Origin of the sequence: Bdellovibrio bacteriovorus, from assembly GCF_001592735.1 — a bacterium.
Taxonomy (GTDB): domain Bacteria; phylum Bdellovibrionota; class Bdellovibrionia; order Bdellovibrionales; family Bdellovibrionaceae; genus Bdellovibrio; species Bdellovibrio bacteriovorus_D.
The window spans coordinates 2045107-2102777 of the sequence record NZ_LUKE01000001.1; the positions used below are offsets into that span (position 1 = coordinate 2045107).

52 protein-coding genes (2 of these 52 only partly in view) are annotated in these 57671 nt (G+C 46.1%); 31 read left to right on the plus strand and 21 right to left on the minus strand.

The features are described 5' to 3' along the window. The 4 genes in view from AZI86_RS09955 to AZI86_RS09970 are tightly spaced (at most 37 nt apart) and all read left to right on the plus strand, a layout consistent with a single transcriptional unit that may run on beyond the window. Positions 1–60, plus strand: partial view of a hypothetical protein gene (locus AZI86_RS09955; RefSeq protein WP_061834886.1) — the 3' portion only. 1221 nt of this gene lie to the left of the window's left edge; only the last 60 of its 1281 coding nucleotides appear in the window; the start codon falls outside the window, past its left edge; its stop codon occupies positions 58–60. Between the two features lies 1 nt (position 61). After that, positions 62–1174, plus strand: a complete 1113-nt coding sequence (locus AZI86_RS09960; RefSeq protein ID WP_061834887.1) for a hypothetical protein — start codon at positions 62–64, stop codon at positions 1172–1174. Positions 1175–1183: 9 nt separating this feature from the next. Then, the gene (locus AZI86_RS09965) at positions 1184–2401 is read left to right on the plus strand and encodes a hypothetical protein (protein ID WP_061834888.1); all 1218 of its coding nucleotides are present in this window, start codon (positions 1184–1186) and stop codon (positions 2399–2401) included. Between the two features lie 37 nt (positions 2402–2438). Next, positions 2439–3371, plus strand: a complete 933-nt coding sequence (locus AZI86_RS09970; protein ID WP_061834889.1) for a diguanylate cyclase — start codon at positions 2439–2441, stop codon at positions 3369–3371. A gap of 2 nt (positions 3372–3373) precedes the next feature. On the opposite strand, the gene AZI86_RS09975 is transcribed toward AZI86_RS09970, so the two are convergent. Continuing rightward, positions 3374–4000: a hypothetical protein gene (locus AZI86_RS09975; RefSeq protein WP_172798002.1), complete on the minus strand. Its 627-nt coding sequence runs from the start codon at positions 3998–4000 to the stop codon at positions 3374–3376. A gap of 420 nt (positions 4001–4420) precedes the next feature. Between AZI86_RS09975 and AZI86_RS09980 the strand changes: the two genes are divergently transcribed. The 3 genes from AZI86_RS09980 to AZI86_RS09990 are packed head-to-tail and all read left to right on the plus strand — an operon-like array spanning position 4421 to position 6017. Then, on the plus strand, positions 4421–5041 hold the full coding sequence (locus AZI86_RS09980) for an RNA polymerase sigma factor (protein WP_061834891.1): 621 nt from the start codon (positions 4421–4423) through the stop codon (positions 5039–5041). A gap of 3 nt (positions 5042–5044) precedes the next feature. Then, positions 5045–5524: a hypothetical protein gene (locus AZI86_RS09985; RefSeq protein WP_061834892.1), complete on the plus strand. Its 480-nt coding sequence runs from the start codon at positions 5045–5047 to the stop codon at positions 5522–5524. A 19-nt stretch (positions 5525–5543) separates the two neighbouring features. Further along, the gene (locus AZI86_RS09990) at positions 5544–6017 is read left to right on the plus strand and encodes a hypothetical protein (RefSeq protein ID WP_061834893.1); all 474 of its coding nucleotides are present in this window, start codon (positions 5544–5546) and stop codon (positions 6015–6017) included. 15 nt (positions 6018–6032) lie between these two features. Here the strand turns inward: AZI86_RS09990 and AZI86_RS09995 are convergent, their stop codons facing one another. The 11 genes from AZI86_RS09995 to AZI86_RS10045 all read right to left on the minus strand — a co-directional run bounded on the left by AZI86_RS09995 (position 6033) and on the right by AZI86_RS10045 (position 23692). Beyond that, positions 6033–8075, minus strand: a complete 2043-nt coding sequence (locus tag AZI86_RS09995; RefSeq protein ID WP_061834894.1) for a hypothetical protein — start codon at positions 8073–8075, stop codon at positions 6033–6035. Further along, on the minus strand, positions 8075–10354 hold the full coding sequence (locus tag AZI86_RS10000) for a hypothetical protein (protein ID WP_061834895.1): 2280 nt from the start codon (positions 10352–10354) through the stop codon (positions 8075–8077). Before AZI86_RS10000 ends, AZI86_RS09995 begins: the two co-directional genes overlap by 1 nt. 161 nt (positions 10355–10515) lie before the next feature. Beyond that, positions 10516–13245, minus strand: coding sequence for a DUF6242 domain-containing protein (locus AZI86_RS10005; protein WP_061834896.1), 2730 nt, complete (start codon positions 13243–13245; stop codon positions 10516–10518). 11 nt (positions 13246–13256) lie between these two features. Continuing rightward, entirely contained in the window at positions 13257–15527 is a 2271-nt protein-coding gene (locus tag AZI86_RS10010; RefSeq protein WP_061834897.1) for a hypothetical protein, read from the minus strand. A gap of 169 nt (positions 15528–15696) precedes the next feature. Beyond that, on the minus strand, positions 15697–16338 hold the full coding sequence (locus AZI86_RS10015; protein ID WP_061834898.1) for a hypothetical protein: 642 nt from the start codon (positions 16336–16338) through the stop codon (positions 15697–15699). Then, positions 16335–17159, minus strand: coding sequence for a TIGR02147 family protein (locus AZI86_RS10020; protein WP_061834899.1), 825 nt, complete (start codon positions 17157–17159; stop codon positions 16335–16337). The genes AZI86_RS10015 and AZI86_RS10020 overlap by 4 nt, the downstream gene beginning before the upstream one ends. Before the next feature lie 105 nt (positions 17160–17264). Next, a complete protein-coding gene (locus AZI86_RS10025; RefSeq protein ID WP_061834900.1) occupies positions 17265–19826 on the minus strand; it encodes a hypothetical protein in 2562 nt (853 codons plus the stop codon). 75 nt (positions 19827–19901) lie between these two features. Next, positions 19902–21119 carry a hypothetical protein gene (locus tag AZI86_RS10030; protein ID WP_253715856.1) on the minus strand — a complete coding sequence of 406 codons (1218 nt, stop codon included), beginning with the start codon at positions 21117–21119 and terminating at the stop codon, positions 19902–19904. A 202-nt stretch (positions 21120–21321) separates the two neighbouring features. Continuing rightward, the gene (locus AZI86_RS10035; protein WP_061834901.1) at positions 21322–21984 is read right to left on the minus strand and encodes a hypothetical protein; all 663 of its coding nucleotides are present in this window, start codon (positions 21982–21984) and stop codon (positions 21322–21324) included. A 62-nt stretch (positions 21985–22046) separates the two neighbouring features. Beyond that, the gene (locus AZI86_RS10040; RefSeq protein ID WP_061834902.1) at positions 22047–23120 is read right to left on the minus strand and encodes an aminopeptidase; all 1074 of its coding nucleotides are present in this window, start codon (positions 23118–23120) and stop codon (positions 22047–22049) included. Next, positions 23120–23692, minus strand: coding sequence for an outer membrane beta-barrel protein (locus AZI86_RS10045; protein WP_061835143.1), 573 nt, complete (start codon positions 23690–23692; stop codon positions 23120–23122). The genes AZI86_RS10040 and AZI86_RS10045 overlap by 1 nt, the downstream gene beginning before the upstream one ends. Before the next feature lie 91 nt (positions 23693–23783). On the opposite strand from AZI86_RS10045, the gene msrB reads away from it, so the two are divergent. From msrB to AZI86_RS10060, 3 genes are all read left to right on the plus strand, one after another. Then, a complete protein-coding gene (gene msrB / locus AZI86_RS10050; RefSeq protein WP_061834903.1) occupies positions 23784–24212 on the plus strand; it encodes a peptide-methionine (R)-S-oxide reductase MsrB in 429 nt (142 codons plus the stop codon). 155 nt (positions 24213–24367) lie between these two features. Next, positions 24368–25201, plus strand: a complete 834-nt coding sequence (locus AZI86_RS10055) for a hypothetical protein (protein ID WP_061834904.1) — start codon at positions 24368–24370, stop codon at positions 25199–25201. Positions 25202–25211: 10 nt separating this feature from the next. Further along, positions 25212–26540: a hypothetical protein gene (locus AZI86_RS10060; protein ID WP_061834905.1), complete on the plus strand. Its 1329-nt coding sequence runs from the start codon at positions 25212–25214 to the stop codon at positions 26538–26540. Here the strand turns inward: AZI86_RS10060 and AZI86_RS10065 are convergent. Further along, on the minus strand, positions 26537–27424 hold the full coding sequence (locus AZI86_RS10065; RefSeq protein WP_061834906.1) for a cell envelope integrity protein TolA: 888 nt from the start codon (positions 27422–27424) through the stop codon (positions 26537–26539). The genes AZI86_RS10060 and AZI86_RS10065 overlap by 4 nt on opposite strands. 92 nt (positions 27425–27516) lie before the next feature. On the opposite strand from AZI86_RS10065, the gene AZI86_RS10070 reads away from it, so the two are divergent. The 6 genes from AZI86_RS10070 (at position 27517) to AZI86_RS10095 (ending at position 32629) form a co-directional block, all read left to right on the plus strand. Then, on the plus strand, positions 27517–28026 hold the full coding sequence (locus tag AZI86_RS10070; RefSeq protein ID WP_061834907.1) for a PilZ domain-containing protein: 510 nt from the start codon (positions 27517–27519) through the stop codon (positions 28024–28026). 109 nt (positions 28027–28135) lie between these two features. Next, the gene (locus AZI86_RS10075) at positions 28136–29452 is read left to right on the plus strand and encodes a PhoH family protein (RefSeq protein ID WP_061834908.1); all 1317 of its coding nucleotides are present in this window, start codon (positions 28136–28138) and stop codon (positions 29450–29452) included. 11 nt (positions 29453–29463) lie between these two features. Further along, positions 29464–29874: a MaoC family dehydratase gene (locus AZI86_RS10080; RefSeq protein ID WP_061834909.1), complete on the plus strand. Its 411-nt coding sequence runs from the start codon at positions 29464–29466 to the stop codon at positions 29872–29874. Between the two features lie 11 nt (positions 29875–29885). Beyond that, positions 29886–30305 (plus strand): BLUF domain-containing protein, encoded by a 420-nt coding sequence (locus AZI86_RS10085; protein WP_061834910.1) that lies wholly within the window; start codon positions 29886–29888, stop codon positions 30303–30305. Positions 30306–30555: 250 nt separating this feature from the next. Then, positions 30556–30777: a hypothetical protein gene (locus AZI86_RS19215; RefSeq protein WP_157684675.1), complete on the plus strand. Its 222-nt coding sequence runs from the start codon at positions 30556–30558 to the stop codon at positions 30775–30777. A 265-nt stretch (positions 30778–31042) separates the two neighbouring features. Then, entirely contained in the window at positions 31043–32629 is a 1587-nt protein-coding gene (locus tag AZI86_RS10095; RefSeq protein WP_061834912.1) for a hypothetical protein, read from the plus strand. Positions 32630–32695: 66 nt separating this feature from the next. Here the strand turns inward: AZI86_RS10095 and AZI86_RS10100 are convergent, their stop codons facing one another. Next, complete coding sequence (locus tag AZI86_RS10100; protein ID WP_061834913.1) at positions 32696–34126, minus strand: lytic transglycosylase domain-containing protein; 1431 nt, start codon at positions 34124–34126, stop codon at positions 32696–32698. Positions 34127–34465: 339 nt separating this feature from the next. On the opposite strand from AZI86_RS10100, the gene AZI86_RS10110 reads away from it, so the two are divergent. Continuing rightward, positions 34466–35026, plus strand: a complete 561-nt coding sequence (locus AZI86_RS10110) for a hypothetical protein (RefSeq protein ID WP_061834915.1) — start codon at positions 34466–34468, stop codon at positions 35024–35026. Positions 35027–35079: 53 nt separating this feature from the next. Here the strand turns inward: AZI86_RS10110 and lpdA are convergent, their stop codons facing one another. Continuing rightward, the gene (lpdA, locus tag AZI86_RS10115) at positions 35080–36504 is read right to left on the minus strand and encodes a dihydrolipoyl dehydrogenase (protein ID WP_061834916.1); all 1425 of its coding nucleotides are present in this window, start codon (positions 36502–36504) and stop codon (positions 35080–35082) included. 64 nt (positions 36505–36568) lie between these two features. Then, positions 36569–38230: a 2-oxo acid dehydrogenase subunit E2 gene (locus tag AZI86_RS10120; protein WP_061834917.1), complete on the minus strand. Its 1662-nt coding sequence runs from the start codon at positions 38228–38230 to the stop codon at positions 36569–36571. Positions 38231–38451: 221 nt separating this feature from the next. Between AZI86_RS10120 and sfsA the strand changes: the two genes are divergently transcribed. The 4 genes from sfsA (at position 38452) to AZI86_RS10140 (ending at position 43995) form a co-directional block, all read left to right on the plus strand. Further along, positions 38452–39177, plus strand: coding sequence for a DNA/RNA nuclease SfsA (sfsA, locus tag AZI86_RS10125; RefSeq protein WP_061834918.1), 726 nt, complete (start codon positions 38452–38454; stop codon positions 39175–39177). Positions 39178–39273: 96 nt separating this feature from the next. Further along, positions 39274–42006: a PAS domain S-box protein gene (locus AZI86_RS10130; RefSeq protein ID WP_061834919.1), complete on the plus strand. Its 2733-nt coding sequence runs from the start codon at positions 39274–39276 to the stop codon at positions 42004–42006. Positions 42007–42069: 63 nt separating this feature from the next. Beyond that, positions 42070–43116 (plus strand): NAD(P)-dependent alcohol dehydrogenase, encoded by a 1047-nt coding sequence (locus AZI86_RS10135; RefSeq protein WP_061835144.1) that lies wholly within the window; start codon positions 42070–42072, stop codon positions 43114–43116. Between the two features lie 135 nt (positions 43117–43251). Next, positions 43252–43995 carry a murein L,D-transpeptidase catalytic domain-containing protein gene (locus AZI86_RS10140; protein ID WP_061834920.1) on the plus strand — a complete coding sequence of 248 codons (744 nt, stop codon included), beginning with the start codon at positions 43252–43254 and terminating at the stop codon, positions 43993–43995. Between the two features lie 16 nt (positions 43996–44011). Here AZI86_RS10140 and AZI86_RS10145 read toward each other — a convergent pair whose 3' ends face one another. Both AZI86_RS10145 and AZI86_RS10150 read right to left on the minus strand, forming a co-directional pair. Next, on the minus strand, positions 44012–44395 hold the full coding sequence (locus AZI86_RS10145) for a HEPN domain-containing protein (RefSeq protein WP_061835145.1): 384 nt from the start codon (positions 44393–44395) through the stop codon (positions 44012–44014). Positions 44396–44566: 171 nt separating this feature from the next. Further along, complete coding sequence (locus AZI86_RS10150) at positions 44567–45364, minus strand: DsbA family protein (RefSeq protein ID WP_061834921.1); 798 nt, start codon at positions 45362–45364, stop codon at positions 44567–44569. Positions 45365–45543: 179 nt separating this feature from the next. Between AZI86_RS10150 and AZI86_RS10155 the strand changes: the two genes are divergently transcribed. The 6 genes from AZI86_RS10155 to eno all read left to right on the plus strand — a co-directional run bounded on the left by AZI86_RS10155 (position 45544) and on the right by eno (position 50744). Further along, on the plus strand, positions 45544–46182 hold the full coding sequence (locus tag AZI86_RS10155; RefSeq protein WP_061834922.1) for a hypothetical protein: 639 nt from the start codon (positions 45544–45546) through the stop codon (positions 46180–46182). A gap of 181 nt (positions 46183–46363) precedes the next feature. After that, positions 46364–46642, plus strand: coding sequence for a hypothetical protein (locus tag AZI86_RS10160; RefSeq protein ID WP_061834923.1), 279 nt, complete (start codon positions 46364–46366; stop codon positions 46640–46642). Next, a complete protein-coding gene (locus AZI86_RS10165) occupies positions 46602–47123 on the plus strand; it encodes a cupredoxin domain-containing protein (protein WP_253715857.1) in 522 nt (173 codons plus the stop codon). The genes AZI86_RS10160 and AZI86_RS10165 overlap by 41 nt, the downstream gene beginning before the upstream one ends. A gap of 25 nt (positions 47124–47148) precedes the next feature. Next, positions 47149–48258: a CpaF family protein gene (locus AZI86_RS10170; protein ID WP_061834925.1), complete on the plus strand. Its 1110-nt coding sequence runs from the start codon at positions 47149–47151 to the stop codon at positions 48256–48258. 193 nt (positions 48259–48451) lie between these two features. Then, positions 48452–49483: a hypothetical protein gene (locus AZI86_RS10175; RefSeq protein ID WP_061834926.1), complete on the plus strand. Its 1032-nt coding sequence runs from the start codon at positions 48452–48454 to the stop codon at positions 49481–49483. Next, complete coding sequence (eno, locus tag AZI86_RS10180; RefSeq protein WP_061834927.1) at positions 49476–50744, plus strand: phosphopyruvate hydratase; 1269 nt, start codon at positions 49476–49478, stop codon at positions 50742–50744. Before AZI86_RS10175 ends, eno begins: the two co-directional genes overlap by 8 nt. Positions 50745–50811: 67 nt before the next feature. On the opposite strand, the gene AZI86_RS10185 is transcribed toward eno, so the two are convergent. After that, positions 50812–51591 carry a hypothetical protein gene (locus AZI86_RS10185; protein ID WP_061834928.1) on the minus strand — a complete coding sequence of 260 codons (780 nt, stop codon included), beginning with the start codon at positions 51589–51591 and terminating at the stop codon, positions 50812–50814. 195 nt (positions 51592–51786) lie between these two features. Here AZI86_RS10185 and AZI86_RS10190 point away from each other — a divergent pair, with 195 nt between their 5' ends. From AZI86_RS10190 to polA, 3 genes are all read left to right on the plus strand, one after another. Then, positions 51787–52092 (plus strand): septum formation initiator family protein, encoded by a 306-nt coding sequence (locus AZI86_RS10190; protein ID WP_061834929.1) that lies wholly within the window; start codon positions 51787–51789, stop codon positions 52090–52092. Positions 52093–52235: 143 nt separating this feature from the next. Beyond that, the gene (locus AZI86_RS10195; RefSeq protein ID WP_061834930.1) at positions 52236–52538 is read left to right on the plus strand and encodes a helix-turn-helix domain-containing protein; all 303 of its coding nucleotides are present in this window, start codon (positions 52236–52238) and stop codon (positions 52536–52538) included. Between the two features lie 59 nt (positions 52539–52597). Beyond that, positions 52598–55177 (plus strand): DNA polymerase I, encoded by a 2580-nt coding sequence (gene polA, locus AZI86_RS10200; RefSeq protein ID WP_061834931.1) that lies wholly within the window; start codon positions 52598–52600, stop codon positions 55175–55177. Between the two features lie 3 nt (positions 55178–55180). On the opposite strand, the gene AZI86_RS10205 is transcribed toward polA, so the two are convergent. Continuing rightward, on the minus strand, positions 55181–55813 hold the full coding sequence (locus AZI86_RS10205) for a hypothetical protein (protein ID WP_061834932.1): 633 nt from the start codon (positions 55811–55813) through the stop codon (positions 55181–55183). A gap of 105 nt (positions 55814–55918) precedes the next feature. Here AZI86_RS10205 and AZI86_RS10210 point away from each other — a divergent pair, with 105 nt between their 5' ends. Continuing rightward, positions 55919–56893 carry a flagellar basal body-associated FliL family protein gene (locus AZI86_RS10210; RefSeq protein ID WP_061834933.1) on the plus strand — a complete coding sequence of 325 codons (975 nt, stop codon included), beginning with the start codon at positions 55919–55921 and terminating at the stop codon, positions 56891–56893. Here the strand turns inward: AZI86_RS10210 and AZI86_RS10215 are convergent. Then, on the minus strand, positions 56883–57671 hold the 3' portion of the coding sequence (locus AZI86_RS10215; RefSeq protein WP_061834934.1) for a sigma 54-interacting transcriptional regulator. 444 nt of this gene lie beyond the right edge of the window; 789 of the gene's 1233 nt are visible here — the last part of the coding sequence; its start codon lies off the right edge, out of view; its stop codon occupies positions 56883–56885. The genes AZI86_RS10210 and AZI86_RS10215 overlap by 11 nt on opposite strands.

The following is a 57671-nucleotide window of genomic DNA, read 5'->3' on the forward strand; positions in this document are numbered from 1 at the left end:
GCATTGACGAACTTGGAAGCCAAAGAGGAGAACTTAGTTCCGTTAAAGAAAGCTGAGTAGTATGGAAGCCGCTCCGCCAGAGCAACCGACCCCCGTAAAAAAAATCAAAGTGATCATCAGTGATCTCCATTTGGGGAAGGGTCGTCTTTTAGAAAAAGGCGGAATCAATTCTTTAGAAGAATTTTACTATGGGGAAAAGCTTGTGGAGTTCATCCACTTCTATTCCACAGGTATTTACCGTGATTATGAAGTCGAGCTGATCATCAACGGTGACTTCCTTAACTTTTTGCAGTGCGATTACAAAGGCCATTTTCTTTCGGTTATCACGGAAGCGGTCACTTTAGAAATTCTTAAAGACTGTGTTAAAGGACATATGAATGTCTTTAAGGCCCTTTCAGAGTTTGCCGCCAAACCTGGCAATACCATCACCTACATCGTGGGTAACCATGACCAGGGGATGTTGTGGCCCGCGTGTCGCGCTTATTTGAACCAGGTTATTGGCACTCCTATCCGCTATAAAAACATCGTCTACTTCTTTGATGGCGTTCATATCGAGCATGGCCACATGCATGAAGCGGCCAATCGTATGGACCCTAAGAAATTCTTTTTAAAGAAGGATCTGGTAGAGCCGATCTTGAATTTACCGTTTGGCTCCCATTTCTTTTTAGAAGTGGTCTTAAAAATTAAGCAGTTCTATCCGCATGTGGATAAAATCCGACCGTTTGGTAAGATGGTGCGTTGGTCCATCGTCAATGAAACTAAATTGATGATTAAAGCTTTCTTTATGGCCGTCGGCTATTTCATGAAAAGTGCTTTAATTAAAGACCCTCGTCGCAGTTATCCACTTAAAAAGATCATTAAAGTCATTGCAGAAAGTGCCATCTTTCCGGATTTAAGTGAATCAGCGCGTAAGATTTTGGGCGATGAGCGGGTGCATACGGTCATCTTTGGGCACACCCACGTTTATCAGTATCGCCAGTGGTCAGAAAATAAAGAGTATTTTAATACAGGAACATGGACGGAGATCACTTCTTTAGATATCGTGTCTTTAGGAAAGATCACGAAGTTGACCTACGTTCTGATTGAATACCCCGAAGACGGAGCAAGACCGCGCGGCCGCTTAAAAGAGTGGCGGGGATATCATCGTATTGAGGAAGACGTCGCGATCTCATAAGGAGTCGCCATGTTAGAAATTTCTCAAGCAAGTCATAAATTAAATGATTCAGTTGTTCAAAAGTGCCAAGAGTCTTTGAAGTTGTTTTTGCAACGTAAAGACATTGGCTTTCCGCAGTTGGTAGAGCGTATCGCTCTTTGGCAGCAATCACATAAAGTAGGTCAAGAGTTTCGCGAAAAGTTTCAACAGATCGTGATTGTGGGTTTGGGCGGAAGCTCTCTTGGGAACCGCGTGATCGCTGAAATCTTCCGCGCTAAAAATATGTTCTTCGTTGATAACGTCGATGCACTTGAATTTGAAACCTTGATGGAAGAACTTGGCGATCTAAAAAAAGTGGGTTGGGTCTTTATTTCTAAGAGCGGCACGACCATTGAGTCCCTGTGTGCCTTAGAGTTTGTCGAGCAAATGTACAAACAAGAGCAACTAAATCTTGGCGCACAAAGTGTTGTGATTTCTGAACCTAAAGATAACACTTTGACCGCGTGGGCAAAACGTCACCATACACCGACCTGTGAAATTCCTTTAGATGTCGGAGGACGTTTTTCTGTATTGAGTCCGGTGGGAATGATGCCGGCCGCATTTTTGGGTTTGGATTTAGAAAAAATTCGTTTGGGTGCGCGCAAAGCAATGAATGACACTTCTTTGGTGACGCAAACCATGGCGCAGGTGGCGCAAAGTTACGAGCGTGGTGAGTGGATTTCTTTATTATGGTTCTATAATTCACGTCTTAAAAACTTTGGTGGATGGTTTCAACAATTGTGGGCAGAGTCTTTAGGCAAAGCGCAATCTCGTTCGGGTGGAACGGCTGCTCGTGCTAGTACGCCGATGTACGCGATTGGTGCTTCAGATCAGCACTCGATCTTGCAGCAGGTGATGGAAGGTCACAAAGACAAGTTTGTGATGTTCTTCCGCGTGGAAGAATCAGAAGGGGGCGCGCAACGTTTGCATACGTCTCAATTCAAAGAAACCAAGGATCTTGAAGGCCGCACGATGGGTGAGTTGTTAAAAGCAGAAGCTTTAGCGACCCAAGAAGCTTTGACGGCCAATGGAGTTTCGACGATGACGTTTAAGACTAAAGTCTTAGACGAACAAACCCTAGGATATCTATTTATGTTCTGGGAACTTGTCGTGGCTGGAATGGGTGAGTACATGCAGATTGATGCCTTCGACCAACCAGGTGTCGAGCTGGGCAAGAGACTAGCCAAAGAAAAATTGAAGAAAGCTTGATTGTCAGGTGTCGGGGGGGAGTTTTATACTTCTCCTTATGGCTCAGAACGACGACACGAATGAACATTTAGAAAAAACCAGTATTGTTGCCAGCGACACGTTCCGTGGTCGCTTAAAAGAGGCGGACGAAGTTCCGCCGGCCATCGTAGTTCTTATTGGACCTCCCGGCTACGTGGGAAAGCAGTATCTTATCACGGCCAATGACATTGTGATTGGTCGTTCCGTTGAAAGCCAAGTTTACATCGATGATAAAAGTTTAAGTCGTTCGCACGCTAAATTCGCGGTGAATGGCGGTGATGTATCGGTGATCGATTTGGGTTCAACCAATAAAACAGTGGTGAACGGTCAAACCATTCCTCCGTTATCGTCATGTCTTTTGAAAAACAATGACCAGATTAAAACCGGCAATGTGATTTTTAAATTCCTTGAAAAAGGAAGTTTAGAATCCATGACCAATGCGGCGATGTACGAGCGTGCCCACAAAGACGCTTTAACTGGGGCGCACTCTAAAGGCGCGCTTTTAGAAAAAGGCCCGGAAGCGGTGAAGCGTTCGGAGCTTTTAAATGAGCCGTTGTCGCTAGTGACTTTTGATATCGACCATTTTAAAAAAATTAACGATACGTATGGCCACCCAGGTGGAGACTACATCCTGAAGGAGCTATGCCGTATCGTGATTACTAAACTGATTCGTGCCAATGACTTCTTTGCCCGTTATGGCGGGGAAGAATTTGTTTTGCTTCTTTCCGGTTCTCCGCTAAAGACCGCCGGAGAAGTCGGCGAGCGTATTCGTCACACGATTGAATCCCATGACTTTCAATGGGAAGGTAAAAAAGTGCCCGTGACTATTTCCGTAGGTGTGGCAACGAAGCTTGCAGCAGAAACGGAATGGACTCAATTGTATGAGCGTGCGGATAAAGCCTTGTATCAATCAAAACAAGGTGGCCGTAACAAAGTCACGGTCGCGTCTTAGTTTTATTTTTCTTGAATCAAACCGGTCATAGACCAAATCAAAGGGACCCCGTAAGCAAAAGACTGCAGGTCCCTTTTACTTTGAGGGCGGACCCGGAACACCTTCATCGAACCTTCTTTGGTCTCTTCAAGTTTTAGGCGAGTCAGATAGGTTGGGTTTTCAGGATCAATAACCAGGATCTGATCATCAATAGCACCTACTTTTAAAACATAGTGGGCTCCGGAGAAGGGGATTTTAAAGTCGTCACGATTTCGGCCTGGCATATAGCGCACGACTTCTGAATATCGCAGCATCAAAATTTGAGGCTTGTTATTTAAGATGTCGAGGGGCTGAAGCTCTCCGCGATTGACGTAAACATATTCAGAGTTTTCTTCTAAGTACGAGTTGTATATCTCTAAGAATTTTAAAAGCTGTGGTTCGGTTAAACCATTGTTGATTTCAACTCTTTGGGCGCGCAGGTCATTACCAATTAACTGTACGAATTTGACGAGCTGAATTTTCGAATAAGCATTTTGGTGTCGCAGTTGGAGCCAGTTCATCACCGAAGTGGGGCCACAAAGGGAACTTGTTCCACTGGCGGTGGCAATAACTCCCTCGCTGTAAAACAGAGGATCCTTTTGGTCTAGCATATATGAAGGCAAGGAAGACTCGTCTAAGAACAACGAGCTTTGAGCTGAGGCGTGGCCGAACATTATATATATAAGACAGAAAATAATTGTGCGCATGTGTCACTGTCTTAGCAGAATTCATTCCACTCGCGGAAAGTTTCTAACGTCGTTGTAGAAGCTTTAAAAACGAAAACCTAGACCAACATCCTGCCCCATAAGAAAGTCTAATAGGAGGCATAAGTATTTTAAGAATTCCTAAGATATTTCGCATATTTAGAGTCATTTTGTCCTTTCATTTTCGGCACTGTGATTGCATAAGATATTTCCTGAGAGACGGCGGGTTTTAGGGGAGAATTTACCGCAGTCTGGAGGGGGGCTCGATGGCCTTTCTGGAAAAAAATTCAAGACACTAACCGAATTTAGACAGAAACGAGTCAAAATATGCAGAGAGATCTCAACGTAACGGATCTTGAACTGGTAGAGAAAGTGAAGTCGGGGGACAGACGCTCATTTTCCGAACTCGTGAAACGACATCAAAGAAGTGTGCTGCGGTTGAGTTTGAGGTTTGTCAAAGATATGGACGCTGCGGAGGATGTAACTCAAGAAGCGTTCATCAAGGCTTATGAAAAGATGCATTCCTTTGAAGGAAGAGCGTCTTTCAAAAGCTGGTTATTCCAGATCGCTGTGAATACCGCGCGCAATAAGTTGCGTGAATGGAAGCGGAACACGGTTGATATTGATGATGTGCATCTTGCCGTCGATGCAGAGGCGGAAACAACATTGGTGCACACATCTGTTGCGGACTTGCTGCATAAGGAAGTTGAAAAGTTACCAATTAAACAGAAAACAGCGCTGGTCTTACGTGTCTACGAAGACCTGAGCTTTAACGAAATTGCGGACATCATGGAATGTCCTTATGACACGGCGAAAGCCAACTACCGTCACGCTTTGCTTAAACTTCGTCAGACGTTTGAGACCCAGGCAGAGTTGAAAAACTGGACGGAAGATGTCGGAGGATTCTTTACCGAGATGAACCTTAAATACGCAGAAGCAGAAGGATAGTGCATGGATTTCTTGGATCAGAAAGGTCGGTTGGATAAAGTGCGGCAAGGCCTTAAAGATGCTGACGACTTAGAACTGCCAATGAGTGAGGAGTTTTTCGATAGATTGCATGACAAGATCATGGCGGAAGTGGAAAAAACCGAGATCGCGCCAGCGACACCATTGATTGCCTCACGCAATCTGTTGCGCAGACATTGGCGGAGTTGGCTTTACCCCGCAGGTGGCGTGACCTCGTTATTTTTGCTTTTAATTTTTGCTATGCCTCAGGTTTCAAAAATCACCGAAGGAATGCAAAGGGCTGGTTTGGTCAGTGATGGCCAGGAACGAATTGCGGCGAGGGCCATTACGACCCCCGAAGAGCTGGTCCAGACTTTCATCTCCTCACAAAGTGATTCTGACTTTTTGATAGACGTAGCTAGCGAATCATTCGAAAATTTATCCATAGCTCAATTCAATAAAATCATGGGTGACAAAGTACATTGATCACCCTTGTGGGTGAAACGTGCGGCTTTGGATTACCATCTTACTTCTTTTTAACTTATTCTCCGCGGCTTCTTTAGCTGCGGAGAAACGCAATCAGCTGGAAGAACTGCTGATTTGGAAAATGAGCGATGAACTGAATCTGTCATCGATCGAAGAAAAAAAGTTCGCCGAAATTCTTAAAAATCTGAACGAAGAAAAAGCAAGTTTAAATCAAGCATTGCAGTCCTCTGTCGAAGCGATGGGAAAAGCTAGTACCTCTAAGACGAAGGAAGCTGAGCTCGCCAAATACAAGCGTTTAACGCAAAATTACGGCAAGCTTGGTGAGCAAGAGATCGATCGTTTAAAGCCGCTGTTGGGCGTGGATCGCTTGGTTCAGTACCTGAACATCAAGCAAGATCTGACAAATAAAATCAAAACTCTTTTAAGTTCTGAAAATAGCGGCGGCAAAAATGCGAAACCTTTGCCGTCACCGAAAATCATCGAAGAAAAATAGTTTTGGCCAAAAGGCTTATGGCAGATTAATTCGCATGACCCCATAATTGGCTGCAAGATAAAGCTTTCCGCCAGAGATGGTCATAGAAGTCACCATTCCTAACGTGGGCGTAGCTCCCGTTTGATTTTTTATGACGTTGCTCGTTCCTAGGACCGTGGTGACAACGCCTGCAGGAGTGATTTTACGAAGCAATCCTGAACCGGAGTCAAAAACATAAAGATTGTTTGTTGCTGGATCTATAACCATAGCACCCGGTTCGGTAAAACGGGCGGAGGCGCCTGTCCCGTCATTGATTCCGGCTGCTCCTGAAGACCCAGCGAAAGTGGTGACCACTCCGCCAGGCAATGTCATCTTTTTGATCGTGTGATCCCACGAATCAGAGATAAAAAGATTTCCGGATGAATCTATGGCAAGCCCTTTAGGATTTCCAAACTTAGCGGCAGTTCCAGTGCCATTTGTCGGAGAGCAATCCGAAGCCACCCCTGCGATGGTCGACACCACACCTGCGGAAGTGATTTTACGAACCACGCAATAATCCGTCATGGTCAGGTAAATATTTCCGGCGGAATCTGCGATCATGCTCCCCACAGAACCAAATTGTGCAGCGGCGCCCGTGCCATCGGCACTTCCTTCTGCGCCTCCCGCGATGGTAGATACTACTGCGCTAGGGCTAATTTTTCGCATTCTGTAGCTAACGCTATCATATACGTACAAGTTTCCGCTGTTATCAAAAGTCATCGAATAAGGGCCATCAAAAGTGGCAGCAGAGCCCGTGCCGTTATCAGAGCCAGAGTCTCCCGATCCAGCAAATGTGGTAACAACCCCGCTGGAGTTGCTTCGTCTAATAAGATTATTCATTGTATCCGCTATATAGATATTACCGCCGATGGCCGCGATAGAGTTTATATCTAGAAACTTTGCGGCCGTGCCGTTGGCATTTAGCATACCTCGATTTGGTGGATGACCAACAAATGTGGTTACCACTCCGGCAGAAGTTACTTTGCGAATGGCGCCAAAATCTGCCACGTAAATATCACCATTGGTATCAAAATCGAAATCTTGGATAAGTCCAAATTCTGCGGCAGTCCCGGTGCCATCTTTATATGCCAGGTTTGAGGTGGGTATTCTGCCGGCAACGGTGGTGACTACGGCACCTGGCGTGATTTTTCTTAAAACAGTATAGTTTGTTACAAAGAGGTTTCCAGAAGGATCTACTTTCATTTTCATCATTACCATAAATCGCGCGGCAGCGCCGGTGCCATCGACGATGCTGAATCCTGGCGTCGTGGTGGGCCCCGCAAAATGCGAAACGGTGTTGCTTGAGGCCAAGTCGATACGTTTTATGTGGGTGTAGGCTTCGTCATACACGTAAAGATAGTTGGGGGCAGCAAAGGCGATAAATTTAGCTCCGGCAAAACGAGCAGCCGTTCCTACACCCACCGCATTGCCCGCCGTGGTTGAACCCGCGATGGTGGTGACGACTCCGGCGGGCGTGATTTTGCGGACTCTGGTGCCATTATCTGTGACATAAATATTATTTGCAGAATCAAAGGTCATTTCTGACAAGGACGTAAAACTTGCACTCGTGCCGGTTCCATCGGCCGTACCAGGAATTGATCCAACAAAGGGCATGAATGTAGACCCGTCATATTTTAAGATGGAGTATGAAGTTAATAAATATTTATTACCGGCGAAATCCTCTCCGGTCATCGTCACCTCAGGATTCGCACTTAAGCTCGACATTGCGATGTCAGAGTCTGCGGTAAAAGTTCCAGATAAAGTAGATACATTTCCTGCAGTATCCACCTTTCTTGAAAGGGCTAAATCTTGAAAGAATATCTCTCCGGAGTTCACTTTTATTTTCATGGGAAAAAAAACACGGGCCGTTGTCCGATAACCATCCAGATACCCGATTCCATCTGGGTCCCCCACAAAAAATTCCAATGCACCTGCGACCACAGCCACTGCTTTTTTTCCCAAGCGCATGGCCGTCATCCCCATGAAGGACTGGGCGGGAGTGGTGATTAAAATAATCATAATAAAAATAAGATTACGCATTAGTATTGAGCTGCCACTCCACAATAAACTTTCACGCCACTGCTATTCATGACTAGGCAGCTGATGATACTTGTGGTTCCAGAGTTGACCGCAAAGCCGCTGTAACTCGCGCCTCCTGACCCACCAGTTGAATTTTTATCCCAATAAACGCTGCTAGTAGCTCCGTTATAAGAAATGTTAAACACACTTGCTGTTTGGCCCGTAACAAAGAAAGTAACGTTCCAAGACATACTTCCTGCGGGCCATCCTGTGATGGTGGGAATATTTAATGTCGTTGTACCCGACGCGCAGGCAGTGACTGTATAAATATTTGTGGCATAACCCGTGATATTGGTCGCACCACAAGACAAGGCCCCAAGATCACCCACTTTTTCAAAGTACGCTTTGCGCAATGTCATGGCTTGATCCACATCAAGACCTGTCTCCGGAGTGGCCGTTCCGATTCCCACGTTGCCCGCGCTGTAATGGATTCTTGAAGAGCCCCCATCCTGCCACATCGAAGCTCCCGCAGGAAGACGGGCAGAAGCAATTGTGCCTCCTGTAATTGCCGACGCATCTAACGATCCGATGTTTTGACATTCAAACATATCAGTCAACGATGACCACTTTACAGTTTGATTAGCATCACAGGAATTCGTATTGAACGCGGACGCTCCCAAACTATTTTTAATGTCAGAAAATCGAATGTCTGCGCCCGCCCAAGAAGTGCCGTTCGATTTAAGATACTGTCCTGAGGCTCCGGAAGCGGAAGGAAGAGATGTCACGGAATTTGTCGAAATCGCGGTGACTCGGCCTTTATTATCAACGGTGATACTTGGAATTAAAGTGGAAGAGCCATACACACCCGCTGTCAAACCACTCACAGTTTCTAATTTGGCTGCTGTCACGGCCCCATCATTTATTTTTGCGGTTATGACAGAGTTCGCAGCAAGCTCTGTTGATGTCACTCCACCGGAAGAAATAGAAATTGTTCCTGATGTCGTGATGCTACCCCCGTTAAGCCCTGTTCCGGCAGTGATTGAAGTCACCGTTCCGCTTCCGCCTCCAGATGGCGCGGGGGAACAAGACCATCCATTTGACGTGGTCCAAATTAGCATTTCATTGTCATTGCAGGATTTATTAAAGAACTGAGTGCCATTACGAACTATGAGGCCACTGTTTGACGTCATACTTCCGGCGAAATTAAGATCCGCGACACCGACAGCGCCATCTAAGATTTTGGCACTGGTCACAGAATCCGCGGCGAGGGTTGGGGCGGCCCAAGAAACATTGGTTCCGTCCGATTGCAAATAAAGACCGTTGTTCCCAAATTGCGAAGGTAAAAGATTGTTGATGGCTGCACCCTGCGAAGTGGCGCCGGTCCCGCCTTTGGTGATCGGAACTGTTGCTAAGGTCAAAGAATTAGATCCCGCGGACGACGTGACGTCCCCCGTGAATGCCGGGAGGGATGCTGTGGGTAAGCTTCCAGAACTTATGTGCGAGGCATTTAAGTTCGTCAGATTGGATCCGTCGACAGACGGAAGTTTATCTCCGACACCCACTTGCAAAATTTTTCCGGTCGTGGTTCCAACATCGACACTCAACGTTCCCGTGATCGAAATAGTTCCTCCCAGAAGTCCCGTTCCGGCCGCGACGCTGGTGACGGTCCCGGAACCACCACTTCCGGAAGCGGGAGTGACAGGGGTGAACTTCGTACCATCAAATGCCAGAACTTTTCCTGATGAATTGCCGGTCAAATCCACGGGCACCCCTTTGATCTTATCCACCGAAACGGAAGATTGGGTGCCGCTGACGTCTCCTGCAAGCAGGCCTGTAAAGCCATTCGCAAAACCGGCATAGGGAACAGTGCGTATTTCGCTGTCTGGTGACAACATCTTCCATCCCGAGCCATCCCAAAAAGACACACGCAATAGACGCCCAGCATGTAAAGGGAGTGTGACGCTCGAACCGCCTTGGCAAGAAAGGGGAATGCCATTTTTTAATGAATCCAAAACCGAAAATACACCCGAGGCGGGGAAAGACCGAGTGCCAGAACCAATGGCCGTGTCAAATAGACCTTTGGAGTGAGTCATGTCGTAGCCGCTGACTTGTTCCTGATAAATTATACAAGATCCGCCTGGATCAGTGATCTGAAAAATAAAACTGACATTATGGTATTGAAGAGGCGTACCATCGCTTCGAAGAATACGGCCCTGGTAGGTCAGCAGTGCCGGCGTTGCTTGCACCTGTGAGCTTAAAAAGAATATAGATAGCAACAGAAACGTCCAAACTTGTTTCATGACCCCTCAAATTCTTTTGATCTTATCGGAATAAGCTATCAGGAGTTGAAGACTCAAATTATTCAGCGTTAGGATCACGAGGTTTATATTAGTTTAGAGGAAGATAAATTGAAAAACTGTTTACAGGAAATTCTCTCGGTTAACGCTTCCTCACATGATAATCACGGACGAGGGGTAAAAATGTACCTAGCTGAACTAGGTCCAGAGACCGAAGCCCAAGTTGCTCCGTCCGGGGAGCTATAAAGCTGATTTGTTTCCGTGGAGGCGTAAAAGCGGGCGCCATTCCAAACAATCGAAAGCCCGTCATACGAGGCGTTAGCAATTTGGTAGCGGGTCCATGTCGAGCCATCAGTACTGATGTGACAATAAAATTTGCTAGAGCCCGCACTCAGAGCGCAAAAAAGAGAACCATTCCAAGAGATGGCCCGATAGTCATAGTTGGTTATGGAACTTGAAGACCAGTTCACTCCATCAGGGGATGTCATCTTGATAGTTCCCCCGCGGGCTAAAGCCAAAAATTGAGTTTGATTCCAGACTAAGCAGCTCCAGGAGGCATTGGGTAAGGTGACTTGAGTCCACGAAACTCCGTCTGAAGAAATGGCACCGACAGTTCCGGGAGCAATGGCGCAAAAAATGCTGCCATTCCAAACTATGGAATTCCAGTCTGCCGAAGCTGGTAAAGTTTGTTGTGACCATGTAACACCATCAGCGGATGTGACGGCGATGTTTCCGGCAGAGGCAATAGCGCAAAAAATGCTTCCATTCCATGCCATCGCAGACCATGAAGCCGCCACCGGCAAGGTGCTTGGGCTCCACGTGGATCCGTTGGTAGAGTTTGCAGCTGTGGATGAGTCGGCGGCGAGGGCTACGGCTAATGAAGAGCTTGAGGCCACTGCGGTCCATCGACCCGTGCCGGGGCTTTCGGGTAAAGAGCCTAAAGCGCTCCAAGAGGTGCCGTCGTTGGAAATTGCGGCGCGATTGGAAAGATTTCCCACAGCAAAAAACTGATTCGATCGAGATGAAATCCCCACCCAGCTTTGCGAACTGGGCATGACTGTCGGGGTCCAAGATGCCCCGTCATCAGAATAAGCGGCGGACGTTCCACTTCCCACGGCGCCAAAACGCGTTCCTTGGGCAGTTATGGACCAGTCAGAACTTGAAGGCATGGTGGATGTTTTCCAGGATCTTCCATCGGTAGAGGTCGCTAGCTTGTTGGTGCCACTCTCAACGGCGGCAAAAACGCTTCCGTTATGAGCCATGGAAGACCAGTTCGCTTTCTCAATACCCTCCACGAACCATGTCACACCGTCTGCGGAGGTCGCCATCAAACTAGAATCACTGGTTTTCGCGACATAGAAGCTTCCCGTCCAAACCACCGACGTCCAAGTTGCCGAAAGTGGTAGGGTTGCCTGGGACCAAGAGGTGGCGTCCGTGGAAGTCAAAAATGTATTGTCGCCTAAAATGATAAAGAGGCTATTAGCATAAGTGACGCAGCTCCAGTTCGCGCTTGAAGGCAAGGTGACCGTACTCCAGTTCGCACCATCATTTGTGGAATAAAGACATGTGCCGGAACCAGGGGTCACCGAAAGGTATCGACCCGAGCTTCCTAGAAGAAGGCTGACTGAACTCATGCCGCTGGGGATGGAAAGGGTGGTCCACGTAATCCCATCGACAGATTGATAAAAGATATCACCGCTCATCCAATAATTGCCTAATAAAAGAAAATTGGAGCCATTGGAAGTCAGTTGGTACCATTGACCGGTCGCTGGTAAATTGGATTGGGTCCAAGTTGTCAGGTCCGTGGAAGTGATGACCTTGTTATCGCCAAAAGGACTAAAAATACTGTTGCCAATAAGACAAGCAACACTTCCGTTCCAGGCCAGTCCGTTCCAAGTAAAAGTATTAGGAAGACTTCCGCTTGTCCAATTGATTCCGTCAGCGGATCGTATGAAGCGATTTCCTCCGGTTGTGCCAGAGTCTACCGCTATGTAATAGCCATTTATGAACTGAAAAAGCTTCCACGTACCCGAAGGAAGAGTGTTGTTGCGGGTCCACGTTGAAGCGTTCGTGGAAAAATAGGTATCGCCATTTAAGAAAGAGTTTGATGCGGGCAAAATGACGTTAGAGCCGGATATTAGAAAGGGTTGGTCCGATTGCACAGGCAAGGATGCTGTCGACGACCAATTTATTCCGTCGGGCGAGGTTATTACGATGTTGCTGTTCTTAGCCACGACGGAAAATAGGGATCCACTCCAGGAAATCGCAGACCAATTGGCCGTGCTCGAAAGAGTTCTCGCGGTCCAACTAACACCATCTGTCGAAGTCATGCCGCGGTTGGACCCTGTCGCAACCGCGCAAAAAACAGTGCCGTTCCACGAGAGGCATGCCCAGTTGGAAGCTGAAGGGAGAGTATTGGTTTGTGTCCACGTGATGCCATCATTCGAATGAGCGCCTCGGTTGGCAGCGCTCGCGATAGCAACAAATTTTGATCCATTTGTGGCTAACCCCGTCCATGTCTGTGAAGAAGGCAGAGTGCGCAATGTCCACGTCGTGCCATCCGTCGACGTGGCCACGTTATTTCCTGGAGAAAGCAGGACAACATAAGTTGAACCATTATAAGCGGTGAGCGCCCAAGAACCTTTTTGATTGTTCGCGGACGGCATTGTTCCATTAGTCCAAGTGGCTCCAGTGGCGGTTGTGGTGCTTCGACCGTTAGACCCGGAATCCACCCCGATCATGCGAAGATAAGCGATGGCAAGGTTTTTGGATTTGCGCATGCGGGTTGCCACCCACGCCCAAGAATTTGAAGATGTGAGGGTCACTGCCGTTGACAAGAGTCCCACGGAAGTCAGGGCTTTGATGAATTCGCGGCGCTTTAGTTTTTGGTTCATGCTAAAGCCCCTTAGTTTTCTTTCCACACCATCGAACCGTACCACACAGTCTCATCAGCGGCCTTGATGAATTGCAATATGGTGATGGAGCCTGAGGCCGTCGCGATTGTCGGCGCCACGTTGGAATCCCATTTCACGGAGTCTCCAGATGCGGTGAGAATAGAAAGTGCTCGATTTCCGGTTCCATCTTGTTTAACAAAAAGAGTGAGGCTGTACATCTTTCCCGGAGGTGACGTCATCGCCGGCAGGCGAATAGCGGAGGTCGCGGAACTTAACGTCAATCGACGAATATTAACAGACGTGTCAGGGATGGTGTAGCTTGCGCCGGTATTGGTGTAGGCACTGACGCCTTCAAAACTAGAATTGACTGCGGCCGCCCCATTTACGTCTAAGGGTGTCGAGGCGGTGGAGGTTCCGATCCCCACATTTCCTGCACTGTAATAAATGCGTGAAGAACCACCGTCTTGCCACAAGGTCGCACTTGCGGGAAGTCGGCCCGCGGCGATGGTTCCAGTGGTGATAGCCGCGGCATCTAAAGAAGCAATATTTTGGCATTCAAACATATCAGTCAACGCGGACCATTTGACGGTTTGGTTTGCGTTACAAACCCCAATATTAAATGCCGAAGCGCCCATGCTATTTTTTATGTCGCTAAAACGCACGTCCGCTCCACTCCAGTTTGTTCCGTCGGATTTTAAAAATTTTCCAGAGCTTGTCGAGGCCGTGGGAAGAGTGTTGATCGATTGAGTCGAAATTGACGTCACGCGACCTTTCGTATCCACAGTGATGTTGGGAACTGCCGAAGCAGAGCCATAGGTTCCGGCGGTGAGTCCGCCCACGGTCTCAAGCTTAGCTCCGGTGACAGCACCATTTGCAATTTCCGTCGTATTTACACCCCCGGCCGCAATCGAAATCGTTCCCGAGGTGGTGATGGATCCTCCATCCAATCCGGTTCCGGCCGTCACGGATGTCACGGTTCCGCTCCCCCCAGCCGACGGAAGAGCACTGCAAGACCAACCGTTAGAGGTGTTCCACACCAAAATTTCATTATTGCTGCATGTCTTATTGAAAAACTGTGTTCCGTTACGGACGACCACACCGGAATTTGCCGTCATCGTACTGGCAAAATTGAGATCAACGACCCCAATGGTTCCATCTAATATTTTGGCGCTGTTCACGGCGTCTGTCGCAATGGTGGCGGTGGAGGCCCCCGGCCCTGAAGCAGTTACATCTCCCGTTAAGGAAGCAATACCTGTATTCGGGGTGGCTACCCACGACGCGTCGGTTCCATTGGTTTGCAAAAAGAGACCGGAATTACCTGTTTGATCAGGTAAAAGATTGTTAAGAGCATTTGCTCTTGAAGTGGCGCCGGTTCCGCCTTTAGAAATGGGAACTGTGGAAAGTGTTAAGATAGATGAGCCCGCAGAAGAGGTAACATCGCCGGAAAATGCGGGCAGAGATGAGCTTGGCAAAGATCCCGTGGTGAGATGACTGGCATCAAGATTGGTCAGATTAGAACCATCGATAATTGGAAGCTTATTACCTGTCGCTACTTGAAGAATTTTTCCGGTCGTGGTCCCGACATCGACACTCAAGGTGCCTGAAGTGGTGATGGTACCACCCACCAGTCCTGTGCCTCCGGTCACGCTTGTTACGGTCCCCGTGGTTCCTGTTGCGAGAGTTGCAGGAACGAATTTCGAACCGTCGAACGAAAGAACTTTTCCAACCGAATTGCCCGTTAAATCTACGGGTACGCCTTTGATTTTGTCGACGGAGGTCAAAGTTTGCGGCCCACTCACGTCACCTGATAACAAACCGGTAAAGCCCGTCGAGAATCCTGCGTAAGGAACTGTGCGGATTTCGGAGTCAGGAGAGATTAACCTCCATCCCCGCCCATCCCAGAAAGAAACTCTTAAAAGTCTTCCGGCGTGTAAAGGCAACGTGACAGTGGATCCACCTTGGCAGGAAAGGCTCACGCCATTACGTAAGGAATCTAAAACCGTGAATACCCCCGTAGCGGGAAAAGAACGACTTCCAGATCCAATCGCGGTATCAAAAATACCCTTAGAGTGAGTCATGTCATAGCCGTCAACCTGTTCTTGGTACACCACGCATGCGCCGCTGGGATCAGTGATTTGAAAAATAAAACTCACACTGGGATATTCAAGGGGGCTTCCGTCACTTTTGATGATACGCCCTTGATAAGTAAGCAAGGCTGGCGTCGCGTATGCAGAGAAACTTAAAAGTAATGCACCTAAAACAAACGTCCCAAATTTGTCCATGTTCCCTCGGCTTCCCAATGGACGTCTTATCGGAAGTAGGATTTTGAAAATTGAGAACTCAAATTATTTAGTGATGAGTTAAGGGTGCATATAGGGGACTTGAAATTTAAGAAAACAAATAGTGTTTACTCAAAAAAATATCAGCGAACAGGACTCCTTAAGTGGGCAGTTACTGCTGCAGATCCATGACATGGCTTAATTTCTTCTTCATCTCGGTGGGGTTAAGTGTTGTGAACAAAATCCCGGTAATGTAACGAGCGTTGACTGAGTCCGTTTCGTTCTTTGTTTCTCGCAGCATGAGATAGATTGCTTCATGAAAAATAAGGGCGGCTTTATTTATAGCCGCAATTTTTGATGAATACCAAAGCTGTTCACTGATCAAAATCCGCCCGTCCACGGTGAAGTTCGCGAACTGGGTGTATTTTATGTTCTCGGTAAAACAAAAGTCGTAACCGGGCTCGATGCGATTGTAAATATCTTCAATGGAGCGAAGTTTCGCATCAACGAAGTGAATATTTTTCTGAACTCTCTCAAGATAGGGCCTCAATAAACTGTCTATTTGGGGCAGGTTTTCTTGTAACCACTTTTGACGGGATTTCAAGACACTTTCAGGAGTGTCTGAATACTGCCCTAAAATAACCGGCAACTCAAATTCGTTGCTTGCTTCATAAAGATCTACCAGAACGCCAAATTGCATTTCACCTTGAGCGTCATGACAAGTCCAAAGCCCCCCCCCGTTGCCAATCACCCGAGGGCCGGCGAATAAGGAAGCAGAATGCAAAAGTGTAAACAGAATTAAGACAAGTTTCATTTGTGATCACCTACGGGTAAATCTGTGCGAAAGAATTGCAGAGAGAGCTGATAAACGGAATCTTTTTCCGCATCTTGCTCATAAAAACGAGACGCAAACTGAGTTTGAAATTCGCGAAGGGCCTCTTTGGCTTCGGCCACCTTCTTTTCATTGAAAGCAAAGGTCATGCTCATGTATTCACGTTTCATCACATCGTCGCGTACCAAGGCTTTAGCCGCTTCCGTCAGAACACTGCGATGAAAATCCTTGATTGCTGGCGAAGGTACATCGAAAGAAGACTGCGATTCCGCATGTCGGGCGGTATATTTTTGATCGATGATTTCAACCATCTTTAAAGAAATCAACTGCGAAACAATTTTATCGGTAGCCATAGTGGAAAGTCCTAACCTTCGCGCAAACCACGTGATTGAGTGGTCACAGTCCTTTAATTCTAAAAGCTCAAGAAAAGTTAGATAGTGCCAACTGCGGATGACTTCGATTTCATTGCCCGCGAATTTTACTGTATTGTCCTGTCGCTTTTTCAAATTTTCTAACTCAGCCGCCGCGCCTTTTCTTTTTGTGGCCGATCGGCCGTGAGCCCCCACCGCACTCAGAACAAAAAATTTCTTGTTCTCAGCGTCGAGCTGAAGCTTTTTAGCAATATTTCCCGCTTTTTTATCTGAGATGCCTTTAAGGCCACGTAATAAGTTCGACAATAAAGACGGGCTGATTTCCAAGTACTTGGCAAACGCCCGCAAAGAATAGGAAGGATTTTTTTTGCGACGTAAATTCAGTTCATCTTTAAGTACTTTAATATGATATTGCAGATTTTTACCGGTCATTCGCAGCATTCTAGTAAAAAAATATTCAGAATCACAATAGGATTAAGAGTTCTGCCTGTGCGTCAAAACAGGATTGTTCTCTGAGCGACAACTCCGAGAACGGTGTTACAGCGAACGCAGGCTCGCCAACCATGGCGCAGCGATTTTTTCTAATTGAATCTGACTTGCGCGAGGTAAGTGCGGCTTTAGCTCCATTAAGGCGAGTAAGGTATTTACCTTCATCGGGAAATCCAAAGCCGATTTATCACCGTTGAGGTAAAATTTTTCTTGGCCATCGAAGAGCTGTTTGTTCATCGCAAAATAGATTTCTTGGGCCGACCAAATATAGGCATCAATTTTAGAAATCTGCCAAGCCTTAAGCAGGGCGCGGATCGAGATTACCTGTTCTTCAACATTGTAAACCGGGTTGTTCGAGCGAGTCATTTGATGCAAATAGTATTGCGATTGAATCAATGCATTTTCTGAAACCAACTGATTGGAAATAAAATTAGCTAAGGCCACGACCAGAAGCTTTAAATCGGCTCGCCCTTGGCGAAGCAAGCTGAGCGGTGTATCGCCGTTGGCGTCTTTTTCTAAAAGTAGAGGGGAACGAGTGTTCTCAAGTCCTTCTGTCGCCTCTAGAAACGTGGCAATGGCGACCAAAAACTGCGCGACGTCTTTAGAACGCACGATGTTTGATTTTTTACCATCTTTAATATCTACGATACCGCCCATGACGGCCGTTTCGTCACTGGTTGAATATTGATCGGCCCACACGATGTTATTATCAACGCTGACCAAGAAAACCGGTGTCGCCCGTTTTGTGATGTCTTGTAAAAGGACGGCCACGTCAGCGATGTTTAAGGCAAAAAGCATATCTTTAGGAAATAAAGATCGATTCAAGGCTTCGGACTGAATTTCATTTGTCAGTTCTTGGGCCTTGATATGACCCACTAAATGGTCATAGCTCGTGTTTTTCCAGTCAGCCGTGATGCGCAACATTTCACTTAGGCCTTTAATTTGATCCGCAAAGGCACTGGCCGAAAAATCTTTGGCGTAAGTGATATTTTGATTCGCGTGAAAGGCATCACGCAATTTAATTTTATCGGGAATACGGTAAGAATTTAAGTTCGCTGAAAAGTTCATAAGATCCAGCGGTGTCTTTTCATGACCTACGGGTGAAAGCAATGCCGGGATCAGCTTGTCATTTGTATCGCGGTAGCCACCGATACTGATTAATTTATTGATTTGTGAAAGGGCGGATTGAAAAGCCAAAGAATCGCCAGAGGGACTGTGGGCCATTAACAGAGAATTCACCGACATTGAAGTTCCGGCGGTCGGAGCTTTTAAATCTTCCACCGCCCCGGAAGCTTGTAAAGATAAACCACTGCCGGATTTTAAATTAATTTGAATGTTAGAGGTTTCAAATCCATAAATTTTCCCTCCTTGAGAAGGCATTTTGCCTTTGCCCCAAGAAGACAACAGCGTTCCGAAATAACCTGGATAGTCTTTTTGTACTGACGACAATCGAGAGGCTTCTTTCATTAAGCCCGCATCGATACGTTGAGCGAAAATTCCCGGTATCTGTGGTAAATAGGATTGAGCATAACGACGAACGTCGGTCAAAACGTAGGCTTTGGTCTTTACATTCATTTCGTTTTGCAATTGCGAAATACCGTATTTTTTAATTTCTGGCAGGATGAATAGCTTTTTAGCGATGCCGTTAAACAGGCCACCCGAACAACCTTCTGTGCGCAAGCATTGGAGGTCTTTGTCGGACTGCTTACTTAAGAAATCATACAAAGAAGAACTTAAGGGTTTAAAATAAGAAGCTCGTTCTTGTGCGCTTAGCATGCGCCAAACATCCACCAAAACAGTCAGTCCCCCTTGGGCATCTTTGGCCGCATCAATGCTGCGACCTAACTGGCGACCTTGCTGTAAACTTGTGCGCAATGTTTTTGGAACTTCAAATCCAAATTGCGCTAAAGCTTCATCCAAGGCTTTAAGTGTTTGACTTAGGCTGCGTGCCTCATCCAGTCGGACGATGGACTTTTGCGCTTGTTGAAACATGGGGGTTGTTTGTTTTTTTAATTCGGCCGAAACGCCTTCGCTGATAATAGCGGGCAGATTCATCTGTGGAATTGCTTTTAGGACATTTTGGGTGAAATCTTCGACCTGTTGCAAAGCCGTACCCAATGGCGTGGGCTTTGCTGGCCATGGATGCCTTTTTCCCATGTTTAAGATGGTGCTGTTCAAAGTCTTTCTTGAAGCGGCTAACTCGTCGGCAACTTGATTTAAGCTGCCCATGACTTCGGTCTGAGTATACGCTGCCGCCATCGCCGCAAACGGGGATTGCGCCATATCCACATAACTTGTTACTTGTGGCTGTTGATAAAAATGACGAATCCAAGAAACGCCTTTTTGGCTAAGGTCACTGTCTTGCAGCGCTTGTCCTAAAAGGACGATATTTTCTGCTTGGCGGAAATAGCTGTCAGTGGAAACGACGCCTTGCCAAGAAAGTTGTACTGGTTCATTTTCAAAGGCACGTAAGTCCGAACTTAGATCAATATCTTGAGTCTTTGGACCGAAACCTTGTTTGGCTTGTCCGAAATCGCGCTCTTCCACGGCGGGCGCGCACGCGGATAAAATGAAGATGCTAAAAATGATGAGTTGAAATGTCTTTTTCATTTTATCCTTTCTTTAAGTCCAGCTCAATCCAGCTCCGCGGCCCCCTGGCCGCTGCGCCTCTTGCCCACGGGGCGGCTAAAAAAACATCATGACGTTAAGTTCTTGTACTAACTGCCGCTCAACGTTGACTCCGGAGATCACGTCAGAAACCTCTAGCGAAACGATCATTGGCAAAACGGCAGACTTTTTAAAATACGATTTTACCGAGCTGTATGAGATCTCACCTTTAACGCGTTGGAACTGCGTGCGGGTGTTTGTGGCAAGTAAATCATAGCGAGAATTTTTGGAGCCTTTGAATTGATCGGCCTCTTTGGCGTTAATGTCGTATCCCGCACCCAGCGTCCAAGAATCAGAAGCTTCGTAAAAAAGATTTCCGCCGACGGTGGCCGTGTTGCCGATGTGACGGGTCACGTTTTCTTTGCTGGAGGCATCCGGCAGTGAGTCGTCGGCGTCTAATGGAACACGCATGGTGATGTCGTCAGGAATATTAAAGATATAGGAAGCGTAAGGAACCGCGATAAATCCACCACCTAAACGTTGAGAGAACGCAAAAGTGTTGTTGATGTTGGTACGGCCAAAGATATTTAAAGCCGCCAAGTCATCGGCATCATATTTAGGGCCTGTTGGTAAGGTTAGCTGCGCCTGATAGATCAAAGCTTTGTCCGCGGTTTCAAAGAATTTATAGATACTCGCAACTTGAATATCTCCTAAGAAAGACTCGTTGCGATTATTAAGATCTTTATAGCCTTTATTTTTTAATGTCTGACGAGCCGCTTGGCCCAGATCCGTATTTAATGCTTCATCCAATTCCGGGCTGATGCCTTTAAATTGCGAACGGTAATATTCGATATTTGAAAACTGCTGAGATAGTGAAATGTCATTCTTATAAGACACAACCGGTAAACCGACGCCCAATGTCCATTGCTTTGTGATACCGCGAGCAAATATCGGAGCGAAATATTTAACTTGTGGTTTTGTGTCGACACGCAAAACACCAAGATTAAAATCATCACCCAGTTTGTGAGCACCGAAACGATTTAAGGCATCCACCAAACGTTTAGCGTCAGGATTGTATCTAGATAAAGTGGCTGAATCGAAAACGACAGAACGATAGTCGCCTAACTTCATCAGGCGGCCGTCTTCGGTGTATTTTTGATCAATGCCATCAATAGAGCCGAAGCGAAAAGACGGACTATTGATGTTTGCGGGAAGCGTGCTAGTTGACGTCAGGGCGTGGGCGCATACTGACACCATGATCGTATAAAATACTGAAATTGCTAAGAAGATCCTCACCCTAAACCTCTTAAATTTCTACGTTCAAACTAGGCAAGTAAGGCTAAAGCCAAATACGTGCCAAAGCTCGCAGTGGCGTTTTGAACACTTCGAGATGTCTACGAGGGTGATGAAAAGAAATTGGTACAAGAGGTGTAAAACAAATCTTCAGATTTAGTATTTGCTCTTGAAACTAGAGCGAACTCTCTACTTATCAGGATTTCTATAAAATTCCTGTGCGTGATAAAATCAAACCGCTGGATTTTTTCGCCAGGCCTGTGAAGTTTTCTTTATAAGAGTCTATAAGGTTTTTCGAGACGGCAACGTTTGTGCATTTCTTGCCGGTATTAAAACTTAAATCTGTCGGAGAAAGTTGTACGCGGCGTACAACTTCCTGCTTTTTAACGTCCCAAAGCTCACTTGAAAGTAAGAAATAACCTTGCAGTTCTGCCTTGGCTTCGCTGCGCGCACAGTACAAGCCATAGCCAGGAGTATAGCTAGCAAACATAGGATGAGGAGACGGATGAATAACTAAAAGATATTCGGCGTTTTGGGCGCTGGCTTGATCCAAAAAATATTTTTCTAATGTTTGATATCGATTTCCTAAATAAATATCTTTTAAGGCCAATGCTTGTTCGCGTTCTGCGGTGACAATTTTGCTGTCAACTTGCAATTCAAAAGAGTTTTTGTTCGAGCTTTTGAGGGAGACCAAAGTTTCCTGGGTGATAACCTGATCGGTGTTCGTCAGAGGATTTGTCGGAGCATCCATCACCGAAATCACCGCGATGTTATTAAAATTCTTCGGATCATTAGCGGTTGTTGTTTTTTGCGAAGCGCAGCCAAAAGTAAATATGCAGATCAAAAATGCTAAAGGTAGATTCTTCATGGCAACCTCTCTCGGGAGTTACCGATCAAGAATATTCTTTTTTAGATTTCAAGTCTACAGGACTAGATGGAATTTGTCGCTGGTAGGGTTGACTCTGAAATGAGCTTTTTTAGCGCCGTGGCAGGGTCTTGTGCGGACTCTAAGTTTTTGCAACGTTGAATGAATTCTGAAAAATTCCGTCCCGACAACTCATACAGCTTTTCAAAGTCGCTCAAGTCCTGCATATAGGTTTTATACAAAAGCAGACGGGCATTGTTGAGTTTGAGCTCTGGAAAATGATCAAAATTCTTAGTTTTAAGGCGAGGCTTTAAATTTTTGGTAAAGCGTTCTTGGATTTGACGGATGCGCGCGACACGATTTTCTTCGACTCGATCGGAAGCTTTTAAACTTTGGTACCAAACTTTAAGTTCATCCAGTTCGGCAGAAATGAATTCTGAAAAAAGTTTGCTGTCTTCACCTTCGTCTTTCAGCTGCTTCAGTGTCGGGGATTCTAAGCCTTCTTTTTTTTGATAAAAAAGCTCAGCCCCCTTTGTGCCGGTGAATGTGGCAAGACGTTCATTGAAATCGGCCTCATGCTTGATGAATAAGGTGGCATGCACGGTTTCATGAATGATGGTGTTAACCAAATCATAATCGTCATAGCGAAGCATGGAGCTTAAAATGGGATCATTAAACCAGCCCAAGGTGCTATATGCCGAAACGCCGCGCATGTAGGTGTCTAACCCTTTGCCCTGCATTTCTTTTTCTTCTTCTAAAGCATCCGGTTCGCTGAAGTAACCTTTATAAGGCATTTTTCCCATAAACGGATAAGACCACTGATAGGTTTTTAATTCCCATTTTTCGGCGGCACTCACCACATAGGTGACATAGGGGCGACCTAGTTCGACATAAGAGGTGTAATTTTTGGTGGGCTTTAGGTGAAGATCTTTTTCCGCGAACTCACGCGCCTCAAGCGCCAAGCGCAGTTTTGATTTTTTTTCTTCTTCAAGCTTTGGGTCGGCCAAGGCTTCGTTGATGGGAACGCGGCTATGAAGCAGCTTCATTTGTCCCACGCCGGATTTCATAATGTAACCTAACTGGCAACCACTTAAGACGAACATCAAAGATGAAAGAGCCAGCAGAGATTTTTTGTTCATTACAGAATCCAGGTCACTCCGGCACGGATGGAGGAGTCATCCGTTTGGGCGCCACCATCAAGGGGCGTTTTCCAAACATCGTAACTGAATTTTAAACCGAAAGTTTCTGTCAGTTGAATTTTCATGCCGGCCCCGTAACTGGGAACCGTGGCTGTTTCCGGGTCAATAGAAGCTGTTCCCGCACCTTCAATCACCGCCGTCTGACTGCGTTTGATTTGCGCGCCTCCGCCTTTGACGTAGGGTTGGAAAAGGGCTTTCTTATCGGCAAAGGCCAAAATTAAGTCAGCGCCCAGAATTTGGGATTTTTGAGTCGTGGTACGGCGAGGATCCGTTAAGCTTGCTTTTTCTTTTTTAACGCCGGTGGCATCAGTGTAGCTCAGCTCTAATGCCATGCGCTCTAAGAAGTAAATTGAAAGAGAACCCGTGATGGATTCCGTATCAAAAGAGTTTTCTTGGTCAAACGTGGTCGTTTTTCTGCCATAAGAGGCGCCCAGCTCGGTATAGAAAGCATGCGCGTAAGAACTTAGAGTCATCGTTGCCAGTAAGCCAAGTGTAGAAATGATTTTATTCATATCCATCATATTACCAGGGCTCGTGGCGCATGACATGATTCTCGAGCATCTCTGGACTTAAGCAACTAGACTAAGGTAGTTTAGAGCCATTATGTCAGAGAAAATCCTAAAATGCGGCCTTCCAAACGATGAAAAAGAACTGAGAAAACTTCTAACTCCGGAGCAATACCGGATCATGGTTGAAAACGGCACGGAACGTCCTTTTCAAAATGAGTACTGGGATAACCACGAGCCAGGCCTTTATGTCGATGCGATTTCGGGTGTTCCACTTTTCTCGAGTGATGATAAATTTGACTCAGGATCCGGCTGGCCCAGTTTCACTAAACCGGTTTCGCCTGATGCAGTGGTTGAATTTAGAGATGAAAGCCATGGAATGATTCGCGTGGAAGTCAGAGCGAAAGTTTCAAACTCTCACCTAGGACATGTCTTTGACGACGGTCCCGCGCCGACGGGTTTGCGCTATTGTATCAACTCGGCTTCTTTAAAGTTCATCCCTAAAAAGCCCAGTGAAAGAGAATAGCGGTCTTCGGCCCTTGTCGAAAACTTTGACACCTAAAATCAGTTAAAACTCTTAAAAATTAGCTATTGAGGGCATCACGATTGCATCCCTAAGGACTCGGCAAGCCTCGCGAATTTAATTCGGGGAGGCTCGCTTTTTGAGGAAAGGGTGATTTTGTGAGGCTCGGTCTAAACTCTTATCTGTTGGTTGTGGCTGCATTTTTATTGCAGGTTCCTGCGGCGCAAGCTTCATTAAACTGTTCTAAGATTTTTGATCCGAATTGGAAAACCTTGTCTATTCATGAATTCGCTGACCAATATCCTGAAGCCTTGCAAAATTTAAAATTACGAGCTTCCGAAAAAGAACTTTTATCAAGCAAAGTCGTCCCGGCGATTGCGAACATCCAAACGAACTCGCGCCGTATTTCTTGGCTTTCGAAGCCTGAAGTGGTCATCAATAAAAAAGATGTTTTATTAGTGATGCCGGCTGAAAACAAAAATCCTGCCGACTTAAAGGCATGGATGATTGATCCAGAAACGCAAAGCTGGATCAACCCCACAACGGTGAACGGAAAGATCCTCTTAGCCGACGGCACACGCCTGGTGACTTACAAAACCGATGAACTAGCCCCAGGCGCGACGTATGCTTGGTCGGCTTCCGCGATTAGATATTCAAATATAAAATTTAAAGAACGCAAGGGCAGCCTGGATGTTAAAAAATTCATCCAAGAAAACTTAAAAACGTTCAACGAATTGGTCGATGCCACTGAATATATCTCTTCTGAAAATGTGGGTCAGCTAGGCCTGTATATAGCAAAATCTCAATTAGGTCGCGAGGTGTTAATATTGGCCACGCCGTCGGGCCTACGTCAGGCGCACGAAGGTATTTTCATTTTTGATCTTAAGACTAAAACGTTTGAATTTGCTAATGACATTAAGAAATTCGATAAGTTCTTCTTACCCGATATCCAAATGTCTTTATTTGTGGGTGGCGACCCGCTTTGGCAATAGAGGAGTTACTATGCTTCGTCGTTTCGTTCAATTAGCGGCTCTTTCGGTACCCTTCATCGTGGGTTCAATTTCTCATGCGGCTGTTTGGAAAGTTACCAATGGTTGGAATGCCCAATGGGAAAAAGCTTTTGGCAAATACATCAATGAATTACCATTAGATTATTTCAATCACCCAGGTACTCCGTATTATAATATTCCCACCGATTGTGCCGATGCCGCTTACACATTGCGTGTGATCTTTGCCGCTGAAAATGGCTTGCCAGTAAACTTTTATAACTGGAACGGTCTTAATCTTTCTGATCGTAACACTCAATTTGATAGTATTTCTGATGACACCGAACGCTTAAGAAAATTTATTCGTTTAGTGAATCTTAACACGGATACAGGGACATTGATTTCAGAAACCTATCCAATTGCCATCAATCGTGGCAGTGTGATTCCGGGAACAATGCTTTTGCACTCTCCGAAAAAAGAAATGAAAAATGGTGTGAATTGGACGCCGCCAGTACTTGCTTCCAATCACGTTTTTTACGTACAAAATGTTTCAGCAAGTGGACTTGTGGCTTATATCAGCTCCACCGTGCCAGCGGCCGTCAGAAATTTGAACGTGCGCAACGGTTATGTGTACGCTCCGTTTAATGAAAACTCAGGCTATCGTGCATGGAAGTGGCCCTATACAGAAGGTCAGCCTTTGGAAAGCCGTTTAAACGGAAGCATGGAACAATTCGGTTTGGCGAACTGGGTTTCGGCTATCTTTGCGACAAAAGACACGGTGGTTGCGGGGCGTAAGGCAATGTGGGCTCAGGATAAAGCTTGGTCTGACGTAGTTCGCTCGCGTTTGCAGGGAAAGGGCGCGGGACGCGAAATTAATCCGACGGAAGAGCTTAATGCCGTCATGGGAAATATCAATAACGGCTTGAATGATCGTATCAAAGTTGTCTTGGAAGGATGGAACGCCTATCAATCCAGATATAATGGGCGTAGCTGCATGAGTCCCGATGATTACGATGGTTTCTCGACACCAACTCGCGACACTCGCATTCAAACCGAGCTTGCTTATTTGCCCGCGGCAGCGATGCGCTATTTGAAAAGTAAACGTATTTCACCGACGCCTAAGCAGCTGGAGAAGTTCTATTCTCAGTACAAATATGAAGTGGCGCCGGGGACGATTGTTAACTTGAATCAGATTCTGTCGGCGTTCAAGGGGCGCAAAGCCCTATCCATCAGTGAGCCTGAGCATTCGCCTTTAATTCGTTGGGGTGTTACTGAATACACGTCTTCGAAACAATGGCCATGCCCTCAGCACGCCAAGAAGTACTTGGGATCTGACAACTTCTAGTTGTCTTCAGAACGTGCAAACCACTTTGGATTGTAGTTCACCGTGAAGGCGATGTTGATATGAATAAACCCGTCCTCCTGAACCATTTCAGGGGGAGGGTTGGGGATCACGCGAGCATCTTTAAAAGCAGCCGGTCCCGTCAAATCAAAAGACGGCATCCCTGAAAGCTTCATGATTTTTGCTTTTTGCACATTGCCGTGCTTATCCAATAAAAATTCGACTTGAGTTTCCCACGAGGTGGTTCCACGCGGAGCCAGTGCGGGATTTAAAGTTTCCATGGCCTGCATCACACGGGTTTCCCAACGATAGCGAATCAATTCTTCCATGCGTGAATAAAAAGAATAAAACAAATGGCGATCGGTATTCAGGGCAGTGAATGAACCCACTTTGACTTCAAGCCTGTCGCCGACAGTGGACATGCCCTCTAACTGATTCATCTGGCGCAAATCATCGGTGATGTCGACGGGCTTATAACCATCGGGATCACGTTCGGTGTTTTTATCTGCGGCACGCTTGGTTTTTTCAGTAACGGCTTGATCTGGTTTTTCTTGGCTAGGGCTGGCTGTATTTGCGCGATTGGCGGTCATGCCCGTTTCAGAAGCTTGAGTTTGCTCACGCACACGCTGTTTTTCTGCGGATAAAAGCTTTGCCAAAGTTTCGTCGTCTTTAACTTTTAACTTTTCAGGCACCAAAGCTTGGCGCACGACTTGGCGTTTTTTTTCTGCCGGCAAAAGGGCCTCTAAAATACGACCTTCGGGATAGAGTTCTACTTGGATGGTTTCTGGTGGAGCTTTAGGCGCAAGTAATGGAGCCAGCCAGACCAAGCAGATAATGGCTAAAATATGAAACCCAGAACTGAATAAAATCGCGCGAATCACAGGCATCTGTCTCAATGTAAGACAAACTAGACTTTGGTGCAAGACGGCTAAAGTTGAAACGTTTTTTTCCGATAAGTTTTTATCTACCAGGGGGAAAAATGGGGAAAGTTCTAGATATCACGTCACGTCTAAAATCTCAAAATTCTGTGGAAAATGAGAGAGTTACGACGGCGGCCGATGTCCACGATATTACAGCGGCTCGTCAGGAAATTTTAAGCCGTGACCGACGCCATGTAAAAAGAACCATTTTAACTGAATTCGTAGGGGCTTTCGTAGTCCTTCCAGAGAAGGGCCTTTTAAAGGCCGCACTCTATGACATCTCTGACAGCGGTTTGGCTTTTGACCTTGAATTGCTCGAAGGCGGATTTGCTTCGGGTGAAGAAGTAGCAATGCGTGTGTACCTAAATCACTCAACATATTTTCCGTTCACGATCCGTGTGACAAACGCGCGTGCGATTGAAGATGAGGGCGTTGTTCGTCACGGGGCTAACTTCATCAAAGGCAGTGTGAATGATGTCGCACTTCATCATTTTATTAAATTCATCGAAACGGTCAGCGCAAGTCTGAAAACAGACTCTGGCGACGTTCAAGTCAGTCACATCTCTTAATTCGTTCTAATACGGCTTTTCCGTAGACTTTGGTCCTGCAATTTGTTGCAATTTAAGAAGAGATCCCAGTGAGGGGGTCTCTTTAGACCATTACTACGGAGGGTCGTCCTTGAGTAAAGTAAAGCGCAGAAAAATTGTAGTTGATACCAATGTTATTCTTTTCGATTCTCAAGCCATTTTGCGTTTTGGGGACGCCGATGTTCATATTCCTATTTCCGTCATTGAAGAAGTAGACAAGTTTAAACGTGACCAAGGTGAAAATGGACGAAATGCTCGTCAGTTCAGCCGCTTTATCGACGTGCTAAGAGCAAAAGGTTCTTTAGCGAGTGGTGTGCAAATTGAAAACTCAGAGACGATGGTTTACATCAATACCGATTTGATGTTGGCCGGCATGCCTTCCGAGTTGGATCAGCAAAAAGCTGATAATCGTATCTTAAATACGGCTTTGGCTTTGCAAAAACAACATCCGCGTTTAAAGGTTGAACTGATCACCAAAGACATCAATCTTCGTATTAAGGCCGATGTTTACGGCGTGATCGCCAATGATTACGACGCCAACGATATCAACCGCGATGATCTTTATGAAGGCTATCAAGAGATCATGGTCAACCCGACACAGATTGATGCTTTTTATCGCGAAAAGCGCTTTGTTCCGGACATGAAACTTTATGCCAATCAATACGTGATCATGAAAGATGCGAGCAATCCGAATCACTCGGCGATTGGTCGTTTTAGTGACGCGGAAAAAGCGATTGTCCCATTGGTACAAGCGGCGGATTCAATCTGGGGAGTGCATGCTCGCAACGTCGAACAAGCGTTTGCTTTAGATTGTTTGTTAAACGATGAAATCATGTTTATCTCTTTGGTCGGTAAGGCCGGTACGGGTAAAACCTTGATGGCGATTGCTGCCGGTTTGCATAAAACTTTAGATCAAGGACAATTCCAAAGATTGTTAGTTTCTCGTCCGATTTTTCCAATGGGTCGAGACATTGGTTATTTGCCAGGGGACATCGAACAAAAGTTGAACCCTTGGATGCAACCGATTTTTGACAATGTGGAATTCCTGATGGGTGCGGACAAAAAAGCCGCAGGGCGTGCTCAAGAGTTGATCAATCAAGGTATGCTGAACATTGAACCGCTGACATACATTCGCGGTCGCAGCATTCCGAAGCAATACCTGATTGTTGACGAGGCACAAAACTTGACTCCGCATGAAATCAAGACGATCGTTACTCGCGCAGGTCAAGGCACGAAAGTGGTTTTGACGGGGGACGTTTATCAGATCGACAACCCCTATGTGGATTCCGCAAACAGCGGTTTGACATATGCTGTTGAGCGTTTCAAGGGTCACCCTATCGCGGCCCATGTGACACTCACAAAAGGTGAACGATCTGCTTTGGCCGAGTTGGCTGCGAATATTCTGTAGGAGTTTGAGTAATGGGTCATCATATCGACGTAGGGCATACAGCAGTAATTGAAGTAAAAGTGACGGATAAAATGGTTCGTCAGTTTGCAGAAATGTCTGGGGATCATAATCCCATTCATTTGGATGATGCTTATGCCGCAAAAACCCGTTTTGGTAAACGTATCGCTCACGGGATGATCGTCGGGGCCTTGATTTCCCGCTCTTTGGTAGATGGCATTGGTGGCGGCGGTATTTACCTAGGACAAACACTGAAATTTGTGAATCCCGTATTTATCGACGATACTATTGTCATCACCATTAAGGTGACCGGCATTCGTAAAGAAAAAGGCATTTGCACGGTCGAAACGAATGTCGCAAAACCAAATGGTGATGTGGTCGTCAAAGGCGATGCTGTCATCATGTTGATGGCGCCACCAGCGTAGGAGAGAGGATTATGGGAGAGATTTTCCAACTGGTTTACTTCAGTGAAGCCGCGGATGATCTCTCTTATACCGACATCAAGGAAATTCTTGAAGTCTCAAGAACTCACAACGCCAAGGCCGAAATCACGGGTTTACTCATTTATAAAGACGGCCACTTCTTGCAACTTCTAGAAGGCCAAGAAGAAAAAGTAAGAACGACCTTAGAGCGAATTCGTCATGACGACCGCAACTACAAAGTAAAAATTCTGATCGAAGGCCCGGCCAAACAAAGACTCTTCCCCACATGGTCCATGGCCTTCCACGACGGCGACATCGCCTCAAACCCAAATCCTGCAGTCGAAAAACTTTTCACCGCCCCAAAAACAATGAAGCCCGCAGACATCCTGCCGCTGCTTCAATCTTTTCGCGACCACACTGACGAATTTCACTGACCGTTCCTCACACGACGATCTTTTTGGGGGTAGGGCCTTGGCTTTTTCCTAAACGGGGGACGCCATCCGGGCTCAGTCGTCGCCGTCCCTAAAGGGCCGGTTCGCGCCATCGTGGCGCCGACGAAGCCCCCTTTTTAGAAAAAAGCCAAGGCCCTACCCCCAAAAAGATTTAGTGATAAACGATCCGCGAAATTCACGCGAGGGGAAACGAAAAATCAGCGACAGGAAAAAGTGGGTTACATTTTTTTTCGTGAAGAAAAAAATCTCACAGCAGAATTTAAATTTAGAAATGCCGTCATGGAATTTTTCTAGCGCAAACCAATCACAAGCGCAGCGAGTGATGTCGGATTTAGCACAGATATTAGAGGGGAAGTGGGGGCTTTGTTCTAAAGGGGGCTTCGTCGGCGCATGGATGCGCGAACCGATGCCATTGGCAGCGGCGACGACTGAGCCCGGATGGCGTCCCCCGTAGAGCAAAGCCCCCACTTCCCCTCTAATATCCGTCGTTCGAAGCCCATCCTCGCGATGGTCGTCGCTCGAAGCAGTCGTGCAGAAAAGGTTGAGAAGATAAGAGGTAAACACGCGAATACGAGAGGGAAATAAGGAAAACGAAGAACATTTTGACACAAAAGTTTTCTGGAATGGCAATGTGTTAGTCGCTTTTTTCTCAGAGTGAGATTCGCTTGTAATCCGCGCCAGTTGGCCGAAAATTAGAGTTAGGGATAGGGAGAAAAGGTATGAGAAATCTTGGATTGATGACAGTGTTGCTTGCGGGGCTGATGCTCACCGGATGTTTGAGCGATAACGGCAGCACCGAAGTTCCGTCAACGGGATTGAACAACGAAGATTTCAGTGTGATCACGGATCCAAATCCGCCGCCATCTGATAATAGTGGTGGAGTCGTCACACCTCCCGGAACGGAAATTGAAGGCTTCGACCTTAACAAAGGCGCGGTGCTTACGGCTTCCACATCTTTGCAATTGGATTTCTTCCCTCCATTTGCGGCAGCCTATACCTCTATCTCTGAAGATGAAAAATGCAGTAGCACGGCGTGGAGAGATTACGATGACGCTGCCGTTTATAGCAGCGTTAAGAAGAATCAACTTGTCCCCATCAGCGTAAGATACCGAGATGACGACGGACGTTTAAGCCCTTGTTATGTGCGCAGTATCTACATCGATCAAATCGGTCCAAATATCGTGTTTGCGAAATATCCGACAGCACCGGTGGAAGAAGGCGCGGACGTTGAAATCATTTTCAACGTCACAGATGATGGCGCGGGTGTTGATGCCGTCGAATGTAAGTTTGCAGGAATCAGCAAAGCTTGCGGCGCAGGTCAAAACAAAGTCATTATTCCTAAAATGGCTGCGGGCGATTACACTCTTTCGGTAGCGGCAAAAGATAAATTGGGCTTCAGCTCTTCGGGTTCAATTTCTTTCAAAGTAACTTCGCTCTATAAAAACATGGTTCACAACGTAAAAGTGAATGAATACAACAAAGTCGACATCTTGTTTGTCATCGATAACTCGGGCTCCATGGAATACGAACAAAAAAGCATGGCTTCTCGCGTGCGTAATTTCCTTGATGTCGTAAAAGGTTTGGATTGGCAGATCGCAGTGACCACAACAGACCCAGCAAATAAAACTTATGGTGACGGTCGTTTAGTAACAATGAAGGGTCTAACAAATACTTACATCTTGAATTCCGGCATGGCCGATGCGACATCGCGTACTGTATTAAGTAATACACTTCAACGTACCGAAACCGGGTCGGGTTCAGAGCAAGGTATTTATGCTGCTTACCGTGCCGTAGAACGTTCGGTTGCCGGTACGAACGCAAACTTTATCCGCAACGATGCTCAATTAGCCGTTGTCTTGATTTCGGATGAAGATGAATCCGCTAATGGGGTGAAAAACGATCCATCAAATTTTGTGAAATACATCCAGACTCAGTTCAACGGTCAAAAAGCGATGAGTTTCCATTCGGTCATCACTCGTCCTGGCGACGAGGCTTGTTTAAAGGGCGAGGGTTATTCTTATGGCCATCGTTTCGCGGCGATGGCTGAAATGACCGGTGGTGTGATTGGGGACGTGTGCGCGTCTGATTATTCAGCCCAAGTTCAAGGGATTGCGGAAGGTGTGCGTAACACTCTTAAGTCGATCACTCTTAGCTGTGCTCCGATCGTGGATGTTAGTCATGAAGTCGTCGTTAAAAAAGACGGAGTGATTTACACCGGATCTCGCCAAGTGCAAGGGTTGAATGTGGTGTTTGACCAAATGTTGCCTGCAGGCAATTACGAAGTTAATTATTCTTGCTTGAAATAGTAGATCTAAAAAAATTTAAATGCTTTAAGCCCATGACAGGATGTTATGGGCTTTTTATTTTAAGATCTATTGATTGCGAATCTCGTTAGACGAAACGTCGCTTTGGCTGACCTTGGTAGGTTCGCTTTGCGTGTCTTTGGTTAAAAGACCTTTTAGAACTAGGCGTGACGGTGTGTCCACCATGATTGAAAATCCGGATGGGATCGGGTGATTTTTTTCCACGGCATTTTTTAAGTCTGGGTTGTAAGCCAAGAAATCCTCTTGGGTTAAACCACTACGACTTAACAGATCCCTAGCGCGTGTCTTTTTAGCTAACTTAACGACATGCAGGTCCAAGGTTTCTTCATAATTAAGATCTTTAAAGATTTGATCATGGTACTTTTCCGCATAAAGGGCGGCTAAGAATTCACAATAAAAATTTGAAGAAGCGAAATCAAAAGACTTGGATTGGTATCTTTCGATAATCAAAGCAAGATCCGTGGTGCCTGCGGCTTTTGCGGCTTTGCGGATTCCTGCTGGGCCATGATTCCACGCCGTGATCGCCATCGGCCAAGACCGACGTAAAATCAGGTGATTTTCTTTTAGCAAACGTGCGGCGGCTACGGTCGCCTTAAACGGAGAACGGCGTTCATCGATATGATCGTTGACGGTCATAAAGTTTTTGCCCGTGTAATCCATAAATTGCCAGATGCCGGAAGCGCCGACTTTACTTGTGGCGTGTTTATTAAAGCTAGATTCAACAAACGGTAAGCGAGTCAGTTCCGTCGGTAACTTATGATCACGGAAGATTTCTTCCATGCCTGGTAAATAACGGGGGCTGACTTGAAGTCCGTTAGCAAAGAAGTTCTTTTGGCCGGTTTGCACGCGAACGGCTTCATAAGCGACGCGGGCTTTTTTGCGTAAAGTCCCTTTAAGTGGTTCAAGTGCGGCTTTGACTGACTGATGATAAGGATTGGCATCATTGTATTTAGAACCTGCCGCCAGCTCCTTTAGCGCCTGTTTGATTTTGCGATATTCTGCCGTGACATGATCGTCGGCTTTCATATTACGCATCCAACGAAATTTGGGTTTGTCAGAATTAATGATGTCGCTGACATCTACGACCTTAAAGATAATCCATGGAAAATCAGCGTGATGGATCACGCGGTTATTTGCATCATAACGAGTATAAATATCAAACCAGAACCCGACACGATCACGTAAACCCACCGGAACATCAAAGTCCTTACTAATACGGTCTTCATAGTCATTAAGGATTTCTTCACGGTGATAAACGATATTTGGATCACGAGTTAAAACTTCGCCTTCTAAAACCAGCTTAGCCGGTTCAGGGCTTAATTCTCCTTCAGCTAAGGCCTCAGGGGTTGGAAGCTCTGCAGAGTCTTCTAAAAGCGTCATTGGCGAATTAAACGCCACCATCAAGCCGGTCGCTACAATAAGGCAGCCAGCGATCGCACGAGTGCTTCGTTTTGAGATGATTTTTTTAGAAGAATTCATATTTTCTGAGTTATCCATGCTTTGGGATAGAGCAAGAGTGGTGCTAGCCAATACAGCCTGGGTTGGCCATTAAGCTGTTCCGGTGTCGAAGAATGTTCCAGCAGTTACAATTTTGGGCGACGATTCCCGTTTTAGCGCGATTTCGTCAAGTTTCGGTTTTCTGTGACAAAACATCTCTCACGTTGTCAGAATGGCACTTTTTTAGAGCTCAACTTTGCGATCCTGCAGAGTGGGTTTTGTTTTTAGACGGGGTCGGTTGTGAAAAAAACCTTTTTCAAAAATGATAATCCTCGTTGAACACGAACGTTCACAATCAGAACTCAAAAAACAGGAGGAGTTATGAAAAAAAGCGCATTAGTTCTTGGGGCATTGTTGATGATGGCAGGCGGATACGCCGCGGCTTACCCAGAAGTGGGCGATGAAGGTAAATGGGCCGGCACTTACAAAGAAGGTACTAATCCTGAAAAAACGGTCGAGCTGACAGCAAAAGTTATTTCTCATGATGTCGCGGATCAAGAATGGGATATTCAAATGGATTGGACAATGGATGGACAAACTAAGTCCGAAGTTGAAGATATCGACGAAGATAAAATGTGGTCTGAAGCGATGTGGACCAAAGTTCAATCTGAATGCGTTGCTAAAGGTGGAACATTAGAGGATGTGACAGTTCCTGCAGGGACATTTGCTTCTTGCCACATGACCAAAACTTGGGGACCAAAAACAATGGAAGTTTGGTTGGCGGGTGTTCCATTTGGTATCGTGAAAGCGAACAAAATGGATTCAGTAAAAATGAAAGAATTGAAAATGGAATTGCAAAGCTTCACCGCGATGCCAGTGCCAACACCACCAGAACAACCCGTTCCACCAACGCCAACTCCAGAGCCAGAATTGATTTTCTAAAAAAAAAGGCCACTCCTTGTTTAAAAGGAATGGCCTTTTTAAATGAGTAAAAACTATTTGTGTAAAGGCTTTTGGATGATGTGAATGGCGTGGCCCAATGTGGCCTCAGCCCCTTCCATCATAGCTTCGCCCAGTGTTGGATGCGGATGGATCGACAAAGCAAGGTCTTCCATGCGAGCGCCCATTTCAATCGCTAAAACCGCTTCTGAAATCAAGTTAGAAGCTTCTGGTCCTACGATGTGAACGCCTAAAAGAACATGTGTCTTTTTATCAGCGATCATTTTCACGAAACCTTCAGTTTCCATCATGCTCACGGCGCGGCCATTCGCACCAAACGGAAATTTACCAATCAATAAATCATTAAAACCTTTGGCCTTAGCTTCTGCTTCCGTCATACCTGCAGAGGCGATTTCAGGGTCGGTAAACACCACGGCTGGAACTGTTTTTGCGTCGTAAACCCGGTTCGCGCCACCAATAACTTCCGCCACTAAAACACCTTCGTGAGAAGCTTTATGCGCCAACATCGGTTGCCCACAGATATCGCCAATCGCAAAGATGTTAGAAACATTCGTGCGACGTTGAGCATCGACTTTAACAAAACCGCGTTCGTCAACGGCGATGCCTGCGGCTTTAAGATTTGCCTGGTCACCGTTAGGACGACGTCCCACGGTGACTAAAATCTTATCAGCTTTAACGACTTCTTCTTTGCCATTTACTTCCACGGTCACTTCGTAACCGTCTTTCACTTTTTTCTGACCTTTGGCTTTTGCGCCGTACATGATGTTAACACCAGCTTTATTCAGCTTACGTACCACGATGTTCGCGCAATCAGGATCAACCACGCCTGCCAATAAAGAGCTTTGCGCCTCGATCACAGTCACTTCTGAGCCTAGCTTGCGCAAGTACGAAGAGATTTCTAAACCGATGTAACCACCGCCGATAACGGCGATGCGTTTTGGAATAGCATCAAAAGCAAGTGCCCCTGTTGAAGAGCAGATGTCTTTTTCATCAAATTTAAATCCCGGGATTTCAATCGGACGTGAACCTGTGGCGACAATAAAATATTTTGCCGTAACTGATTCGGTGCCTGCAGATGATTTCACCGAGATTTCTTTAGAGGATTTAAATTCAGCGTCGCCTTTGATCACGGTGGCGCCGTAACCTTTAAGAAGTTGCGAAACGCCGCCCGACATTTTATCTGAAACGGATTGCTTCCACTTTACTAATTGCTTCATATCAACGTCGATATCGCCTTTGATATTTAAGCCCATTTCCTTAAAGTTATGCTGAGCCTTGTGCAACAAGTGCGTCGCCGTGATCATGGCCTTAGAAGGAATACATCCCACGTTTAAGCACACGCCACCAAGGTATTCTCTTTCCACGACGGCTGTTTTAAATCCCAATTGAGCGGCGCGGATAGCGGCTACGTAACCACCAGGACCTGCGCCAATTACTACTACGTCAAAACTTTGAGCCATATATATATTCCTTAAAAGTAAGTCCAGCGGTCGCTTTAAGCGACCGCCTCCTCGGCGTCCGCCGTTATAGCATCTCCACTAACATTTTACCTGGGTTCTCGATGCGACCGATGAAGGCCGCCAAGAAGCGCGCAGCCACCGCGCCATCAATCAAGCGGTGATCCGCGGTCATGGTGAAGTTCATCACTTTGATCGCTTTTAATTGACCGTCTTTGATCACAGGTTTTTCGTCAATTTTGTACATGCCCAAGATCGCCACTTCGGGATGGTTGATCACTGGGGTGGCGTAAGTACCACCGATAGAACCGATGTTCGTCACCGTGATCGTGGCACCTTTCATTTCATCCACTTTCAACTTACCATCACGGGCACGTTTAGAAAGATCGATGATCTCTTTAGAGATTTCCATGATGGATTTTTGGTCTGCGTTTTTAATAACAGGAACCACAAGTCCGTTTGGAGTGTCGGCCGCAAAACCGATGTTGAAGTATTTTTTGTAAACCAATTCACCCGCAGCATCGTCAATAGATGCGTTGAACATGGGGAACTCACGGATCGTGGCGATCATCGCTTTCATCACAATAGGCAGATAGGTGATTTTTGTTCCGTGTTTTTCGGCGTGTTCTTTTAAGGATTCGCGCATCGCAACCATTGAATCGACCTTAGCTTCATCCATGATCGTGAAATGCGGAATGATGTGTTTTGAACGCTGCATGTTTTCGGCAATCTTTTTACGGATACCGATAAGTGGTACGCGTTCTTCAGCCGCACCAGCAGGGCCTTGGTAGGCTGGTTTAGGGATGGAAATTCCGCCCGAAGATTTCGCCGCGGCCGGAGCAGAGCTAGCTCCTCCTTTAGCCGAAAGAACATCTTCACGAGTTACGCGACCCGCAAGACCTGATCCTGAAAGACCATTGATATCGATGTTCATTTCGCGAGCCAAACGACGAGTCGCTGGAGTCGCTAAAACTTTTGAATCCGCCACTGGAGGAAAAATACCCGGAGACGCCGAAGCACCCGCTGGAGGTTGTGGACGAGATGCTGATGGCGTCGGAGCCGAAGCCGCCGCAAAGTTCGCGTGAGCTGATGCTGGAACTTCGCGAGAAGCACCTGCAGGTGCTGAAGCTGCGGCTGATCCGCCACCTTCAACCGTGATCATCACAGATCCTACTTTGACGACATCACCAGATTTAAATTTAAGATCTTTAACAGTTCCGGCAATGGGAGTCGGAACTTCAACGGTGGCTTTGTCCGTTAAAACTTCAGCGATCGCTTGATCGGCTTTAACGGCATCGCCTGGTTTTACCAACCATTTAACAAGTTCACCTTCAGTGACACCTTCACCGAGTTCAGGAAGTTTAACGTCTTGAGAACCGCCCGCCGTCGCTGAAGCTTTGGCGGGGCTTGCGCCCGCACTTGAAGGCGTCGATGCTGATGGGGCTGCTGGTTTAGAAGCGGCTGCCGGAGCAGGAGCCGAAGCTGAGGCGGCGCCCGCCTCAAGAGTGATCATCGTCGATCCTACTTTAACAACATCGCCGGCTTTAAATTTTAAGTCTTTAACGGTCCCCGCGGTAGGTGATGGGACCTCAACAGTGGCTTTGTCCGTTAAAACTTCAGCGATCGGCTGATCGGCTTTCACCGAGTCACCTGGTTTTACCAACCATTTTACCAATTCACCTTCTGTAACACCTTCACCTAATTCAGGAAGTTTGACGTCTGTAGCCATGCGGAATCCTTTCGAAGTCGCTTAAAAAACTTATGAGTAAAGTAAACACTCTTTCTTAGTCCTCTCGGGGCTGATTTGCACCGCATTACGCCGCGCATAAAACGAGAGAAATACGATGTTCTTTGCAATGAACTCGGGATGTGGCTATTTATTTGTTCAAATTTGCTTCAGTTTCGCGGCCGGTGGCCGCTCCACTCTGCTGGAGAAGCCGTGAGGTGCCCATGAAATACTCAAAAAAATTACATCAAGGTGTGTTCTTAAAGCGCTACAAGCGCTTCTTTGCCGACGTCGACTTTCAAGGCCAGCAGGTGGTGGCCCATGTCCCGAATACCGGCAGCCTTAAAAGTGTTAACAACCCAGGGCAAGCGTGCCTTATTTCAGAAAGCGACAATCCAGAAAGAAAACTGAAATTCACCTTAGAAATGATTCAAGCGCCGTCGGGGGCATGGGTCGGGGTGAATACGTCCACCCCGAATTCGGTGGTGCGTGAAACATTGTTGTCCGTCGTGGGACAAAATCATCAAGGGGCTTTTGCGCATTGGGCGGCCTTTGATGAAGTGAAGCCAGAATATAAAATCAGCGCTGAAACTCGTTTGGACTTTGCTTTAAAAAAGAAGAACTCGGATAAAATCCATTTTATCGAAGTAAAGAATGTCACTTTGGCGGAGCTAGAAACCGCCCAATTTCCCGACGCGGTTTCCGAACGTGCGCAAAAACATGTGCGTGAATTAATGTCCTTAATGGACCAAGGTCACACGGCAGAGCTCATCTTTACGATCCAACGAAATGACTGTAAGAAGTTTTCTCCTGCCGATCATATTGATGCGGAATATGGCAAGCTTTTGCGCGAGGCTATGAGCAAAGGACTGCGGGTAAGTCCTTTGGTGGTTCATCTTAGTCATGAAACAGCCGAGCTATCAGAAACTCTTTTGCCCGTTGAAATTTGATTGCAGAATCTTCATCTGCACTTTTAAAAATGGGCTTGTTATCTTGCATATGGCTTGTGATACGCAATGTTTTTAAAGTGTCCATAGGTGGGATTTATGGAAACACAGTTTAATCCTCTGCTTGTTACGGTTTCGATTCTCGTAGCGATTTTTGCGTCCTATGTTGCGTTAAATTTGGCGTATAACGGAACTTTAGTTCAAGGGCGAAAACAAGCCTGGTGGTTAAGTGCGGGTGCCCTGGCAATGGGCATGGGAATTTGGAGCATGCATTTTGTCGGTATGTTGGCCTTTGAAATGCCGGGCATGGCAATGGCTTACGATGTTCCGTTGATGGTGCTCTCCGTTGTTGTGGCCATCAGCGCTTCCGCATTGGCGTTTTATATCACCAGTCGTCCTGAAGTCTCGATAAAATCTATAGTGTTTGGTGGGGCCGCGATGGCAGTGGCGATCGCAGGGATGCATTATATCGGAATGTATTCCATGCGCATGGAAGCAGTCATTGAATGGAACTACTTTTTGGTTTTCATTTCCATCGTGATTGCCTTGGTCGCTTCCTGGGGCGCGTTGTGGATGCTCATTCGTATGCGCCATCAGGCGGCACATTTTTCAGAAATCATTATTGCTAGCGTGGTCATGGGATTTGCGGTGTCCGGGATGCACTATACTGGTATGTATGCGGCAAAATTCCATCACGCAGATACGGAGGGAATTCAAAGCTCTAATCTTTTAGTTTCCTCTGGGTTGGCGGTGACCGTTATCGCCACAACATTATTAATTTTGTTCGTCGGTTTGATTAGCTCAGTTTTGCAAAAAATGTGGGTGCGCGAAAGCGAAGGTGCCAAAGAATCTCTTGGAAAAAGCGAAGAAAAATTTCGTCATCTGATCAATGCTGTTAAAGACTATGCGATTTTCATGCTGGATTTAAACGGCCATATCACGACCTGGAACTCCGGCGCGGAACGCATTACGGGCTATAAAGAAGAAGAGGTTCTGGGCAAACACATCTCGATCTTTTTCGTGGATGAAGAGGCGGGCCGAAGGACGGCAGAGCAAGAGTTGTTGGGAGCTAAAAACTTGGGCCGTTATGAGGCGGAAGTTCAGCAAGTAAGAAAAGACGGTTCTCGGTATTGGGCCAGTATCGTGTTAACGCCACTGTATGATGCTTACGAAAATATCTCTGGGTATTCTAAAGTCATCCGGGATATCACCGAATTTAAAGAGGCAGACCGAAAATTAAGACAGCTCAATGAAGAGTTGGAAATACGTGTGCGCGCGCGAACCGAGGCCTTGGCTCATCGGGAAAGACAATTGCGCACAATCACGAATGCTTCGCCCATTTTAATTGCCGAAATTGATATTAATGAAAGATTTCTTTTTGCCAATGAGGCCTTCTGCAAATACTTCCAATATCCTGGCAATGATATTATCGATAAAACTCTGACGAACGTCATCGGGGCGCAACGCCGTGAAGAAGCTGATGATCTGATAAGAAGAGTTTTTCAAGGGGAACAAGTGGGCTACGAGCGACGTTCCCGCCATGATGGCATTAATACCTATTTAGCATCGACGTTGATTCCGGAATTTTCAGAAAGCAATAAAGTGATCGGCTTTATTTATATTGGCACGGATGTCACGAAATATAAAGAGATCCAAGCGGAGTTAGAAAAAGCAAAATTGGCGGCAGAGTCGGCCAACTCAACGAAGAGTGCTTTCTTGGCAAATATGAGTCATGAGATTCGCACCCCATTAGGAGCGATCTTAGGGTTTTCGGAGCTTTTAGCAAGTAACGAGATGAGTCCTTCTGAACGCGTTAACAGTGCCGAAGTCATAAAACGCAATGGACGTCTTCTTTCAAATATCATCAACGACATCTTAGATCTTTCGAAAGTAGAAGCTGGTAAAATGCAGGTTGAAAAAGTCGAAGTGCCCTTCAGTGATGTCATGAAAGAAATCGGTTCGGTGCTAAGCTTAGAGGCTGCCGAAAAAGGCATCGAGCTTAAAGTGACATCGGAAGGTGCGATTCCAGAACAGATTAAGACAGACCCATTGCGATTAAGACAAGTTATTTTTAATATTGTGGGGAATGCGATCAAGTTTACAAGTCATGGATCTGTCGTGGTCAACGTCACGTTATTACCCAGTGGAAAAAATACGAAGCTGGCCTTTATCGTTAAAGATACCGGCGAAGGAATTAGTCGCGAACAGGCGTCGAATCTTTTCACGCCGTTTACTCAGGCAGATGTCTCGACAACGCGAAGATTTGGTGGCACGGGTTTGGGCCTAGTGCTTTCTAAAAAGTTAGCTCATGCTTTGGGTGGTGACGTGGTTTTAACTGAATCTACACCCGGCAAAGGAAGTACCTTTACGATCACAATTGACCCCGGCGTAAATCAAAAAGTTTTATTTGAAAGTTCAGTCGCTAAAAAAGAAACGATCGAATTCCCGTTGCATCCGGGACGAACGGATTTAAACTCGTTAAAAGTTCTGGTCGTTGATGACAGTATGGACAACTTGGCGTTGATCAGAAAAATTTTGATTTTAGCTGGGGCCCGTGTGGACATTGCCAGCAATGGTAAAGAGGGCATTGAAAAAGCCTTGCGTGGAAACTTTGATTTGATCCTTATGGATTTGCAAATGCCTGAAATGGATGGTTATGAAGCAAATCGTAAGCTGCGCGAATCGGGTTTCAAAAAGCCCATCATCGCTTTAACTGCCCACGCGATGAAAGAAGAAAAACTGCGGACATTACGCAGTGGTTTTGATGATCATTTAACCAAGCCTATTGATCAAGGGGCCTTAATAAAAACTTTGGCGACATACGCGATTTAACAAAGCGGTATAGACTTCGAGATGTTTTTAGAGAAAGATCTAATCTTCTTAAAAGGAGTTTTTATGCCGACGACAGTGCAAGCATTTGCCGCTCTTAAAGCCAAAGAAGCTTTGAAACCATTTTCATTTGAACGTCGCGATCCCGGGGCTCACGATGTGGCCATCGACATTCACTATTGCGGTGTTTGCCATTCAGATTTACATCAAGTTCGTGATGAATGGGGAGGCTCTCGTTTTCCGATGGTTCCAGGACATGAGATTGTCGGTAAAGTCACCGCCGTGGGTTCTTCCGTTAAAAAATTTAAAATCGGTGACTCCGTAGGTGTAGGTTGCATGGTGGATTCTTGCCAAGAATGTGCTTCGTGTGCCGAAGGCTTAGAACAATACTGTGAAAAAGGGATGACGGGCACTTACAACTCGGTTGAGCGTGATGGAAAAACACCTACTCAAGGTGGTTATTCCACGAAAATTGTGGTCAGCGAAAAATTCGTTTTAAAAATTGATCCGAAACTTCCTTTGGATAAAGCGGCACCTCTTTTGTGTGCGGGAATCACGACCTACTCGCCTCTTCGTCATTGGAATATCGGCAAAGGCAGCAAAGTGGCCGTGATGGGCTTAGGCGGTCTTGGTCATATGGCGGTGAAGCTCGCGGCCGCCATGGGAGCGGAAGTTACGGTATTAAGTTCTTCCATGAAAAAGAAAGAAGACGCGATCCGTTTAGGCGCCACAAATTATGCCGTCGGTGGTGACGAAACCTTTAAAAAATACAATCGCTATTTTGATTTGATCATTAATACGGTTTCTGCCGGTCTGGATCTGAATACTTATTTGGGAATGGTTAAATTAAATGGCACGATGGTTCTTTTAGGTATTCCCGAAGCGCCAGAGCCGGTGCATCCGTTTCCTTTAATCATGGGTCGTCGCAGTTTAGCAGGCTCCTTGATTGGCGGGATTAAAGAAACCCAAGAGATGTTGGATTTCTGTGCGGCTCACAATATCGCTTCCGATATCGAGTTGATCCCGGCGCAAAAAATCAATGAAGCTTACGAGCGTATGTTGAAAGGTGATGTACGCTATCGTTTCGTGATTGATTTGGCCTCTTTAAAATAATATTTCGACACCGCCTTAAGACTCGCTCTGGCTGGGGTTTTTAAGGCTTTTTGTCTAAGTATCTAGCGTTTTTTAAGACATTCAAGTTTTCTAAAAAGTCCTCCGATTCCTCCTTATCCACTAAGGAGGATCGGAATGCAAAAACTCGTAAAACTCCTTTTGCCCGTTGCGATGACTTTAACTTTGGCTGCTTGCGGTTCTGGTATGCCGGTGGCTTTGCCGGATGATCCTAATAATGAACCCGCAGCGACTGCTCCGGTGGATGACGACAATCAATCCGCGGGTGAAGTCGAGCTGCCGTCAACCACTCCGGATGTTCCTGCGGTCGGTCTTTCAGAGCGCGAACAGATTTTAAAATTGTATAATCACTTGGATCCCTCACGTCTTGTTCCGACTAAGGGTTTAGAAGAAGCGGTTTTATATTTTCACAAGAATAAATCTTCGCTTAAAAATCAGAAGGTGATTTCGGTTTTAGATTTCAGCCAAAGTTCCACAAAAAAGCGTTGGTATTTTATCGACATAAAAACGGGCAGTGTTTGGAATGTGCATGTTTCTCATGGCAAGGGTTCGGATGCCAACCATGATGGTTTTGCAGAAAAATTCAGCAATGTTTCGGGTTCCAATGCCAGCTCGTTGGGCTTTTATAAAACGGCCGAAACTTATCAGGGCAGCAACGGATATTCTTTGCGTTTAGATGGACTTTCTTCGACCAACTCGAACGCCCGTCCGCGTGCGATCGTCGTGCATGGGGCAGACTATGTTCAAGATCAGGCGGTGATTCAAGGTCGCAGCTGGGGATGTCCGGCGGTTTCTCAAGCCAACCGTGATAAAGTGATCAATCTGATCAAAGGTGGCAGTTTGATTTATGCCTATAAATAAAAGCAAAAAGCTCCTTTTAAAGGAGCTTTAGTTGTTCGCCGACTAATCTTTTAAGCTCTTCGACGTAACCTACGTATTCTTCCATATCCAAACGGTCATCAGGACGAATATGGGCGCGTGTGTTGTTGTATTGAGTGAGCTCAATAACGTCGGCGTGGGAGGAGATCGCCGGGAAGTTGCCTTCTTCTAAAACTTGCATCAAGGCATCTAAGTCATTGGCTTCTTCCTCATCGGGGTAATCAAGGCCGCGCATTTCGATAAGGGCTTTCAAGTATTTTTCGCAAGCTTGCGCTAAATTGTAACCGACAAGGTCATGCTGTTTTTCATCGTGCAAATTCTTTTTGGCTAAATCGAGGTCGTCTTGAGCTTTCAGAATCAAAGACTTTGCGTGAGCCGTCATGAGGTGATCTCCTTGGTGGTAACTTTCCCTAAAATGTAAGCGAGAACGGCCAGAGATCCAAATGATTTTGAGATTTTTTTTGAGTTCGAAAAACAAAAAGCTCATGAGGTCACCATGAGCTTTTTTATTTTTATTAGAAACTGTCCGCCGTAGCTTCAGCGAAGGAGGAAACTATTCCGTTTTTTTCTCGCCACCTTTACCAAGATGACGATCGATGATTTCTTTAAACTCTGGGAACGGATAAGCACCACGAAGTGACACACCGTTGATCAAGAAGCCTGGCGTTCCAGAGAAGTTGAACTTACGAGCTTCTTCCATGTCTGCTTCGATGCGTTTCGTGATCGCTTCAGAGTTAAGGTCTTTTTCAACTTTCTTCATGTCCGCACCAGCTCTTTTCGCAGCATCTTTTAAGAAACCTTCTTTTTTAGAGCGAAGATCGCCTTGGTTTTCAAAAATGATGTCATAGAATTTTTTAGCTTTAGCGCCGTCCTGCATAGCAACCGCTTCAAAGTAACGAGCTGCTGGCATTGCCATTGGATGGAAATCAAGAGGCAAGTGCTTGAAAACAACTTTCACGTCTTGCGGGTAAGCCTTCATAACTTCTTCAACAGTTGAATGACCTTTTGCGCAGTATGGGCACTCGAAGTCAGAGTATTCGATGATAGTTACTTTGGCGTCTTTAGGTCCCCATACAACGCGGCCTTCTTCAACAGCAGGCTTCAATGGATTAGCAAACTCTTCATCGCGCTTTTTGCCTTCTTCAGCAACCGCTTTTTCTTGAGCTTGTTTTTGAGCGTTTTGGGCCGCTTTGTTCACCACTTCGATGAATTGCTCAGGAGCTTTTTCGATTGCTGCGAAAACGATGCTTGGATCTTTTTCTACAGCTTCTTTCAATTGTTTAGCAGATGGAGCACAGTTCACTAGAGACAATGCCAACGCGCCGATACCGAATAACTTAAGTGCTTTCAATGGTTCCTCCGAGATGGATGATTAAATAAGTTTGAAGCCACTTTATTTGACATTATTTTCAAATCAGCCTCAAACAAAAAAGCTTCCAGGAGGGATATTTAGCGGCCAGTCAAAGCCCGAGACATAAGTCTAGGTATTCTGGGCTTGCGTGTCGAGAGAGACCGCATAAACTTAATAATATGAAAAAAGCAAATCTACTTTTAACAGTTTTCACTTTTGTATTTTGTCTGGAAGCGCAGGCAGGATTGTTATTCAACTACTCTCAACTGGCATTGAAAGACCTCGATCAAATGAATCAATTGGTCTTAGACAAAGTCAAAGAGTCAAAAAAGTCTTCCAGTGGAAAAGTCGTTCCGTTGAAGGAAGCGTTGCAGGCCGTGTATTCAAGACCCAATGACGACGACATGATTGAAAAAGTCATTGCTCCTTTGCGGACCAACTTAGATGAACAAGAGGCCTGGGAAAAAACTCTCAGTCAATTAACTGACGAAGCGATCAATGCTTTAAAAAATCCGAAAGCATTCAAACCCGTGGTTCAAGTCACGTATATTGTTTTCCTGGAAAATCTTTTGGCAGAGATCAAACCTTACTTAAAAAATGATGCTGGCTTTGAACGCAAACTCGTTGAGAGAGTGCAAAAGGCGGGTATTGAGATCACCAAGGAGGCGGCCAATGAGCGCCGTTTGCGCACAATGAAATCTTCAGTGTCTCCTTCTGAAATTGCCGAAAAAGTCTTAGAGCAAAGCAAACAAAAGCCGTCTTCTGACAAGGCGGCACCGTCTGAAAGTTCCTCAGAAGTCCCGGAAAACGGGCAATAATTTCCCAGACCGCCTGGCCGAAAGGCGTCGTCGGACCCTTGGCCAGCGTCAAATGATAGACCTCCTCAACAATCGAAAAATCGCCTCAAATTGACTCAAGTTCTCACGAACTCTTACCGATAGAAACTAGGGAAGGGCTGGATGCCCTTTTGGAGCAAGACTGAGCAGCGAGGAGGATCCGATGTTTCTGCAAGGCGATTTACAAATAGTGTTTGATGCACTTTACACCATAGGTGCAATAGACCCTGTTTTGAAATTGGATTGGAATGAAATCACCAAAGAAATGATGTCACAACCTGGCGTCATGAGTGAGGCCTTCCAAGTCATTAATGCCTGCCGCGGAGATAAAGACCTGCTGATTCAGAAACTCCACCTGATGGATCCTAGATCCGTGAATTATATCGCAATGGAGGTGGCGCGTGAGTTTTGTGAGTTCCAAGATCGCACAGAATTGCACTAAAGTAGCTTTGCTACTGTTATTCACATCAAATGCAATGGCTTGGGAAATTGATTTTTCTCGTCGCCAAGTTGAGTTTAACAAAGTTAAAAACGAAGATCGTTTGCCGGCGAGTATCCAAGAAGATCAATCGGCAACAATCCTGAACAAAGTCTTCGAATCGGTAGAGCCGACTCAAGACATCGTGATTATGAATACGGAAAAAGGCTTCGTGCCGGAACAAGTGCGCCTGCGTAAAGGTGGCAACTATCGTATTCACGTCGTGAATGTGAATGGGAAAGAAAAAAATGTCAGCTTTGTGCTGGATGCTTTTTCGGAACACCACAACACGGTTTTTGGTGAACAAAAAACTTTTTACGTAACTCCTAAGACAGATGGAATTTTCTCTTACCAATGCCCGGAAACAGCGGTGCAGGGTAAGTTCATCATTTACAGTGATGTGGCGGGTACGGCGGGTGACCGCAAACCAGCTTCGGCAAAATAATTTTTCTTGGATGAAGTAGGGCCTTATGTCGAACGATAGATCCGATGTTTTCAGACAGACGATCCAGCAAAATCTGGGTCCTATCTTAAAATATTTGGACGACAAGGGCGTCTCCGAGATTCTCGTTAATGGTCACAAAGAAATTTTCGTCGAAAGAAAAGGAAAACTGGAAAGAGTTCCGGATTCCTTTTTATCTGAAGACGATTTGCGTGCGGCGGTCAACTCGATCGCCCAATCGGTCGGTCGTCGCATAGATGACGAATCCCCTCGTTTGGATGCGCGCTTGCCCGATGGTTCGCGTATTGCGGCGGTGATCCCACCGATGTCGCGCAAGGGCACCACGTTATCCATTCGTAAATTTACTAATAATAAAATCTCTTTTGCGGACTATATCAAGCTAGGTGCGATCAATGAAGATGGTGCAAGGTTCTTGGATATCTGCATGTTTTTAGGAAAAAATATCATCGTGTCGGGCGGTACGGGTTCAGGTAAAACAACGCTGTTGTCGTTGCTGTGTACAAGAATTCCAAAAGGCCAACGAGTGATGGTGATCGAGGATTCGTCAGAGCTGCAAGTCGATTACGAACACGTGGTGATGTTTGAAACCAGACAAGCCGATCAATTGGGAAAAGGCGAAGTGTCGATCAAAGATCTTTTAAAGAGTGCTCTTCGTCTGCGCCCGGATCGCATCATCGTGGGTGAGGTTCGGTCTAGTGAAGCTTTGGAATTATTAAACGCGATGAATACGGGTCATAAGGGGTGTATGGGCACGGTCCATGCGAATACGCCAGAAGATGCGATCGTCCGTTTAGAGGCGCTCGCCCAAGGGGGGGATGCGAAAATCTCCGAAAAAGCCTTACGCTCGCAAGTGATCTCTGCCATCGACATCATTGTTCAAGTCAGCCGGTACAGCGATGGATCTCGCCGCATCGCAGCTATTTCGGAAGTCCTCGGAATCAATAGCGATGGTTCATACCACGTTGAACCCATCTTCGACATGTCCAGAATGACGCGTAAGCCCGACGGTGCTTTGGAAGGAAAACTCCAACCCACCGGCTACATCCCGTCGTTCATGGAAGAAATAATCGACAACAACCTCCCCTTCCCCAAAGCCAAATTCAACAAGGCCGCTTAGAAGGTGCCTGGCTCTTTTTTCGGACCCATGCGCGTCAAAGACTGTTGTTTAAGCATGGGAACTAATTAACCGACATTAAACTTAGAGTCGTTTTCTCTCCTCTGAAAATGCTGCGCTATGGTCCTAAAAAAGAGCCAGGCACTTTTTGATTTTTTAGGTGTATTGCGGGGGGAAGTTCGATTAAATCTTTTCCGTGCATTTTAGCTGTAAGATTTCCAACGCAGTATTAACGATTTTAGAGGAGCAGGGTGAAGACCTGACGCCTCTTTATGAGCAAACTCACCTTGCCGTTGAGTTGCTGCGCGATTCCTCTTACTGGGTGTCGGCACCCGACATGGAAATGTTTTTGGAGACCGCACTTCGTTTGCCGCTAAAACAAGATGGCAACATCTTGCAAAGAGCCGGTCATGAAGGACCAAACTTACGCGCGTGGGGAGTTCTCGATAGCGTTCTGCGCATGATGCCGCGGCCGCAAGAGATCTTCAATCAGCCCGAACAATTTCTTTCGTACTTTATTTCGCCAAAGCCACCGATTGATAATCTTCGCCGTGATGCGAATAGCATCGCCTTTGATCTTCCATTGCCGGCAGAGCAATACCCCTTAGTCACGACCTACCTTAAGGCCGCTTTTGAATCTTTACCGGTTTATGTGGGGCAACCACTTGCGCGTTGCGAGTGGGACGGCATCACGATCACTTTGAATTGGTCCACCCAGCAAAGTAGCATCTTTAACGACCAGGCTGAAAACATCGGGCATCAAGTCAGCCCCGATCTTTTTAAAAGCCTGATCGAAGATTTGCAAAGCACACAGCGTGAACGCGAAGACTTGCAAAAATACGTTGGGGATTTAGAAGAAAAAATTCGTGATTTAGAAAAACAAAAACTGCAGCAAGCTGTCGTTTCGGTTGAGCAAGCCGTGGCCGATAAATCCTCTTTGCTTCCTCAAGAGGGAAGCATGTCACATTTGAACTTTGATAGTCAGGCACCAGGTTATGTTTTAAATCAGAATCTGGCACGGATGCATGATTACATGGTGCGCGCGCAGCAGTTGATCACGATGTTGGTCGCTCAAGGCAAAATGACCCCGGCGGTTAAAGAGGCTATGCGCCGAGTGGATTGGGAGCATGTAAAAACCCAATACCCACGCACTGTTTTTGAAAGTATGGAATTAGTAAAAAAAGCAAACAACAAGCAAACTCACTCTGAAGGAAGCTCTCATGTCTGAAATCATCAGCTTAGTATCTCGTGAAATCTTGGATAGCCGTGGAAATCCAACCATCGAAGTGGAAGTAAAAACCGCAGATGGCAATATGGGCCGTGCCGCGGTTCCATCGGGCGCCTCTACCGGTGCTCATGAAGCTTACGAGCTTCGCGACGGAGACAAAAATCGTTTCCTGGGAAAAGGTGTTTTCAAAGCGGTTGATAACGTGCGCGAAAAAATCGCTCCGGAAATCATTGGCCTGAATGTGACTGAGCAAGTTTATATCGATAAAATTTTGCGTGAACTTGATGGTTCAGAAAATAAATCAAACCTGGGTGCCAATGCGATCTTGGGAGTGTCACTAGCTGTGGCGAAAGCCGCTGCGGCGGACGTGAACTTGCCATTGTATCGTTACGTCGGTGGATCACAAGCTTGCCGCTTGCCGGTTCCATTGATGAACGTTCTTAATGGTGGCGCGCATGCCAACAACGGTTTGGACATTCAAGAGTTCATGATCGTTCCGACCGTGAATAACTCTTACGCAGAATCTTTACGTGCGGGGGCGGAGATCTTTCACACGCTGAAAAAAATCCTAGGCAAAAAAGGTCTTTCCACAGCCGTGGGTGATGAAGGTGGTTTTGCTCCGAAATTAGGATCAAACCAAGAAGCTTTGGACTTGTTGATGAATGCGATCGTGGATGCTGGTTATGATCCAGGTCAAAACGTGTTCTTGGCGTTAGACGTTGCAGCGACGGAAATGTACAAAGACGGAACTTACGAATGGCAAGGCAGCCGTATTTCGGCAACAGAGCTTTTGGGTATCTACAAATCATGGACTGAAAAGTATCCCATGATTTCGATCGAAGATGGATTTTCAGAAGATGATTGGGATGGATGGGTCAAAGCAACCGCAGAGCTGGGCCAAACATGCCAACTAGTAGGTGATGATTTGTTCGTAACAAATCCAAAACGCTTGCGTATGGGCTTAGAAAAGAGAGCCGCCAACGCGTTGCTAGTGAAGGTAAATCAAATCGGAACTTTGACTGAAACTTTTGAGGCCGTAAACTTGGCGCAAAGAAATCGTTATAAAACTGTGATGTCTCACCGTTCAGGTGAAACGGAAGACGTGACGATTGCCGATCTTGCGGTGGCCTTGAACTGCCATCAAATTAAAACCGGCAGCTTGTGCCGTGGTGAGCGTACAGCCAAATACAACCAGCTTCTAAGAATCGAAGAAGATTTGGGTGGGATGGGATTGTACTGGGATAAAGCCGCCTTTAGATAGGCGGCTCGTGAAAATGGCCCGATCGACTGCGTTGTCGGGCCTCGCCTTGTTCGGTTGGGTCTTTTATTTAATCACCTAATTTGTAATAAAGCTCAAAGCGAATGTTGTCCTCAGAGTACAGGCGTACGAGGGTGTTGCTGCAGCTGACATCACTATCGGATACATAGGCGATGGCGTGGGTGATTCCGGTTTTTTGTGACAGCCGTTTTATTTTCTCAGCCGTTTCTTTATCAAAGTTATGTTCAGCGATCAGTTTTAAAATTGTCGGAAAATCTTCGACCATTTCCCAGGTGCATTGCTCCCAGTTTTGACCTTCTTCAATAAGTTCATTTTTTTCTTCAGACATATTCAGTGAGCGGCCATCAAAGCGAGTGAATTCATAGCCGCCGTTGCCTAGGCTGGCGTTGTTGCCGATTTTTTCAAAAGTCTTTTCTGTCGTCGTCATGGGTTCATATTCGCTGATGATTTTGGTTTCTTTGCAGTTTTCTAAAACACCGCCGCGAGTATAGCGTCCCGGTGCGGTTTGAATAGAAATATGAAAGCTGTCGTTGTAGGCGTTGATATATCCGGAGTCCGAAGCAGCCAAAAGTTCGCCGTTAGAGCGGCCTTCGCCAAAGAGAAAATAATATCCTTGGTTTGCCGGGGCATTAATAAAAGCGCCATCGATTTTACGAGTGATGGTGATTTCGTTAAGATCCACGAGCTGCACATCAAAGGCTTGATTTGCTCCGATGGCGGCGGAGTCTGCACTAGAGACGCAGGTATACACTCGTTCGTCTCGACCATAGCGCTTAGCAAAGACGGATGAGGAGGAAAGCACGATTATTAGAGCTAAAAGGGGACGCATTGGAACTCCTTGAATGCGGTCTTTTTAGCTCAATGGCCTAAGTATTAAAAATGTATAAATATCTTTGTTATATTCTTAAACCGCATATAAAATAAGACGGCCTCAATGCCGAGTGAAACAACCTCTATCGTGACTTCTGCCAGACTAGACCATGCAAAGCTGGCAGAAGAATTCAGGGACTGATTAAATAATTACATGTCTTACAGTAAGTTCGCGATCGGTCTTCGTCGTTTTTTAAATCATCCCGCAAAAGTGGCGTTGTGCTGTCTGGGGATTTTTGTTGTTTCCATTATCTTGAATGGAAATCTATTTCGCTTGTGGAGCTTGCACCGTGATTTTGATCGAATCACTGTGGACATTTCTCAAGCAAAAGCGAACATTGCGAGCCTTTCTGACCAACTGAAGCAAGCCAAAGATCCAGCCTTTATTGAGCGCCAGGCCCGCGATAAATTAGATCTGGCGGGTGAGCATGATCTGGTTTTTGTTTTTCCTGAACAATAGTCTAGCAACACGTCGCATAATCGAGTGTCTCTGCGCTATAATACCACTAGTATTCTGGCTCTAGTTACCTGCCAGATGGCCAATGAATTTAGATCTTTAGGTTGATCAAATCTTCAAGTGTGTTCGTTGGCAGAGAGGTTATTATGATTGAAAATCAAGCGCCCCGCTGGACGAAAGAAAACATCCGCTCTTTGCGTCTTCGTCTGGGCTGGAGCAAATCTGAACTTGCTTATCGTCTTCACTGTTCACCCGCTCAAGTCGACCAATGGGAAAACCAAAGCTCTTCCGCGATGGACCCTAATATCTCATCGGCCTTAGAAATCATCCTTCGACAGGCCGAAGCTTGCAGTGAAGAAGTTCACTTCACTCCCGCTGCTGAAAATCAATGCGATAAAAAAGCGTTAGAGCAAATCGACTTTTCATTGGTGAAAGCCGAGCTCGAATAAGCTCAGAAAATACGATCAATCGTCGACAATCAAAGGCTCTGGGTGTACACCTAGTGCCTATGAAAAAGCTCTATCTTATCGATGTGAGCGCGATGTTTTTTCGCGCCTTTTATGCCATCCGCCCTTTAACTTCTCCGTCAGGAGTTCCGGTCAACGCGGTTTATGGTTTTCTTTCCATGCTTATCAAGTTGATGAAAGAAGAAAAACCGGAATATTTGGTTTTTTGTTACGACCGAAAAGAAGCCTCCTTCCGTAAAGATCTTTATGATGGGTACAAAGCTCATCGCACGGAAATGCCGGATGACTTACAAAAACAAGTTCCTTACATCAAAAAATTGGCAGAGCTTTTAGGGATTCCGGCGCTCGAAGTTCCCGGCTATGAAGCCGACGATATTATCGGCGCATTAACCAAATGGGGCCGCCATCACGACATGGAAGTTTTCATCGTCAGTGGCGATAAAGATTTCGGTCAGCTGGTGCAACCTCACGTATGGCTTTACGATACGATGAAAGAAGTCCGTTATGATGCGGCCGGCGTTTTGGCTAAATGGGGAGTTCGCCCTGATCAGTTCATCGATTATCTTTCCATCGTCGGCGATGCTTCGGATAATGTTCCGGGAGTTAAAGGTATTGGTGAAAAAGGGGCCGTTAAGCTTTTGCAGCAATTTAAATCTCTTGAGGATATTTACGAAAATATCGATCAGGTGGAAGGCAAAAGTGTTAAAGAAAAACTGATCGCTTCTAAAGACAACGCCCTTCTATCCAAAAAATTAGTTACCATCGTCGATTCTGTGCAAGTACCAGAAGCTTATGAAGCCTACCGTTTACAGCCTTGGAAAACCGACGAATTAAGAGCATTGCTGCAAGAGCTGAATTTTAAAACTTTCGAAAAGAATCTTTTTGGCTCTAATGCCGACACGGTGACAGCACCCAGCTTTGTTTCCACGGCGAGCACGACGGCCGTCGCCGCGGCACCAAAAGAATCAGAAGAAGTCACTCCTGTTCTTGTCATTGCCAAAGATGATCGTGAATTTAATCAGCGTTCGATGAATACGCGTGAATTGGCAGAGTTCTTACACGAAGACCAGCATCTGTGGGGTTTTTCGGATACGCGTGGAGTGTTTGTTGGGACAGACACCGACCTTATCGAAGTCAGCGATTTTGAATACCTAGGAAAACTCACGGACACGTTCAAGGTTCGTTGGTGCGGTTTTGATTTGAAATCTTTCTGGCACAAAATGGGGGCAAGAACGCCCATCGCCTCTTGGGATTCGCAATTGGCGGCTTATGTGCTTAAGGCCGGCGACGTTTCTGACTTTGGCAAGGTGTACACCAAGTACATGGCCGATGTTTTGCCAGAGCTGGCATCACCCACTCAGCTTTTCAATGCCCATCGCAATTTTGCCGCGACAATGAAAGATCATTTGCACAAAGTAAATGGTCAAAAAGTCTTTGAAGATTTCGACTTGCCATTAGCCCGCATTCTTTTGTCGATGGAACGACTTGGAATCCGCATTGATACAGATTTATTAAAGAAACAAAGTGCCGATCTGCAAACAGAAATTGCCGCCTTAGAAAAAGCCATTCACGCGGAATCGGGTGAAAGCTTTAACATCGGAAGTCCTAAGCAATTAGGTGTCATTCTGTTTGAAAAAATGAAGTTGCCAGCAGGTAAAAAAACCAAAACAGGCTATTCAACAGATGAAGAAGTGCTTTTGGGTTTAGAGCATCCCATTGCTAAATTAATTCTGCAATGGCGTGAGCTATCAAAATTGAAATCTACATATGTCGATGCATTGCCAACCATGGTCAGCCCCAAAGACGATCGCGTGCACACTACGTTTAATCAGGCGCTGACGACCACGGGCCGACTTTCAAGTACGGCGCCGAATTTACAAAATATTCCAATTCGCACGGCGCGCGGGCAACAGGTTCGTAAGGCCTTTATCGCCGCTCCACGTATGAAGCTTTTGTCGGTCGACTATTCGCAAATTGAACTGCGTATTTTAGCCCATATTTCTGAAGATCCAAATCTGTGTAAAGCTTTTGCGGAAGATTTAGATATTCATGCGGCGACCGCGGCTGAAATTTACGGCGTGGAACTTAAAGATGTTACTTCCGATTTACGTCGTTCCGCCAAAGCCGTAAACTTCGGGATCGCCTATGGGCAGGGGGCTTTCGGTTTAGCGGAAAACTTAGGAATTTCGCGCACGGAAGCTAAAGACATCATCGATCGCTATTTCACTCGATTTAAAAATGTGCGTGAATATATCGACAACACGATCAAGCTGGCTCACGAAAAGGGATATGTTGAAACCTTATTTGGCCGTCGTCGTTACATTGATGAACTTCATTCTAAAAACATGGCTTTAAAAAAGTTCGGGGAACGCGCTGCGATCAATGCCCCTATCCAAGGAACGGCCGCGGATCTGGTAAAAAAGGCCATGATCGAGGTTCACGAAAAAGTTCCAGTGCGAATGCTATTGCAAGTGCATGACGAATTGATTTTCGAAGAAACGGAAGAAAATCTTTTGAAATATGCACCGCAAGTCGTTTCCCTCATGGAATCCGTGACGCCGTTACGAGTGCCTTTGAAAGTAAATTATGCGATTGGGAATAATTGGGACGAGTCGCACTAGGTGCTACTCAGTCTCCCAGCCCACCACGCGACCGGCTTCAAAATAGACCATGCGGGTTTCTTGACGGAACCCTTGCGAGGTTGAAACTTGTCGTTGGTATTTCCAGCGTTCGTTTTTGTAAATAGGATTGCCAGACACTTCAACGCTGGCGGGCTCGCCCCAGGATTTACGCACATAATCTTGTGGCATTCCCACAGCGATATCTTGAGTTTCAATAAGATCTTTCATTTCTTGTTTGGGCGCTTGCGAGCGTGACCAAATATTTTGCTTATTCATCCACTGCTGACGGCCTTCAACCGAAGGAATGCTTAAGAAGGCGGCCTTTTCTTCGTCATTGCGCAGCCAAGGTAAAACTTTGGAATACTGTTCGCGCTCTTTTCTGGATCCCAAGGTGCGTTCCAGATCGCGCACTTTTTGGCGATCACGAATCTGGGTGAGGTCATTCGCCGACAAAGAGCTGGGGTCTTTTCCTAATTCATAAGCCGTCTTAGCCGTATTACGGTCATAACGAGGTCGGGGATTGGAGTCAGCATATTGAAGTTCGTCTTGATAGCCACTGTAACCACTGCTCGCGGAACGTTGCATGTGAGCACAACCGGCTAAGCCCAAAAGTGAAATCAAAAGCCAAAACTTCATAGTGTGTCCTTCCCTATGTATTTATCCTAGCCTATGACAAAGTGTTTATAAATTGTTCTTGCGGGCGATTTGGTTCTTTTCTTACAATCGTCTTGGGAGAACGTATTGGCTGATACTGAAAACACGACCAAAGGCGAGGACACATCTTCGGAATCCGCAGAGGATCTCGAGGGATCTTTATCGCTTGATGATTTGGATTCCGCCATTGCGCAAGAAGATCCCGAGTTTGCTGCTTCGCTTGACGGCATTGGGCCCGACGATCCAAAGCATGTTATTTACGAAGAGGGCATCGAATTAGAGTACCGCCCCGAAGATGAATTAAAACTGTGGACCGAAAGCACGGGTTGGCGGGCGAAAGCCATCAAGATTTTTCCTTTCTTGCCGCGAATTTCTTATTTTATAAAAATGAAGCGAACGGTGGCCCGTTTTGCCTGGCAAAAATGGAAAGCCAAGGCCCGCGAATCCATTAAAAGCGCCCCGAAAAATTTCTTAGCTTGGATCAAAGCACAACTCGCGGCCTTTAAAGGCAAGATAGGCGAGGGACTTGGTGTTTTTAAAACCTATTCACTGGTTAAAAAGCTGGGGTTCGTCGGTTTAGTACTCGTGACCGGCGCGGCTATTTTTTTAGGATATCGTATCGGAACCAAAGGCTTGATTGGCCCGGACGAAAATCTTTTTGTGGGCTCTTTGGCCGAATGGTCACAAGGCCAATACATTTATGATCCCGCGGCTCAGCAAGAATCTTTTTACGAATCCACCCGCACGTCACAAAATGTTTTATTACTTAGAAAACTTGTCGCGAATTTGAAAAGATCTGCAAATTCGGGCGACAACCCGATGGGTGCTTTTGAGTTTTACGTAGAAGGTACGGTCTCTGAAGTCGTCATTGAAATCAAAGACCGCGAGTCAGAAATCGAAGATCTTTTTTTAAGAACCATCGAAGAAACCACTTTTGATCAAGCGGCTTCAGGTGAAGGAAAAAGACTTCTTTGCGATCGTCTTCGCAAAGAAGTCAATAAGGTGCTGACCACCGGATTTGTTCGTAGGATCTTTATTAAAAACGCGATTATTAAACCTTAAAATTTCCAATATCGATGTTGTAGTATTTCAGTCGATCATGCAGCGTGCTCTTTGGCATGCCCAGGTCCGAAGCTGTCCGCCGTTGGTTGCCTTTATTGGCAGTCAAGCGTTTGATGATCATCTGTTTTTCAATTTCTTTGATGACCGGCAGATTTTGATGAAGATTTTGTTCATCTTCGTTTTGCAAGAACGTGCGATCAATTAATTTCTCAATATGGTTTTCGGTGATTTGTTCTTTAGGGAAAAGGGCGGCCGCACGACTGACGAGGTTTTTCAACTCACGAATATTGCCGGGCCAAGAGTGTTTTTTTAAGCGTAAGATAGCACCGTGGGAAAAACGAACTCGTTGGACTTTTGCAAAAGAGTAAAGAAGATCTTCAAAGTCCTCCATACGGAAACATAAAGCGGGTGGGGTCACCGTAATAACATTCAAACGGAAATAAAGGTCCGAACGGAATTCACCCTCGCGGATTTTTTGCGCCAAATCCTGATGGGTGGCGGCAATCACGCGAACATCGGTCATCACGTTGTGGTCGGCACCGACGGGGCGAATCTCGCCATTTTCTAAAGCCCGTAAGAGTTTGGCTTGCAGGGAATAACTCAGATCGCCAATTTCATCTAAGAACAGTGTGCCTCCGCGAGCGGCCTCAAAGGCTCCTTTACGATCATTCATGGCGCCGGTGAAACTGCCCCGGACGTGGCCGAAAAGCTCACTTTCGATCAGGGTTTCACTTAAGGCACTGCAATTGACAGAGACATAATTTCCTTGCACGCGATT

Coding starts and splice junctions, on each gene's coding strand:
- polA (WP_061834931.1), top strand. CDS start 52,598: ATGAAAAAGCTCTATCTTATCGATGTGAGCGCGATGTTTTTTCGCGCC.
- AZI86_RS10000 (WP_061834895.1), bottom strand. CDS start 10,354: ATGAAACAAGTTTGGACGTTTCTGTTGCTATCTATATTCTTTTTAAGC.
- AZI86_RS10155 (WP_061834922.1), top strand. CDS start 45,544: ATGAAAAAAGCAAATCTACTTTTAACAGTTTTCACTTTTGTATTTTGT.
- AZI86_RS09975 (WP_172798002.1), bottom strand. CDS start 4,000: ATGCTAGACCAAAAGGATCCTCTGTTTTACAGCGAGGGAGTTATTGCC.
- AZI86_RS09985 (WP_061834892.1), top strand. CDS start 5,045: ATGGATTTCTTGGATCAGAAAGGTCGGTTGGATAAAGTGCGGCAAGGC.
- AZI86_RS10020 (WP_061834899.1), bottom strand. CDS start 17,159: ATGACCGGTAAAAATCTGCAATATCATATTAAAGTACTTAAAGATGAA.
- AZI86_RS10095 (WP_061834912.1), top strand. CDS start 31,043: ATGAGAAATCTTGGATTGATGACAGTGTTGCTTGCGGGGCTGATGCTC.
- eno (WP_061834927.1), top strand. CDS start 49,476: ATGTCTGAAATCATCAGCTTAGTATCTCGTGAAATCTTGGATAGCCGT.
- AZI86_RS09980 (WP_061834891.1), top strand. CDS start 4,421: ATGCAGAGAGATCTCAACGTAACGGATCTTGAACTGGTAGAGAAAGTG.
- msrB (WP_061834903.1), top strand. CDS start 23,784: ATGTCAGAGAAAATCCTAAAATGCGGCCTTCCAAACGATGAAAAAGAA.
- AZI86_RS10015 (WP_061834898.1), bottom strand. CDS start 16,338: ATGAAACTTGTCTTAATTCTGTTTACACTTTTGCATTCTGCTTCCTTA.
- AZI86_RS10140 (WP_061834920.1), top strand. CDS start 43,252: ATGCAAAAACTCGTAAAACTCCTTTTGCCCGTTGCGATGACTTTAACT.
- AZI86_RS10170 (WP_061834925.1), top strand. CDS start 47,149: ATGTCGAACGATAGATCCGATGTTTTCAGACAGACGATCCAGCAAAAT.
- AZI86_RS09965 (WP_061834888.1), top strand. CDS start 1,184: ATGTTAGAAATTTCTCAAGCAAGTCATAAATTAAATGATTCAGTTGTT.
- AZI86_RS10195 (WP_061834930.1), top strand. CDS start 52,236: ATGATTGAAAATCAAGCGCCCCGCTGGACGAAAGAAAACATCCGCTCT.
- AZI86_RS10060 (WP_061834905.1), top strand. CDS start 25,212: ATGCTTCGTCGTTTCGTTCAATTAGCGGCTCTTTCGGTACCCTTCATC.
- AZI86_RS10205 (WP_061834932.1), bottom strand. CDS start 55,813: ATGAAGTTTTGGCTTTTGATTTCACTTTTGGGCTTAGCCGGTTGTGCT.
- AZI86_RS10135 (WP_061835144.1), top strand. CDS start 42,070: ATGCCGACGACAGTGCAAGCATTTGCCGCTCTTAAAGCCAAAGAAGCT.
- lpdA (WP_061834916.1), bottom strand. CDS start 36,504: ATGGCTCAAAGTTTTGACGTAGTAGTAATTGGCGCAGGTCCTGGTGGT.
- AZI86_RS10110 (WP_061834915.1), top strand. CDS start 34,466: ATGAAAAAAAGCGCATTAGTTCTTGGGGCATTGTTGATGATGGCAGGC.
- AZI86_RS10010 (WP_061834897.1), bottom strand. CDS start 15,527: ATGGACAAATTTGGGACGTTTGTTTTAGGTGCATTACTTTTAAGTTTC.
- AZI86_RS10185 (WP_061834928.1), bottom strand. CDS start 51,591: ATGCGTCCCCTTTTAGCTCTAATAATCGTGCTTTCCTCCTCATCCGTC.
- AZI86_RS10065 (WP_061834906.1), bottom strand. CDS start 27,424: ATGCCTGTGATTCGCGCGATTTTATTCAGTTCTGGGTTTCATATTTTA.
- AZI86_RS09970 (WP_061834889.1), top strand. CDS start 2,439: ATGGCTCAGAACGACGACACGAATGAACATTTAGAAAAAACCAGTATT.
- AZI86_RS10120 (WP_061834917.1), bottom strand. CDS start 38,230: ATGGCTACAGACGTCAAACTTCCTGAATTAGGTGAAGGTGTTACAGAA.
- AZI86_RS10040 (WP_061834902.1), bottom strand. CDS start 23,120: ATGAACAAAAAATCTCTGCTGGCTCTTTCATCTTTGATGTTCGTCTTA.
- AZI86_RS10035 (WP_061834901.1), bottom strand. CDS start 21,984: ATGAAGAATCTACCTTTAGCATTTTTGATCTGCATATTTACTTTTGGC.
- AZI86_RS10100 (WP_061834913.1), bottom strand. CDS start 34,126: ATGAATTCTTCTAAAAAAATCATCTCAAAACGAAGCACTCGTGCGATC.
- AZI86_RS10085 (WP_061834910.1), top strand. CDS start 29,886: ATGGGAGAGATTTTCCAACTGGTTTACTTCAGTGAAGCCGCGGATGAT.
- AZI86_RS09995 (WP_061834894.1), bottom strand. CDS start 8,075: ATGCGTAATCTTATTTTTATTATGATTATTTTAATCACCACTCCCGCC.
- AZI86_RS10080 (WP_061834909.1), top strand. CDS start 29,464: ATGGGTCATCATATCGACGTAGGGCATACAGCAGTAATTGAAGTAAAA.
- AZI86_RS10130 (WP_061834919.1), top strand. CDS start 39,274: ATGGAAACACAGTTTAATCCTCTGCTTGTTACGGTTTCGATTCTCGTA.
- AZI86_RS09960 (WP_061834887.1), top strand. CDS start 62: ATGGAAGCCGCTCCGCCAGAGCAACCGACCCCCGTAAAAAAAATCAAA.
- sfsA (WP_061834918.1), top strand. CDS start 38,452: ATGAAATACTCAAAAAAATTACATCAAGGTGTGTTCTTAAAGCGCTAC.
- AZI86_RS10070 (WP_061834907.1), top strand. CDS start 27,517: ATGGGGAAAGTTCTAGATATCACGTCACGTCTAAAATCTCAAAATTCT.
- AZI86_RS10005 (WP_061834896.1), bottom strand. CDS start 13,245: ATGAACCAAAAACTAAAGCGCCGCGAATTCATCAAAGCCCTGACTTCC.
- AZI86_RS10045 (WP_061835143.1), bottom strand. CDS start 23,692: ATGAATAAAATCATTTCTACACTTGGCTTACTGGCAACGATGACTCTA.
- AZI86_RS10160 (WP_061834923.1), top strand. CDS start 46,364: ATGTTTCTGCAAGGCGATTTACAAATAGTGTTTGATGCACTTTACACC.
- AZI86_RS10025 (WP_061834900.1), bottom strand. CDS start 19,826: ATGAAAAAGACATTTCAACTCATCATTTTTAGCATCTTCATTTTATCC.
- AZI86_RS10190 (WP_061834929.1), top strand. CDS start 51,787: ATGTCTTACAGTAAGTTCGCGATCGGTCTTCGTCGTTTTTTAAATCAT.
- AZI86_RS10145 (WP_061835145.1), bottom strand. CDS start 44,395: ATGACGGCTCACGCAAAGTCTTTGATTCTGAAAGCTCAAGACGACCTC.